The sequence below is a fragment of the Mesorhizobium sp. M1399 genome (assembly GCF_040317735.1).
Taxonomy (GTDB): domain Bacteria; phylum Pseudomonadota; class Alphaproteobacteria; order Rhizobiales; family Rhizobiaceae; genus Mesorhizobium.
On record NZ_JAMYKZ010000007.1, the window covers coordinates 229,940 to 284,970 of the forward strand.

General features: G+C 63.2%; 59 protein-coding genes and 3 pseudogenes (2 of these 62 running past the window's edge). 30 read left to right on the plus strand and 32 right to left on the minus strand.

The genetic code is table 11. The annotated features are described in order from the left end of the window. Positions 1–1,010 carry the 3' portion of an ectoine hydrolase DoeA gene (gene doeA, locus NKH05_RS14365; protein ID WP_352494461.1) on the plus strand. 169 nt of this gene lie to the left of the window's left edge, so 1,010 of the gene's 1,179 nt are visible here — the last part of the coding sequence; the start codon falls outside the window, past its left edge; it ends in the stop codon at positions 1,008–1,010. Positions 1,011–1,015: 5 nt separating this feature from the next. Then, a complete protein-coding gene (gene doeB, locus NKH05_RS14370) occupies positions 1,016–2,017 on the plus strand; it encodes a N(2)-acetyl-L-2,4-diaminobutanoate deacetylase DoeB (RefSeq protein WP_352494460.1) in 1,002 nt (333 codons plus the stop codon). Between the two features lie 2 nt (positions 2,018–2,019). Here doeB and NKH05_RS14375 read toward each other — a convergent pair whose 3' ends face one another. Next, entirely contained in the window at positions 2,020–2,679 is a 660-nt protein-coding gene (locus tag NKH05_RS14375) for a GntR family transcriptional regulator (protein ID WP_352494540.1), read from the minus strand. 322 nt (positions 2,680–3,001) lie between these two features. On the opposite strand from NKH05_RS14375, the gene NKH05_RS14380 reads away from it, so the two are divergent. The 8 genes from NKH05_RS14380 to atzF are packed head-to-tail and all read left to right on the plus strand — an operon-like array spanning position 3,002 to position 11,275. Beyond that, positions 3,002–4,129: a BMP family ABC transporter substrate-binding protein gene (locus tag NKH05_RS14380; protein WP_352484020.1), complete on the plus strand. Its 1,128-nt coding sequence runs from the start codon at positions 3,002–3,004 to the stop codon at positions 4,127–4,129. A 20-nt stretch (positions 4,130–4,149) separates the two neighbouring features. Continuing rightward, the gene (locus tag NKH05_RS14385; protein ID WP_023720645.1) at positions 4,150–5,274 is read left to right on the plus strand and encodes an ABC transporter permease; all 1,125 of its coding nucleotides are present in this window, start codon (positions 4,150–4,152) and stop codon (positions 5,272–5,274) included. Next, positions 5,274–6,200 (plus strand): ABC transporter permease, encoded by a 927-nt coding sequence (locus NKH05_RS14390; RefSeq protein WP_352484019.1) that lies wholly within the window; start codon positions 5,274–5,276, stop codon positions 6,198–6,200. Before NKH05_RS14385 ends, NKH05_RS14390 begins: the two co-directional genes overlap by 1 nt. A gap of 14 nt (positions 6,201–6,214) precedes the next feature. Continuing rightward, positions 6,215–6,916 (plus strand): biuret amidohydrolase, encoded by a 702-nt coding sequence (gene biuH, locus NKH05_RS14395; protein WP_023720643.1) that lies wholly within the window; start codon positions 6,215–6,217, stop codon positions 6,914–6,916. A gap of 10 nt (positions 6,917–6,926) precedes the next feature. Beyond that, positions 6,927–8,459, plus strand: a complete 1,533-nt coding sequence (locus NKH05_RS14400) for an ABC transporter ATP-binding protein (protein ID WP_023720642.1) — start codon at positions 6,927–6,929, stop codon at positions 8,457–8,459. After that, positions 8,459–9,127 carry a cysteine hydrolase family protein gene (locus NKH05_RS14405; RefSeq protein ID WP_023720641.1) on the plus strand — a complete coding sequence of 223 codons (669 nt, stop codon included), beginning with the start codon at positions 8,459–8,461 and terminating at the stop codon, positions 9,125–9,127. Before NKH05_RS14400 ends, NKH05_RS14405 begins: the two co-directional genes overlap by 1 nt. Then, the gene (locus NKH05_RS14410; protein WP_023720640.1) at positions 9,120–9,470 is read left to right on the plus strand and encodes a cupin domain-containing protein; all 351 of its coding nucleotides are present in this window, start codon (positions 9,120–9,122) and stop codon (positions 9,468–9,470) included. The genes NKH05_RS14405 and NKH05_RS14410 overlap by 8 nt, the downstream gene beginning before the upstream one ends. Beyond that, positions 9,467–11,275 (plus strand): allophanate hydrolase, encoded by a 1,809-nt coding sequence (gene atzF / locus NKH05_RS14415; protein ID WP_353025586.1) that lies wholly within the window; start codon positions 9,467–9,469, stop codon positions 11,273–11,275. The genes NKH05_RS14410 and atzF overlap by 4 nt, the downstream gene beginning before the upstream one ends. Positions 11,276–11,280: 5 nt before the next feature. Here the strand turns inward: atzF and NKH05_RS14420 are convergent, their stop codons facing one another. The 3 genes from NKH05_RS14420 to NKH05_RS14430 all read right to left on the minus strand — a co-directional run bounded on the left by NKH05_RS14420 (position 11,281) and on the right by NKH05_RS14430 (position 12,646). After that, complete coding sequence (locus NKH05_RS14420; protein ID WP_023720638.1) at positions 11,281–11,838, minus strand: cytochrome c; 558 nt, start codon at positions 11,836–11,838, stop codon at positions 11,281–11,283. Further along, entirely contained in the window at positions 11,835–12,233 is a 399-nt protein-coding gene (cueR, locus tag NKH05_RS14425; RefSeq protein ID WP_031194477.1) for a Cu(I)-responsive transcriptional regulator, read from the minus strand. The genes NKH05_RS14420 and cueR overlap by 4 nt, the downstream gene beginning before the upstream one ends. Before the next feature lie 146 nt (positions 12,234–12,379). Further along, positions 12,380–12,646 (minus strand): hypothetical protein, encoded by a 267-nt coding sequence (locus NKH05_RS14430; protein WP_353025628.1) that lies wholly within the window; start codon positions 12,644–12,646, stop codon positions 12,380–12,382. On the opposite strand from NKH05_RS14430, the gene NKH05_RS14435 reads away from it, so the two are divergent. The 3 genes from NKH05_RS14435 to NKH05_RS14445 are packed head-to-tail and all read left to right on the plus strand — an operon-like array spanning position 12,584 to position 15,491. Then, a complete protein-coding gene (locus NKH05_RS14435) occupies positions 12,584–13,564 on the plus strand; it encodes a type III polyketide synthase (RefSeq protein WP_353025623.1) in 981 nt (326 codons plus the stop codon). The genes NKH05_RS14430 and NKH05_RS14435 overlap by 63 nt on opposite strands. Further along, positions 13,561–14,274, plus strand: a complete 714-nt coding sequence (locus NKH05_RS14440) for a methyltransferase domain-containing protein (RefSeq protein WP_023720635.1) — start codon at positions 13,561–13,563, stop codon at positions 14,272–14,274. Before NKH05_RS14435 ends, NKH05_RS14440 begins: the two co-directional genes overlap by 4 nt. Continuing rightward, a complete protein-coding gene (locus tag NKH05_RS14445) occupies positions 14,271–15,491 on the plus strand; it encodes an NAD(P)/FAD-dependent oxidoreductase (RefSeq protein WP_352589566.1) in 1,221 nt (406 codons plus the stop codon). Before NKH05_RS14440 ends, NKH05_RS14445 begins: the two co-directional genes overlap by 4 nt. A gap of 123 nt (positions 15,492–15,614) precedes the next feature. On the opposite strand, the gene NKH05_RS14450 is transcribed toward NKH05_RS14445, so the two are convergent. The 8 genes and pseudogenes from NKH05_RS14450 to NKH05_RS14485 all read right to left on the minus strand — a co-directional run bounded on the left by NKH05_RS14450 (position 15,615) and on the right by NKH05_RS14485 (position 21,016). Further along, positions 15,615–15,779, minus strand: coding sequence for a hypothetical protein (locus NKH05_RS14450; protein ID WP_352589569.1), 165 nt, complete (start codon positions 15,777–15,779; stop codon positions 15,615–15,617). Between the two features lie 113 nt (positions 15,780–15,892). After that, positions 15,893–16,459: a hypothetical protein gene (locus tag NKH05_RS14455; protein ID WP_023720632.1), complete on the minus strand. Its 567-nt coding sequence runs from the start codon at positions 16,457–16,459 to the stop codon at positions 15,893–15,895. Next, a complete protein-coding gene (locus NKH05_RS14460; RefSeq protein ID WP_352484015.1) occupies positions 16,456–17,235 on the minus strand; it encodes a DsbA family protein in 780 nt (259 codons plus the stop codon). Before NKH05_RS14460 ends, NKH05_RS14455 begins: the two co-directional genes overlap by 4 nt. 51 nt (positions 17,236–17,286) lie before the next feature. After that, positions 17,287–18,024 carry an SCO family protein gene (locus NKH05_RS14465; RefSeq protein WP_031194475.1) on the minus strand — a complete coding sequence of 246 codons (738 nt, stop codon included), beginning with the start codon at positions 18,022–18,024 and terminating at the stop codon, positions 17,287–17,289. A 13-nt stretch (positions 18,025–18,037) separates the two neighbouring features. Continuing rightward, entirely contained in the window at positions 18,038–18,565 is a 528-nt protein-coding gene (locus NKH05_RS14470; protein WP_352494452.1) for a TlpA disulfide reductase family protein, read from the minus strand. Between the two features lie 7 nt (positions 18,566–18,572). Continuing rightward, positions 18,573–19,013 carry a DUF411 domain-containing protein gene (locus NKH05_RS14475; RefSeq protein WP_023720628.1) on the minus strand — a complete coding sequence of 147 codons (441 nt, stop codon included), beginning with the start codon at positions 19,011–19,013 and terminating at the stop codon, positions 18,573–18,575. A gap of 28 nt (positions 19,014–19,041) precedes the next feature. Beyond that, positions 19,042–20,477, minus strand: a pseudogene (locus NKH05_RS14480) (multicopper oxidase family protein). Positions 20,478–20,608: 131 nt separating this feature from the next. Continuing rightward, on the minus strand, positions 20,609–21,016 hold the full coding sequence (locus NKH05_RS14485; protein ID WP_031194474.1) for a hypothetical protein: 408 nt from the start codon (positions 21,014–21,016) through the stop codon (positions 20,609–20,611). Between the two features lie 113 nt (positions 21,017–21,129). On the opposite strand from NKH05_RS14485, the gene NKH05_RS14490 reads away from it, so the two are divergent. After that, positions 21,130–21,726, plus strand: coding sequence for a cation efflux transmembrane domain-containing protein (locus NKH05_RS14490; RefSeq protein WP_353025588.1), 597 nt, complete (start codon positions 21,130–21,132; stop codon positions 21,724–21,726). Positions 21,727–21,924: 198 nt separating this feature from the next. Here NKH05_RS14490 and NKH05_RS14495 read toward each other — a convergent pair whose 3' ends face one another. Next, complete coding sequence (locus tag NKH05_RS14495) at positions 21,925–22,347, minus strand: hypothetical protein (RefSeq protein WP_352494450.1); 423 nt, start codon at positions 22,345–22,347, stop codon at positions 21,925–21,927. Positions 22,348–22,535: 188 nt separating this feature from the next. On the opposite strand from NKH05_RS14495, the gene NKH05_RS14500 reads away from it, so the two are divergent. From NKH05_RS14500 to NKH05_RS14515, 4 genes are all read left to right on the plus strand, one after another. Then, positions 22,536–23,348 carry a class I SAM-dependent methyltransferase gene (locus NKH05_RS14500; protein WP_353025624.1) on the plus strand — a complete coding sequence of 271 codons (813 nt, stop codon included), beginning with the start codon at positions 22,536–22,538 and terminating at the stop codon, positions 23,346–23,348. A 611-nt stretch (positions 23,349–23,959) separates the two neighbouring features. After that, the gene (locus NKH05_RS14505) at positions 23,960–25,489 is read left to right on the plus strand and encodes a DUF2778 domain-containing protein (RefSeq protein WP_353025589.1); all 1,530 of its coding nucleotides are present in this window, start codon (positions 23,960–23,962) and stop codon (positions 25,487–25,489) included. Between the two features lie 196 nt (positions 25,490–25,685). After that, positions 25,686–26,471 carry a ThuA domain-containing protein gene (locus NKH05_RS14510; RefSeq protein ID WP_352855730.1) on the plus strand — a complete coding sequence of 262 codons (786 nt, stop codon included), beginning with the start codon at positions 25,686–25,688 and terminating at the stop codon, positions 26,469–26,471. Positions 26,472–26,526: 55 nt separating this feature from the next. After that, positions 26,527–27,585, plus strand: coding sequence for a Gfo/Idh/MocA family protein (locus NKH05_RS14515; RefSeq protein WP_352856410.1), 1,059 nt, complete (start codon positions 26,527–26,529; stop codon positions 27,583–27,585). 103 nt (positions 27,586–27,688) lie between these two features. Here the strand turns inward: NKH05_RS14515 and NKH05_RS14520 are convergent, their stop codons facing one another. Next, entirely contained in the window at positions 27,689–28,387 is a 699-nt protein-coding gene (locus NKH05_RS14520; protein WP_353025590.1) for a TetR/AcrR family transcriptional regulator, read from the minus strand. A gap of 183 nt (positions 28,388–28,570) precedes the next feature. Between NKH05_RS14520 and NKH05_RS14525 the strand changes: the two genes are divergently transcribed. After that, on the plus strand, positions 28,571–29,047 hold the full coding sequence (locus NKH05_RS14525) for a RidA family protein (RefSeq protein ID WP_023720616.1): 477 nt from the start codon (positions 28,571–28,573) through the stop codon (positions 29,045–29,047). A 310-nt stretch (positions 29,048–29,357) separates the two neighbouring features. Then, on the plus strand, positions 29,358–29,789 hold the full coding sequence (locus tag NKH05_RS14530) for a DUF6841 family protein (RefSeq protein ID WP_023720614.1): 432 nt from the start codon (positions 29,358–29,360) through the stop codon (positions 29,787–29,789). 24 nt (positions 29,790–29,813) lie between these two features. On the opposite strand, the pseudogene NKH05_RS14535 reads toward NKH05_RS14530, so the two are convergent. Then, a pseudogene (locus NKH05_RS14535) lies at positions 29,814–30,010 on the minus strand (polar amino acid ABC transporter ATP-binding protein); the annotation flags it as partial. Between NKH05_RS14535 and NKH05_RS14540 the strand changes: the two are divergent. Next, positions 29,984–30,199: pseudogene (locus tag NKH05_RS14540) on the plus strand (Gfo/Idh/MocA family protein); the annotation flags it as partial. The pseudogenes NKH05_RS14535 and NKH05_RS14540 sit on opposite strands and share 27 nt — an antisense overlap. Positions 30,200–30,501: 302 nt before the next feature. Continuing rightward, a complete protein-coding gene (locus NKH05_RS14545) occupies positions 30,502–30,924 on the plus strand; it encodes a hypothetical protein (protein ID WP_023720612.1) in 423 nt (140 codons plus the stop codon). A 143-nt stretch (positions 30,925–31,067) separates the two neighbouring features. On the opposite strand, the gene NKH05_RS14550 is transcribed toward NKH05_RS14545, so the two are convergent. From NKH05_RS14550 to NKH05_RS14575, 6 genes are all read right to left on the minus strand, one after another. After that, positions 31,068–31,796, minus strand: coding sequence for an amino acid ABC transporter ATP-binding protein (locus NKH05_RS14550; RefSeq protein WP_031194468.1), 729 nt, complete (start codon positions 31,794–31,796; stop codon positions 31,068–31,070). A gap of 29 nt (positions 31,797–31,825) precedes the next feature. Further along, complete coding sequence (locus NKH05_RS14555; RefSeq protein WP_023720610.1) at positions 31,826–32,500, minus strand: amino acid ABC transporter permease; 675 nt, start codon at positions 32,498–32,500, stop codon at positions 31,826–31,828. Beyond that, the gene (locus NKH05_RS14560; RefSeq protein WP_353025591.1) at positions 32,497–33,168 is read right to left on the minus strand and encodes an amino acid ABC transporter permease; all 672 of its coding nucleotides are present in this window, start codon (positions 33,166–33,168) and stop codon (positions 32,497–32,499) included. The genes NKH05_RS14555 and NKH05_RS14560 overlap by 4 nt, the downstream gene beginning before the upstream one ends. 127 nt (positions 33,169–33,295) lie before the next feature. Beyond that, positions 33,296–34,084, minus strand: coding sequence for an ABC transporter substrate-binding protein (locus tag NKH05_RS14565; protein WP_023720608.1), 789 nt, complete (start codon positions 34,082–34,084; stop codon positions 33,296–33,298). 110 nt (positions 34,085–34,194) lie between these two features. Next, positions 34,195–35,358, minus strand: coding sequence for a saccharopine dehydrogenase family protein (locus NKH05_RS14570; protein ID WP_353025592.1), 1,164 nt, complete (start codon positions 35,356–35,358; stop codon positions 34,195–34,197). Next, on the minus strand, positions 35,355–35,858 hold the full coding sequence (locus tag NKH05_RS14575) for an Lrp/AsnC family transcriptional regulator (RefSeq protein ID WP_023677254.1): 504 nt from the start codon (positions 35,856–35,858) through the stop codon (positions 35,355–35,357). Before NKH05_RS14575 ends, NKH05_RS14570 begins: the two co-directional genes overlap by 4 nt. A gap of 385 nt (positions 35,859–36,243) precedes the next feature. Here NKH05_RS14575 and NKH05_RS14580 point away from each other — a divergent pair, with 385 nt between their 5' ends. Then, the gene (locus tag NKH05_RS14580; protein WP_353025594.1) at positions 36,244–36,741 is read left to right on the plus strand and encodes a hypothetical protein; all 498 of its coding nucleotides are present in this window, start codon (positions 36,244–36,246) and stop codon (positions 36,739–36,741) included. Next, positions 36,738–37,097 (plus strand): hypothetical protein, encoded by a 360-nt coding sequence (locus NKH05_RS14585; RefSeq protein WP_353025595.1) that lies wholly within the window; start codon positions 36,738–36,740, stop codon positions 37,095–37,097. The genes NKH05_RS14580 and NKH05_RS14585 overlap by 4 nt, the downstream gene beginning before the upstream one ends. A gap of 164 nt (positions 37,098–37,261) precedes the next feature. Here NKH05_RS14585 and NKH05_RS14590 read toward each other — a convergent pair whose 3' ends face one another. From NKH05_RS14590 to NKH05_RS14600, 3 genes are all read right to left on the minus strand, one after another. Then, complete coding sequence (locus NKH05_RS14590) at positions 37,262–38,308, minus strand: acyltransferase family protein (RefSeq protein WP_352494439.1); 1,047 nt, start codon at positions 38,306–38,308, stop codon at positions 37,262–37,264. 207 nt (positions 38,309–38,515) lie between these two features. After that, a complete protein-coding gene (locus tag NKH05_RS14595; RefSeq protein WP_023720602.1) occupies positions 38,516–39,241 on the minus strand; it encodes a 3-keto-5-aminohexanoate cleavage protein in 726 nt (241 codons plus the stop codon). Positions 39,242–39,421: 180 nt separating this feature from the next. Next, positions 39,422–41,107, minus strand: a complete 1,686-nt coding sequence (locus NKH05_RS14600; protein ID WP_352549782.1) for a tetratricopeptide repeat protein — start codon at positions 41,105–41,107, stop codon at positions 39,422–39,424. 237 nt (positions 41,108–41,344) lie between these two features. On the opposite strand from NKH05_RS14600, the gene NKH05_RS14605 reads away from it, so the two are divergent. Next, a complete protein-coding gene (locus NKH05_RS14605) occupies positions 41,345–42,088 on the plus strand; it encodes a 2OG-Fe(II) oxygenase (protein ID WP_352855724.1) in 744 nt (247 codons plus the stop codon). A 24-nt stretch (positions 42,089–42,112) separates the two neighbouring features. On the opposite strand, the gene NKH05_RS14610 is transcribed toward NKH05_RS14605, so the two are convergent. Then, complete coding sequence (locus tag NKH05_RS14610; RefSeq protein ID WP_352855722.1) at positions 42,113–43,468, minus strand: sigma-54-dependent transcriptional regulator; 1,356 nt, start codon at positions 43,466–43,468, stop codon at positions 42,113–42,115. 6 nt (positions 43,469–43,474) lie between these two features. Continuing rightward, positions 43,475–45,334 carry a sensor histidine kinase gene (locus NKH05_RS14615; RefSeq protein WP_352788136.1) on the minus strand — a complete coding sequence of 620 codons (1,860 nt, stop codon included), beginning with the start codon at positions 45,332–45,334 and terminating at the stop codon, positions 43,475–43,477. Positions 45,335–45,570: 236 nt separating this feature from the next. Between NKH05_RS14615 and NKH05_RS14620 the strand changes: the two genes are divergently transcribed. The 4 genes from NKH05_RS14620 to NKH05_RS14635 all read left to right on the plus strand — a co-directional run bounded on the left by NKH05_RS14620 (position 45,571) and on the right by NKH05_RS14635 (position 49,204). Beyond that, complete coding sequence (locus NKH05_RS14620; protein WP_292659748.1) at positions 45,571–46,902, plus strand: dicarboxylate/amino acid:cation symporter; 1,332 nt, start codon at positions 45,571–45,573, stop codon at positions 46,900–46,902. Positions 46,903–47,372: 470 nt separating this feature from the next. After that, positions 47,373–48,437, plus strand: a complete 1,065-nt coding sequence (locus tag NKH05_RS14625) for a glycosyltransferase family 2 protein (RefSeq protein ID WP_352494435.1) — start codon at positions 47,373–47,375, stop codon at positions 48,435–48,437. Positions 48,438–48,590: 153 nt separating this feature from the next. Beyond that, positions 48,591–48,869, plus strand: a complete 279-nt coding sequence (locus NKH05_RS14630) for a type II toxin-antitoxin system RelE/ParE family toxin (RefSeq protein WP_352489936.1) — start codon at positions 48,591–48,593, stop codon at positions 48,867–48,869. Positions 48,870–48,895: 26 nt separating this feature from the next. After that, a complete protein-coding gene (locus tag NKH05_RS14635) occupies positions 48,896–49,204 on the plus strand; it encodes a HigA family addiction module antitoxin (protein ID WP_352455430.1) in 309 nt (102 codons plus the stop codon). Positions 49,205–49,245: 41 nt separating this feature from the next. Here NKH05_RS14635 and NKH05_RS14640 read toward each other — a convergent pair whose 3' ends face one another. The 6 genes from NKH05_RS14640 to NKH05_RS14665 form a co-directional block, all read right to left on the minus strand. Next, a complete protein-coding gene (locus NKH05_RS14640) occupies positions 49,246–49,533 on the minus strand; it encodes a DUF982 domain-containing protein (protein ID WP_352481695.1) in 288 nt (95 codons plus the stop codon). A gap of 90 nt (positions 49,534–49,623) precedes the next feature. Then, positions 49,624–50,430: an ABC transporter permease gene (locus NKH05_RS14645; RefSeq protein ID WP_023720592.1), complete on the minus strand. Its 807-nt coding sequence runs from the start codon at positions 50,428–50,430 to the stop codon at positions 49,624–49,626. A gap of 4 nt (positions 50,431–50,434) precedes the next feature. Continuing rightward, the gene (locus NKH05_RS14650) at positions 50,435–51,268 is read right to left on the minus strand and encodes an ABC transporter permease (RefSeq protein ID WP_031194462.1); all 834 of its coding nucleotides are present in this window, start codon (positions 51,266–51,268) and stop codon (positions 50,435–50,437) included. Between the two features lie 17 nt (positions 51,269–51,285). After that, positions 51,286–52,401 (minus strand): ABC transporter substrate-binding protein, encoded by a 1,116-nt coding sequence (locus NKH05_RS14655; RefSeq protein WP_352494434.1) that lies wholly within the window; start codon positions 52,399–52,401, stop codon positions 51,286–51,288. Between the two features lie 67 nt (positions 52,402–52,468). Then, positions 52,469–53,563 carry an ABC transporter ATP-binding protein gene (locus tag NKH05_RS14660; protein WP_352494433.1) on the minus strand — a complete coding sequence of 365 codons (1,095 nt, stop codon included), beginning with the start codon at positions 53,561–53,563 and terminating at the stop codon, positions 52,469–52,471. A gap of 123 nt (positions 53,564–53,686) precedes the next feature. Further along, complete coding sequence (locus NKH05_RS14665) at positions 53,687–54,577, minus strand: LysR substrate-binding domain-containing protein (RefSeq protein WP_352641004.1); 891 nt, start codon at positions 54,575–54,577, stop codon at positions 53,687–53,689. A gap of 75 nt (positions 54,578–54,652) precedes the next feature. Here NKH05_RS14665 and NKH05_RS14670 point away from each other — a divergent pair, with 75 nt between their 5' ends. Continuing rightward, on the plus strand, positions 54,653–55,031 hold the 5' end (the start) of the coding sequence (locus NKH05_RS14670; RefSeq protein WP_352844865.1) for a zinc-binding metallopeptidase family protein. The gene runs 1,214 nt beyond the window's last position; 379 of the gene's 1,593 nt are visible here — the first part of the coding sequence; the start codon lies at positions 54,653–54,655; the stop codon falls past the right edge of the window.

Genomic DNA, 55,031 nt, shown 5'->3' on the forward strand with positions numbered 1-55,031 from the left:
TCGTGCCACCGTCGGGCGAGCCGGTGTGGTACGGGCGCGGCCAGGACGCCAACGGCGCCAAGCGCACCGCCTATCTCGCGCACGACAACATCGTCGGTTATGCCGACAACTATGTGCAGTCGACCGAGCGCCATCCGATGGATTTTCTGTCCAGCGTGCTCGCCGATCGTGGCTGGGGCAAGCTCAGCATCGGTGTCGAGATGGACAATTACTGGTTCTCTGCCGCTGCCTTCGCATCGCTGCAGAAGCACTTGTCCCATGCCCGCTTCGTCGATGCCACGGCACTGGTCAACTGGCAGCGCGCGGTGAAGAGCCCGACCGAAATCGACTACATGCGCAAAGCCGCCCGCATCGTCGAAGCGATGCACCAGCGCATCGTCGACAAGATCGAAGTCGGCATGCGCAAATGCGACCTGGTCGCCGAGATCTATGATGCCGGCACGCGCGGCGTCGACGGCATTGGCGGCGACTATCCGGCGATCGTGCCGCTGCTGCCGTCAGGCGCCGACGCATCGGCACCGCATCTAACTTGGGACGACAGGCCGATGAAATCGGGCGAGGGCACTTTCTTCGAGATCGCCGGCTGCTACAACCGCTACCATTGTCCGCTGTCGCGCACCGTTTTCCTCGGCAAACCGACGCAGGAATTCCTCGATGCCGAAAAGGCGACGCTGGAAGGCATGGAGGCCGGGCTTGCCGCCGCCAAGCCCGGCAACACCTGCGAGGACATCGCCAACGCCTTCTTCGCGGTTCTGAAGAAATACGGCATCGTTAAGGACAACCGCACCGGCTATCCGATCGGGCTTTCCTATCCGCCGGACTGGGGCGAACGCACGATGAGCCTGCGCCCAGGCGACCGCACCGAGCTCAAGCCCGGCATGACCTTCCATTTCATGACCGGCCTGTGGCTGGAGACGATGGGCTTGGAAATCACCGAATCCATCCTGATTACCGAAACCGGGGTCGCGTGCCTGGCCAATGTGCCGCGCAAGCTGGTGGTGAAGAATTGAGCCCGATGTCCAGCCTTCGCCCATCACCGATCACGCCGAGCGTCGATTTCGAGCGCGACGGCGTGCAGCACGGTTTCTTGCGCCTGCCTTACAGCCGTGACGATTCCGCCTGGGGATCGGTGATGATCCCGATCTGCGTCATCCGCAACGGCAACGGGCCGAGTGCATTGCTCACCGGCGGTAATCATGGCGACGAATATGAGGGGCCGCTGGCGCTTTACGATCTCGCCCGCACGCTCGATCCGAGGCAGGTCAGCGGCACGGTCATCATCGTGCCGGCGATGAATTATCCGGCGTTCCGCGCCGGCACGCGCACCTCGCCGATCGACAAGGGCAATCTCAACCGCAGCTTTCCCGGCCGGCCCGACGGTACGGTGACCGAGAAGATCGCCGATTATTTCCAGCGCGAACTTCTGCCGCGCACCGACATCGCGCTCGATTTCCATTCCGGCGGCAAGACGCTCGACTTCGTGCCGTTCTGCGCCGCCCATATCCGGCCCGACAAGGTGCTGGAAGAGAAGGGGTTCGCTGCGGTTGAAGCTTTCTCGGCACCCTGGTCGATGAAGATGCTGGAGATCGACGCGGTCGGCATGTTCGACACTGCCGCCGAAGAGATGGGCAAGCTGTTCATCACCACCGAGCTCGGCGGCGGCGGAACTTCGCGCGCGGAAACGGTGAGGATCGCGCGTCGCGGCGTGCTCAATGTGCTGCGCCATGCCGGCATCGTCGCCGGCGCGGTCGAGATGCAGCCGACCCGCTGGCTCGACATGCCATCGGGAGATTGCTTCTCGTTCGCCGAGGACGACGGGATGATCGAAACCATGATCGATCTCGGCGAGCCGGTGGCAGAAAACCAGGTGCTGGCGCGCATCCATTCGATCGGCCGCACCGGCGGCGCTCCGCAGGAGATCCGGGCCAAGATGTCCGGTCTGTTGGCGGCGCGGCATTTCCCCGGATTGGTCAAGGCCGGCGACTGTGCTGCCGTGGTGGCCGTGCTGGTCGATTGAGGCTAGGAGGCCGATGTCGGAAACGGCTCGGCCTTGCCTTTAGGGCGGTCGCCGATGGCAAAGACGGCGCTCGCCTCGCTGACGATCGAGACATGGTCCTTGGCGGCTGTTCCGGCGGCCGTACTGTCGCCGCGCATGATTGCGGTAACGATGGCGTCATGCTCTTGCCAGGACTGGGCCAGCCGGCCGGGCAGCATGAATTGCGCGCGCCTGAACGGCGCCAGCCGGCCGCGGGTCATGACGGTCAACTCATAAATGTGCTTGCTGTGCGCGCCGCGATAGAGCCGGGTGTGGAATTCGGTGTTGAAAATCTCATACTCTTCTTCGGCACCGAGCTGCACGAAGCGTGCCGAGGCCCGGTGCTCGGCCTCCAGCGTGCGGCGCTCGCCGGCCGTCATGCGCTCGGCCGAGAAGCGCGCGCAGATCGCTTCAAGCTCGGCCATGCTCTCGAACATCGAGGCGAGGTGCTCCTGCGTCATCACGGCGACGGTGGCGCCGCGGTTCGGCCGCCTTTCGACCAGTCCCATGGCGCTGAGCCGGCTGAGCGCTTCCCTGATAGGCGTGCGTGAGACGTCGAAGCGGGCGGCGAGCGAGGCTTCGTCGAGTTTTTCGCCGGGACGCAGGAAACCGGTAACGATCCGGTCGCTGATCGCCCTCACCATCTGATCGACGGTCGTGCCCGACCTGATCAAATTGCGCTTTGCCGACACGTCTCCTCCGTCCAGTCTCTTCGCGCAGCCATAAGCCACGCACCGGCTTCGATTCCTGCGCAGCTCTGTATGCCTATGTTTTAGCCTTCATGTCAAATTGGCCGCTTTAGAGGCAAAAAGTGTATGCAATTGCTCCGGCTTTGTGCAGGCTACATCGGCACACTCGTTGATATTGCTGAATAAATCCCATTTCTGAAACTGGCACGCTGATTGCATACACTTCTTTCATTGAGGTGTTAACCGGCCCCAAAGGCCCCATAGAGGGAGCATTCACATGACCGAGCGATTCATGCTTAGCCGCCGCGACCTGCTCAAGACTTCCGCCGCCGGAGCGGCGCTCGGTCTTGCGTCCGCATCGTTTCCGATCAGCAGGGCCTTCGCCGCGACCGCAACCGTCGGCTTCATCTATGTCGGGCCAAAGGACGATTACGGCTACAACCAGGCGCATGCCGAAGGCGCCGCCACGCTGAAGGGGATCGAAGGCATTTCCGTCGTCGAAGAGGAGAACGTGCCGGAGACGGTCGACGTGCAGAAGACGATGGAATCGATGATCAATCTCGACGGTGCGTCGCTGATCTTCCCGACCTCGTTCGGCTATTTCGATCCGCATATGCTGGCCATGTGCGCGAAATTCCCCGACGTGCAGTTCCGCCATTGCGGCGGCATGTGGAACAAGGACAAGCATCCGATGAATGCCGGTTCCTATTTCGGCTATATCGGCATGGGCCAGTATCTGAACGGCGTCGTCGCCGGCCACACCAGCAAAACCAAGAAGCTCGGCTTCGTCGCGGCAAAGCCGATCCCGCAGGTGCTGCTCAACATCAATTCCTTCCTGCTCGGCGCGCGCTCGGTCGACCCGACCATCACCTGCCAGGTGATCTTCACCGGCGAGTGGTCGCTGGCGGTCAAGGAGGCGGAGGCCACCAATGCGCTGGTCGACCAGGGCGCCGACGTCATCACCTGTCATGTCGACAGCCCCAAGGTGGTGGTCGAGACGGCGGCCGGGCGTGGCGCCTTCATCTGCGGCTATCATGCCAACCAGAGCCCGCTGGCGCCGGAGAAATACCTGACCGGCGCGGAATGGAACTGGGCCAAGGTCTACAAGATGTTCGTCGACGATCTCGTGGCCGGCACGCCGCTTCCCAATTTCACGCGCGGCGGCCTGGCCGACGGTTTCGTCAAGATGAGCCCGCTCGGCCCCGCCGTCGGCGAGGCCGCCCGCAAGCAGTTCGACGGCACGCTGGCCGAAATGATGAAAGGCGGATTTTCGGTCATCAAGGGTCCGTTGAAGAGCAACAAGGGCGTCGTCGTCGCGACCGAAGGCCAGGCCTTCGTCGAGACCGCGCTCGAACTGGAAAGCATGGACTACCTCGTCGAGGGCGTGGTCGGTTCGACCGCCTGAACCGGATCGGAGACGGGGCCATGGCAGACACGGTCAGTACCGCGAGCGCACCAGCGCTGTTTGGCGCCAGGAATTATCCGGCGGCACTCGAATGGGTGGCACGGCGGGCGGAAGCCTTCGTCATACCGCTCGCGGCGCTGATCGTCGGCATGGCGCTGTTCAGCCTGTTCATCGCGCTGGTCGGCAAATCACCGGTGCAACTCTACGTGACGATGTGGCGCGGCGGCTTCGGCTCCTGGTTCTCGATCCAGAACTCGCTGTCGCGGGCCGCACCGCTTTTGCTGGCAGCGCTCTGCGTGGCGCTGCCGGCTCGGCTCGGCCTCGTCGTCATCGGCGGCGAAGGCGCGATCGTGCTGGGCGGCGTTGCCGCCGCCGCCATCGGCGTCGCGGCGAATGGCGCGCCGGCTTTCGTGGTCATCCTGTTGATGGGCGTGGCGGGCGTGGTCGCCGGCGGCATCTGGATAGGTGCCGTCGGCGCACTCCGCCACTACCGCGCCGTCAACGAAACCATATCCAGCCTGCTGATGGCCTATATCGCCATCGCGCTGATGAACCATCTGGTCGAAGGGCCGCTGCGCGATCCGGCCTCGCTCAACAAACCCTCGACCGAGCCGCTGGCGGATGCCTACCGCATCGGCAACATTCCAGGCATGGACGTGCACTGGGGCCTTGTCGTCGGCATCGTCGCCTGCGTCCTGTCCTGGCTGTTGATCGAAAAGACGCGCTGGGGGTTTGCCGCCCGCATTGCCGGCGGCAATGTCAGGGCGGCCCAGGTGCAAGGGCTTGCCGTCGGCCCGCTGATCGTCGGCTTTACCGGGCTCGCCGGCGGCTTTGCCGGACTGGCCGGCATGCTGGAAGTCGGCGCCGTGCAAGGCAGCGCCAACGCCTCTCTCGCCGCCGGCTACGGCTATACCGGCATCCTCGTCGCCTTCCTCGCCCGCCACAATCCGCTCGCCATCATCCCGGTCGCTTTCCTGCTCGGCGGCATCGGCGCTTCCGGCGGGCTGATCCAGCGCCGCATGGACCTGCCCGACGCCACCGTGCTGGTGCTGCAAGGCATGCTCTTCGTGGTCATCCTGTTCAGCGAAACCTTTTACGGCCGCTTCAAGGTTTTCAATCCCGATCTGTGGAAGAGGGGCTCCTGATGGACGCGACCGAGATCGGCCTGTGGGGCGTGCCGCTCGCCATTCTCGGCGGCGCCATCCGCGTCTCGACGCCGTTCATCTTCGTGTCGCTCGGCGAAGCCATCACCGAGCGCTCCGGCCGCATCAATCTCGGCCTCGAAGGCACGCTGGTCTTCGGCGCAATGACCGCCTATGCGGTAGCAGTGGTGACCGGCTCGCCATGCCTCGGCGTGCTGGCTGCCGCCGGTGCCGGTCTTTGCTTCGGGCTGTTCCATGGCTGGATCTGCAAATTCCGCGGGGTTAACGACATCGCCATCGGCATCGCGCTGATGCTGTTCGGCTCGGGTCTCGCCTTCTTCTTCGGCAAGCCGTTCATCCAGCCCTCGGCGCCAGACCTGCCGGCCATCGCCTTCGGTGGCTGGTCGAATATTCCGCAGGTGCAGGCGGCGCTCAACGTCAACGTGCTGTTCCTGATCGGGGCCGCACTTGCGCTGTTCCTGTGGTGGGCCTTCCGTAACACCCGCGCCGGCCTGATCGTACGCGTCGTCGGCGACAGCTCCGATGCGGCGCGCGCCATGGGCCTCAATCCCAACACCGTGCGCCTGCTTGCGACAGGCGTCGGCGGCGCGCTCGCCGGCATCGGCGGCGCCTATCTGTCGCTCTATTACCCCGGCAGCTGGACCGAACGCATCTCGTCGGGGCAGGGGCTGATGGCGGTGGCGCTGGTCATCTTCGCACGCTGGAACCCGCTCGGCTGCTTTGCCGCGGCACTGTTGTTCGGCGGCGCCGGGGCGCTAGGCCCGGCGTTGCAATCGGTCGGGGTAACGCAGGGCTACTATCTCTTCTACGCCGCACCTTACATCCTCACGCTCATCATCATGATCGCCACCTCGTCGCCGAGCCGCTCGCTTGCCGGCGCGCCGGGCGAGTTGTCGATCACCAAATGACTGGAGTTTTCCCGATGAACGCCAGAGCCGAGATCACCCAGCGCTACATCGACGCCGACCCTTATCCATGGCCCTACAATGGCGAGCTGCGGTCGGACAATACGGCTCTGATCATCATCGATATGCAGACCGATTTCTGCGGGCCGGGCGGCTATGTCGATCATATGGGCTACGATCTTTCGCTGGTGCGGGCGCCGATCGAGCCGATCAAGTCGGTGCTTGCAGCCATGCGGGCCCAGGGCTACACCATCATCCACACGCGCGAGGGCCACCGGCCCGATCTCGCCGACCTGCCGGCCAACAAGCGCTGGCGCTCACGCCGCATCAATGCCGGCATTGGCGACCCCGGACCTTGCGGGCGCATCCTGGTGCGCGGCGAACCAGGCTGGGATATCATCCCCGACCTCTATCCGGCGGCGGGCGAACCGATCATCGACAAGCCGGGCAAGGGCTCGTTCTGCGCCACCGATCTGGAGCTGATCCTGCACCAGCGCGGCATCGAAAACATCGTGCTGACCGGCATCACCACCGATGTCTGCGTCCACACGACCATGCGCGAGGCCAATGATCGCGGCTTCGAATGCGTGATGCTTGAGGACTGCTGCGGCGCGACCGACTACGGCAACCATCTCGCCGCGATCAAGATGATCAAGATGCAGGGCGGCGTGTTCGGCGCGGTGTCGAGCTCGGCGTCCTTCGTCGCGCAGCTGCCGTGAGGGGGCGATCTTGAGCGGAACCATCGTCAAGAAAGCCGTCGGCGTCGAGACTATCGGCATGACCATGCGCTTCGGCGCCTTCACCGCGCTGGACGATGTCTCGATCAAGGTGCCAGCGGGATCATTCCATGCGCTGCTTGGCGAAAACGGTGCCGGCAAGTCGACGCTGGTCAAATGCATGATGGGTTTTTACCGCCCGACCGCCGGCGACATGCTGGTCGATGCCCGCGAGGTCGCGATAGCCAGCCCGAAGGATGCCTCGGCGCTCGGGCTAGGCATGGTCTATCAGCATTTTACCCTCGTCCCGTCGCTGACCGGTGCGGAAAACCTGGTCATTTCCCGCGAGAAAGTGCCGGGCGTCATCGACTGGCGCAAGGAGCGCGCCGCACTTGCGCAATTCATGCAGCGGATGCCGTTCAAGCTGCCGCTCGACGTCAAGGTGGCGGAACTTGCGGCCGGCGAGAAGCAGAAGCTCGAAATCGTCAAGCAGCTCTATCTCGGCCGCAGTTTCCTGGTGCTCGACGAGCCGACTTCGGTGCTCACCCCTGGCGAGGCACAGGAAGTGCTTGGCCTGGTGCGCGACATGACCAGGACAGGCGACCTCACCGTGCTGATGATCTCGCACAAATTCCACGAGGTGACGGCCTTTGCCGACGACATCACCGTGTTGCGCAAGGGCAGGCTGACCGGAACCGGAAAGGTCTCCGAACTTTCGCACAAGCAGATGGCGGCGATGATGATCGGCGACCAACCGATTGCAGCACTCGACAGTCGCGCTCCGGTGCCGGCCGGCGCCAGGCAGGTGCTGACGGTAAAGTCGCTGAAGGCGCCTGACCGCACCGGCTTGAAAAGCATCGACATCGGCGAGCTCGACGTGAAGTCCGGCGAGATCGTCGGCATCGCCGGCATCTCCGGCAACGGCCAGAAGGAGTTTCTCGAAGTCCTTGCCGGACAGCGGGCACGCAATGCGGGCGACGTTCTGGTGAAAGGCTCGCCCTATGGTGCCAGCCGCAGCGAGGCGCGCACGCTCAATGTCCGCTTCATTCCGGAGGAGCCATTGCGCAATGCCTGCGCACCGCGGATGACGGTGGCCGAAAACATGGCCTTCCGGACCTTCGACCTCAACGAGGCCGGCAAGCCGGTCAACTGGATCAGGATGAGCGCGATCAGGGACTACGCGGCCCGTCTTGTCGAACAGTTCAAGGTCAAGACGGCCTCGCTCGCTTCGCCGATTTCATCATTGTCGGGCGGCAATGTGCAGCGCGCGGTGCTGGCGCGGGAACTGACCGGCGAGGTCGATTTGCTCATCGTGTCGAACCCCTGCTTCGGCCTCGACTTCTCCGCCGTCGCCGAAATACGCGCCCGCATCATGAAGGCGCGCAATGCCGGTGCTGCAGTGCTTTTGATGTCGGAGGACCTCGACGAGCTGCTTGAGCTCTCGGACCGCATCTTCGTCATGTCGGATGGCGCGCTGGTCTACGAGACGCCGATCGCGCAGGCGAGCGTGCAGACGATCGGCGAGCACATGGCGGGACATCATTGATGGCGGAGATCGAGGCGCTGCCGTTCCCGTTTGCCTTCAAGCCTGAGGCGATGGCGCTGGTCGTCATCGACATGCAGCGCGATTTCGCCGAGCCCGGCGGCTTCGGCGCCAGCCTCGGCAACGACGTCAGCCGGATCACGGCGATCGTGCCGACGGTGAAAAGGCTGCTCGAAGGGTTTCGCGCCGCTGGCCTGCCGGTGATCCACACGATGGAGTGCCACAAGGCAGATTTTTCGGATCTGCCGCCGGCCAAGCGCAATCGCGGCAATCCGTCGATCCGCATCGGCGATATCGGTCCCATGGGTCGCGTGCTGATCGTCGGCGAACCGGGAACGGCGATCCTCGATGAACTTGCACCATTGCCTGGCGAGATCGTCATCGAAAAACCCGGCAAGGGCGCGTTCTATGCCACCAGCTTCGGCGATGACCTCAAGCGGCTCGGCGCACAGCAACTGGTCTTTGCCGGGGTGACGACGGAGGTCTGCGTGCAGACGACGATGCGCGAGGCCAACGACCGCGGCTATGAATGCCTGCTGGCGGAGGATGCGACGGAGAGCTATTTTCCGGAGTTCAAGACGGCAGCCCTTGCCATGATCAGGGCGCAGGGCGCGATCGTCGGCTGGACGGCGACAACGGACCAGGTGCTCGAGGGAATTTCCAATGCCTAACATTGCATACCAGGCCCTCATCCAAGGGGGCTGGCGTGATCTGCCATTCGAGCCTTTTCGCGAAGGCATCACGGTGCATTGGCTGCTCAAGGGGGGATCGACGGAACCGTCGGTCGCGATTCTCAACTACCGGGCGGGCGCCGGCGTGCCGCGTCACCGCCACGCCGGGCTGGAAACGATCATCGTGCTGGAAGGCTCGCAGAGCGACGAGAACGGCGATTATGCAGCGGGCAGTGTGATCCTGAACCCGGTTGGAACCGAGCATTCGGTGTGGACAAAAGACGGCTGCGTCGTACTCATCCAGTGGAACCTGCCGGTCGTCATTCAGGGCGAGGCCGAATGAGCGACATCCGCTTCGACATAGCGAGCCTGCACGCCGCCTATCAGGCCGGCCTCAGTATTGGCGATATAATCGATACGGTCCATGCGCGGCTCGCGGCGGCCGATGACCCGGGCATCTTCATCCATCTGGCGAGCAGGGCGGAGATGCTTGCCGAGGCGGAAAAGCTCGGCCCGTTCGATCCGTTGGCAAAGCCACTGTGGGGCGTTCCGTTCGCGGTCAAGGACAACATCGATGTTGCCGGCATGCCGACCACGGCGGCCTGCGCGGAATATGCCTACTTGCCGGCGAACGACGCCACCGTCGTCGCGCGGCTCAAGGCCGCCGGCGCGCTGGTCGTCGGCAAGACCAATCTCGACCAGTTCGCTACCGGCCTGGTCGGCGTGCGCACGCCCTATCCAATCCCGAGGAATGCGATCGACCCGACACTGGTGCCGGGCGGCTCCTCATGCGGCTCGGCCGTGGCGACGGCGCGTGGCATCGTCTCGTTCGCGCTCGGCACCGACACCGCCGGTTCGGGCCGCATACCCGCCGGCCTCAACAACATCGTCGGGCTGAAGCCGAGCGTCGGCGCGCTGTCGGCCGCCGGCGTCGTGCCGGCCTGCCGCACGCTCGACTGCGTCTCCGTCTTCGCACTCAACGTCGACGACGCCTACAGCGTGTTCGAGGTCGCGGCGGCGAAGGACGACGCCGATCCCTATTCACGTGACCTCGGCATCCAACCGCTTGCCGCGCGCCCACCGGTGCTGACGGTTGGCGTGCCGGCCAAGGCCGATCGGACGTTCTTCGGCGACCAGGCGATGCAGGCGGGCTTCGAGGCCGCTCTTGCCTCGCTGGAGACGCTGGGCTGCAGGCTGGTCGAAATCCCGTTCGGCGATTTCTACGCCACCGCCAATCTGCTTTACGAGGGCGCCTGGGTGGCCGAGCGTTACACCGCGATCAGGGACTTCATGGATGCCAACGAGGCGGCCATGCATCCGGTGACGCGGCAGATCATCGGCGGTGCGCGAAAACTTTCCGCAGCGGACGCCTTCAACGGGCTCTATGCCTTGCAGGCCTACAAGGCCAAGCTTGCGCCGGTTATCGCCTCGGTCGATCTTTTCTGTGTGCCGACCGCGCCGACGCATTACACAGTCGAAGCGGTGTTGGCTGACCCTATCGTCACCAACAGCCGGCTCGGCACCTACACCAACTTCGTCAATCTGCTCGACATGTGCGGCATCGCCGTGCCGACCGGAACCCGCAGCGACGGTTTGCCGATGAGCGTCACCTTGCTTGCCGCGGCGGGCAAGGACCATCTGACGGCGTCGCTTGCGCGCGATGTCCATGCGGCAAGCGGCCTTGCGCTGGGCGCTACCGGCTGGCCGCTGCCGCCGCGTGGCGATATCCGCGTGGACGTGGATGAAGGCACGATCGAGCTGGCCGTGGTCGGCGCGCATCTATCGGGGATGGCGCTGAACGGCCAGTTGCAGCAGCTCGGCGCGATTTTCGCCCGGGCTGCGAGAACGGCGCCGCTCTACCGGCTTTACGCACTCGCCGGCCAGTCGGTGTCGAGACCGGGGCTCGAGCGCACCTGCAATGGCAAGGGCACAGCCATCGAGGTCGAAGTCTGGCGGCTGTCGCCGCAAGCCTTCGGTCGCTTCGTCGCGGCGATCCCGCCGCCGCTCGGCATCGGGACGCTTCTGCTCGACGACGGAACTTCGCCGAAAGGCTTCCTCGTTGAAAGTGCCGGCCTTACCGATGCAGAAGAGATTTCGCATTTCGGCGGCTGGCGCAATTTCATGGGGGATCAGCAGCTGCGGAGCTGACGCCATCACTCGACCTTTTGCCGGAACTTCGAGTGGCAGCTCGAGCAATCCTGCAAGATGAGATGCAGGAGGTGCTCCGCCGGCAATTTGGCGGGATCGGCTTCCGCCGTCCCCGGTCGCTTGCCAAGCAGGCTGCCACCGCCCATCGCCGGGCCGGAACCCATTCTCATGTCGTCGGTAATGCGCGGCGGCACCCGCTCGGCGTCGGAGGCCAGGGCGCTGGCCAGCGTCCCGATGTGGCGAGCCAGCCCTTCGAACTCCGCGCGGGCAGGGTCGATATCCAGCTTGGCGCCTGAAGGCGCACCCAATGTCGCGCTGGGGAATTCGGCAATGAGGGAAGGGCCGGTGCGGGCGCGGATGGCCTCGGCCGCCGCTTGGAAAGCCGCGGCGTCATACGCCCGCTTGCCGTCGAACATCCCGGCGATCGCCTTTGCCGCCGCAGCCATTTCCTTCATCGAGGCCTGGCGAGCCTCGATGACCGCATCACGGCTCGAATGGGCGGCAGCGAGCACGACAGAGACGCAGGCAAGCGACAGCACTGTTAGAGCGGCTGCGAGCCTCACTGGGCCACGCCTTGTCCCGCCAACTCGTCGATGATCGGGCACTCCGGCCGCTCGTCGCCGTGGCAGTGACTGACCAGATGGTGAAGCAAGCCACGCAATCCGACCAGTTCGGCGATCTTCCTGTCGATCTCCACCAACTTGGCTTTCGCGATCGCCTTCACGTCAGCGCTGTCACGTTCCCTGTCTTGGTACAGCGAGAGCAACTGGCGGCATTCGTCGACCGAAAACCCCAGGCTTCGCGAGCGCTGCAGGAAGCGCAGCCGGTGAATATCGGCCGTCGAGTAATCGCGATAGCCATTGTCTGTCCGGGCCGGGTGCAAGAGCCCGATGTCCTCGTAGTAGCGGATCGTCTTGGCCGGTAGGCCGGATTTTTCGGATGCGACGCCGATGTTCATATCGGAAATCTCCTTTATCGGAGGAAATAGACCTTCCAGTAGATGGAAGGTCAACATGATGTGGCGATTTTGGATGCCCGACGCAACCGCCCGCCGGCTCCAACCGTTTGCCTGCCAACAGCGCATACTGAACCTTCGGGGAGAAATCAGTTTTCGGAAACGTTTATCGAACAGCGCTCAAACTCGGCGCCCGGCACCAGGTACCGATCAGCAAGGACCCTCCGGCGGCACGTTACGCCGTGCAGACGCCGAGGAGATAGAACATGCCCGTCAAGGCCTATATCAACCGGATCGCGACAGCGGTGCCGGAGCACGAGGTTCATCAATTCTACCTGCGTTTCGCGGCCTCGATGCTCGCGGCCGATCGCCGGAGGATCTTCGAACGCATGGCCGATCTTGCCGGCATCGAGCACCGCTATTCCTGCTTTGCGCCGGCGTCCGATCCCGAAGGACCATCCGCCGACCTGGCCGGGACCTTCATTCGGGGCGCGTTTCCCGGAACGGCCATGAGAATGGCGATGTTCGACGATGCCGCACCTGTTCTGGCGCAAAAGGGCATCGACGGATTGCAACTTGGCGGCGACGCTTCCCGCATCACCCATCTTATCGTCACTACCTGCACCGGTTTTTCGGCGCCGGGCATCGATCTCGAGCTGGTTGCGCGTTGCGGGCTGCCGAACGGGGTCGAACGCACGATGATCGGTTTCATGGGTTGCTACGCGGCGATCAACGGCCTCAAGCTGGCGCGTCACATCGTCCGCTCCGACCCGCAGGCCAAGGTCCTGCTGGTCAATATCGAGCTCTGCACGATGCACCTGCGTCAAACCACCGAACTGGAAAAACTGCTGTCGTTCTGCCTCTGGGGAGACGGCTGTGCGGCTGCGCTCATCACTTCCGAGCCGCTCGGCATCGAGCTCGATAGCTTTCACTGTCTGGTGGCGAGGGAGCGGCGGGATCTGATGCGCTGGAATATTCGCGACCACGGATTCGAAATGGTTCTTTCCGGCCAAGTGCCGGCAGCGATTCATGAAGCGTTGCGGAGCAACCAGGCCGCCATCCTCGGTGGCCGGCCGACCGAGGCGATCGACCTTTGGGCCGTGCACCCGGGTGGGCGTTCGGTGCTCGATGCCGTCGAAAGGGCTCTGGAACTGGAGCCCACCGCGCTGGAACCATCGCGCGCGGTGTTGCGCCAATACGGGAACATGTCGTCGGCGACCGTCATGTTCGTGATGAAAGAGATGCTGAAGGCGCCTGCCGGCCTGCTCGGCTGCGGCATGTCGTTCGGACCCGGGCTGACGGCCGAAACCATGCTCTTTCGAACGGTGTCATGAGCGGCCTGGAGCATCGGCAGCTTGCGCCGGAAATCCTTGACGGCCTTGCGGCCGACGATCCGCGAGCGCTGACCGCGCGCCGCGACCTTCGGCGCATCAATATGCTGATGTTTCAGGTGCCGATCATGACGTCGTTGCTCAGGAGGTTTGTGCCAAAGCCGCCACGCCGCATTCTGGAGATCGGCGCCGGCGATGGCTCCTTCATGCTGGCGGTGGCGCGGCGCATGGCCAGGCATTGGCCTGGGGTCGAACTGATGATGCTCGACCGCGTCAGCCTCGTCACCGCGCAATTGCGCGGCGATTTTGACAGGCTGGGATGGAAGGCTGAAGGGATCACCGCCGATGTCTTCGACTGGGCAGGAAAGATCGAGGGCGCACGGTTCGACGCCGTCACGGTCAATCTGTTCCTGCATCATCTCGACGATGCGCAGCTCGTGCGTCTGTTTTCGCTGATCAGGCCGAAAGCCCCGTTGCTGCTGGCGACTGAGCCGTTGCGGGCGAAACTGGCGCTGGCCGCGACCCGTCTTCTCCCGGCAATCGGCGCCAATGACGTCACACGAAACGATGCGGCGCAAAGCGTGCGTGCCGGCTTTCGCGGCAGCGAGCTTTCCGGTCTCTGGCTTGCGGCCAACGGCAAACCGGTCGAGGAGCGGCGCGCCGGCCTCTTCTCCCACATCTTCGTCGGCGCCAGTGCCGGCAGCGACTCATGACGCGATTGTCGACTCATGACGCGATCGTCATCGGTGCCGGCCCGGCGGGGACGTCCGTCGCGCTCACGCTGGCCCGGCGCGGATGGGCCGTGGCAATTGTGGAAAAGACCGCATTTCCGCGCCGCAAGGTCTGCGGCGAATACATCTCGGCAAGCAATCTTGCGCTTCTCGACCAGCTGGAGATCGGCGATGCCTGGCGTACCGATGCCGGCCCCGAAATCCGCCGCGTCGGTTTGTTTTCCGGCGAAACCTGCGTCGAGGCGGCAATGCCACGTGCAGGAGCTGGGCCTCCTGCAAAAGACGGCTTCGGCCGGGCACTCGGCCGGGACATTCTCGACTCTCTGCTTTTGCAGACGGCGCGATCGGCGGGTGTCGAAATCTTCCAGCCCTGCCGCGCCGTCGCCATCGACCGGGACGGCGAGATGCAAAGGGTACGAATTCAAGCCGGGGACGAAACGGCGATGTTGCGCGCCCCGGTGATTGTCGCCGCACACGGCTCCTGGGAACCGGGGCCGCTGCCCAGCCAGCTCGCAAAGGCCAATCGCCCGTCGGACCTGCTCGGCTTCAAGGCGCATTTCACCGGGTCGTCGCTGGCGCCGGATTTGATGCCTCTGCTGGCCTTCCCCGGCGGCTATGGCGGCATGGTCTCGGCCGATCATGGCCGCTTGTCGATCTCGTGCTGCATTCGCCGCGATATGCTGGCGCGGTTGCGTAAACAACATGGCCCCAAACACCGGAGCCATGTGCCGGCCGCCGATGCGGTCTCCCGCCATCTCGTCGACTCATGCCGGGGCGTGCGGGACGCTCTGGAACCGGCGCTTCTCGACGGTCCGTGGCTTGCCGCAGGTCCGATCCGGCCGGGAATTCGCTCGTTCTACGAAGAGGACATCTTCCGCGTCGGCAACGCAGCCGGAGAGTCTCATCCTGTTATCGCCGAGGGTATCTCGATGGCGCTGCAGTCCGGCTGGCTGCTGGCTTGCGAACTCGCATGCGCGCCAGGTGGCCGAGCAGGGCGCGAGGCTGCCGCCAGGCGCTATGAGGGGGCCTGGAAAAGACTGTTTTCGACACGGGTCTACGCTGCCGCGGCCCTTGCCGGAATTGCCCTTCGCCCCGGCAGCGCCACCTTGATGGCGGCGATCGTCCGGAATTTCCCGCAGACACTGACACTGGGCGCGCAACTGAGCGGCAAGACCAAGCGGGTTCCCGGCTTTGCCTGACGAGTGACGCGGCGTCGTGCTGCCCTGGTCGCCTTACATGCCACCGCCACAGTTGGCAGCAGCTGGCTCCTTCTCCCCGGAATTTGTCATCGCATAGTCGTATACCTGACTGCGTCCGCGGCTTCAGGTTCGCAGGTATTTGACCAAGGCTGCAATCGCGAGCAAGAGGGCGACGAACACCAGGACCCAGACGAGTGCCATGCCGCCCATCATCCACGTATCCATTGGACCATTCATCATTGCAATCACCTTTACGGTCAGTGAAGGCCCGCCTTCGTCGGTAAGCATCGGCGACTGCGAAGGCAATTAGCTCGCCGGGGACTTCGGTCAAGACGACCAGGAAACCGATCGGCCGCCTGTCGCCTTGTCCCGCCAACCGGAAGTGTCCTGTCCTGTCCGTCTCACATACCTCCGCCGCAGCCGTCCGAGAGATCCCAGACGTCGACGACCTGCTTGCCGGTGAAACCTTGCTCGCGGATCAGGAACTTCGCCAATCCGCCATACACTTTCCAGCGCCAGCATTGGCAGCAGCAAGGGCCTTTCTCGTTGGAATTGGCCATCGCATAGTCATAGGCCTGCTGCTCGTCGCCGGAGAGTTTCACATCGTAGTAGGGCATCATCTTCTGTGCGATGCCGGCCGGAATATCGTACGGATCGTTCGGGATCATCGCGATCTCGCGGTACCTGGCCAAACCGTTCACCTGCTCGGCATAGCGCTTTGTCTCCATTGGGCTGCAGCACGAGCCCGTGATCCGCGACATCGCCGGCATGGTCGCAATCGACTCCGTGAACTTGGCCGAACACGTGCTGTTGCCGTTCTGGCTGAGATATTTGAAGCGGCGCACCAGATCGGAATCCTCCGCGGCGATCGTCAAATCCGGCCCCTTGAGCAAGCCGACGACCGCAGCGACGCCAAAGGCGCTGCCCAGAACAACCGTCCGTCGGGTTGGATGGCATATCCGGCTCATTTGCTGTTCCTCGCTTGCTCGATCAGTTTCTTCATCGTTGCGAGGTCGGTCGCGCCGGGGAAAATCTGCTCGCCAACGACGAAGCTTGGCGTTCCACTGATCTTCAGCGCCTGTGCCAGTTGCGTATTCCGGTCGATCGACGCCTGGATATCGGGCCGCTGCATGTCGGTCTTCAGCTTAGCCACATCGAGACCGACGTCGGCAGCAACCTTCAGCACGACCGCTTCGGTCACCCGCGTCTTCACCGCATACAAGGCCTTGTGGAATGCCATGTACTTGCCCTGGCGCATTGCGGCGAGAGCCGCCTTGGAAGCAAATACGGAATCCGTGCTGAGGATCGGGAATTCCTTGTAGACGATTTTGAGCTGCGGATCGTCGGCCACGGCTTGCGCCAGGATCGGCGCAACCTGGCGGCAATAGGGGCAGTTGTAGTCAAAGAACTCGACCATGATGACGTCGCCTTCGGCGTTGCCGCCGACCGGGCTCGCCGGGTCCCGGAAGATATCGTCGGCCTTGGCCGCCAGGGCAGCCTTCGCCTCTTTTGCCGCGGCCTCGCGCTGGCGGGCATCGAGGCTCTGCAGCGCCTCCATGACGACCTCGGGATGCGCGAGGATATAATCGTGGATGCGCTGGTCGAACTGGTCCTGGGACATCTCGCCCGCGGCGATCGCCTGACCGTGGATACCGAGCGCGAGCCAGGCCGTCGCACCGGCCAGGACGAAGGCACGGGCCATTTTGCCGATGGCTCCGCGCCATGAATTGGATTTGTGGATCACAGGGTTCTCCTTCCCTCTGTTTCGCCGGACCGCCGGCATGTGAATGGTGCCTCAGAACATGCCCTTGATCGTCGCCCACCATCCCGTTTCCGGCTCATGGTGCGGGCGCTCGACATTGTTGGTGAGCGCATTGACGAAGGTGACGAGATTGACCGCAGCGAAATTCAGGCCATGGAAATTCGCCCGCCAGCGGCCCTCCTTGTCGATCACATGGGTGACGGTGCCGTGCATCTGATAACCATCGTCCGTCAGTGTGAACTTGTGGCCGAAGGCCTCCGCCAGTCTGCGGGTCGCATCCTCCGGCTGATCCGCCGTCGTGGTCAGGAACAGCCAATTGACGGGATCGAGCCCGTGCGTCTGCCCGTAGCTGCGCAGCACGTCCGGCGTGTCCCTGGCGGGGTCGGTGGTGATGGTCACAAAGCTGACCTGGCCTCTCATCGGCGTGCCGTTCACCATTTTCTGGACCTCGGCGATCTTCTCGGCATGCAGGGGGCATACATCCGGGCACGATGTGTAGATGAAGTGGAGGACGACCACCTTGCCGCGCAGATCTGCCGTTCGCACGACACGCCCATCGGCGGTGCGCAGCGTGAATTCAGGCGCCGGCTTGTCGATCGTTTGGAAATATTTCTCGTCGCCCTCAAGCATGGTGTCGATTTCGTCGAGCGAGTGGGCTTGCGCCCGATACGAAAACCCCACGGTCAGCGCCGCAATGGCAATGGCGCCCAGCAGCAAACATCTCCACTCGTTCAAAGCCGATGCAAGGCAGTGAGCCTTCAACCCGGACATATCTGTTCCTTTCTCACTCGGCAGCGATGCGGCTGCCGATGAAGTCGACCATGTCGGGCGCGTCCCATTCGGCCGGCCCAATCAGCCGGCCGATCTCCTTGCCGTCGCGATTGATCAGCAGGGTTGCCGGAAGGCCGACGGAGCCGATGGCGAACATGGCCTTGCCCGAGGCATCGATGTTGAGGGCGAGGTGCTTGATGCCGATCTCGGCAAAGAACTTCTTCACAACCTCCGGACCGGCACGGTCCATGGACAGCGCGACGACCTCGAAATCCGGACCGCCCAGTTTGGCCTGCAGACGATCGAGCGTCGGCATCTCCTTGCGGCAAGGCGCGCACCATGTCGCCCAGAGATTGAGCAGCACGACCTTGCCGCGGAAATCCGCAAGCGTTTTCGGCTTGCCATTGCCATCCTCGAAGCTGATTTCCGGTACGGGGACGGGCGCCTCGTGAACGACAAAGTTCTGCGGCGGCTCGGCGGCTGATACCGGCAGCGAAAATGCCAGCAGCATGCCAATCAGGACCATGGCCAGTTTGCTCACAATAGCCTCACTCTGTCGCGTAGACGGTGGGCGCCTTGCCGTCCTTGGTGAAGGCGTAGACGACGAAGGGGCCTTGCTTCTCACCACCCATGCCTGGAGCGCCCGTCGGCATGCCGGCCAGCGTTATGCCGGTGATGGCAGGGCGTTCGGTCAAAAGCTTCTTGACGATTTCGACCGGCACCAGGCCATCGACGACATAGCCGTCGACCATCAGCGTGTGGCAGCCTTCGAGGTCGGCCGGCACGCCGGCATCGCTGCTGATCTGAGAGAGATTGTTGACCGGCTTGATGTCGACCTTGAAGCCGTTGTGCTCGAGATAGTTGGCGTAGGATTCGCAGCAGCTGCATTGCGGGTTCTTGTACATGACGGCGTTGATCGTGGCGGCAAAGGCAGGCAGCGGCGTTGCGATCAGCAGGGACAGTGCGGCTAGGCGGTAGGTCAGTTTCATTGCAGTTCTCCTTGGTTGGACAAAACTTTCAGGTCACGCGGAACACTGTCATCAGGCCGGCCATCTGGTGATCGGCGACATGGCAGTGCAGCATCCAGTCACCGGGATTGTCGGCAACGAAGGCGCATTCGATCGTGTCCTTGGGGGCGAGCAGCACCGTGTCCTGCCATTGCCGGTGCGGTACTGGCGAGCCGTTGCGCGAAAGCACCGACAGGCTGAAGCCGTGGACGTGCATGGGATGCCACCACGCGGTTTCGTTGCGCATGGTGAGACGGCAGGTGGCGCCGCGTTCCAGCGTGAACTGTGGCGCCATGCCCGCGTGGCCGTCGCCGGTCATCGACATGCCGTTGATTGCCCAGGCGGCGGCGCCGCTCATGCCGGGCATCGCCATGCCCATCATGCCGCCGACGCCGGCCAGCTTGCCGCCGCCCATCATGCCGCCCTGCAGGACGATTTCATGCCGTTCGGCCTTGGCCAGGTCGGGGGCCGGCAGCGGATTGGCCGGCAGACGAAGCGGCGCATCGAGAGGATGGTCGCGCAGCGGCGCGCCGGCGTCGTAGGCGAGCGTGGTCAGGGAGTAGGCAAGGCCGTCGTAGAACTCATCGATCACCGCGTAGCGCTTGCCCGGGTCGCCCTGCATGTCGAGCACGACATCGATGCGCTGGCAGGCGCCAGCACCAGGCGTCCGCCCTCCGGCTCATGCGGGTCGCAGGGCTGGCCGTCGATGGCGACGATGACCGGACGGTGGACTTCGAAACGCAAAGCCATGATGCGAGCGAGTGACGCATTGGCCAGCCGCAACCTGACGCGCTCGCCGGCCTTCACGGTCAGGTCGGCCGGCGGTGCACCGTTGACGATGACGACATTGCCGACGCGGCCCGACATCGCTGCATCCATCATGTTGCCGAAGCCGGCAGCGATTTGCCCATCCTTGGTGAGCCGCCAGTCCTGCAGCAGCCATAGAAGCTCGCGGTCGACCGCGACCGGTTCGGCTTCCTCGACGATCAGTGCGCCTGCAAGGCCACGGCCAAGCTGAACCAGGCTGTCGGCATGCGGATGGTACCAGAAGGTGCCGGCATCGGGCGGGGTGAACTCGTACACGAAATTTTCGCCCGGCCTGATCGGCGGTTGGGTCAATCCCGGCACGCCGTCCATCGCGTTCGGCAGCCGGATGCCGTGCCAGTGAACCGTGGTGTCCTCGCCCAGTCCGTTCTCAACGATGATGCGAGCGGGCCGCCCCTGGCGTAAGCGCAGTGTCGGGCCGGGGACCGTGCCATCATAGGCCCATACCGGAGTGCGCGGACCATCGGGGCCGGTGAGCCGTGCCTGGCCTGGCGCCACCCTGATCCGGTGTTCGCCGGTAGCCAGCGCCAGTGCAGGGCGGATCGGCACGGAGGCGGCAATGCTCGCTGCCGCAAACAGGAATTTGCGGCGCGTTATGAACGGACTTGAAACGGAATTCACCCTTGTGACCCCTGCGGTAACCGACGGCGAACGTCGCGACGTCGATTGGATTGCTGCCGCGCCCGCTGCGCATTGTGCGCAGCCGGACGATCAAACGCCGCCAATCAGCCGCGGAAACGGCAGAAACGGCGTCAGACGAGAGCGCTGGGTCTTGGAGGGAATGGCTCGGGCAACAGACTTCGCCCGTGCAGGAACGCGGCGGGAAGCGCCGGCGGCAGCTCTGCCCGCAGCAGTCCCGTCACGGGGAGAGCTTCCGGCAGCACCGCCAGAACCGGTGCGACGCAGGTCGGCGCACATTGCATCGGTTTGTCGTTGTCGGCCGAGCTCTTGAGGCAAGCGCTGCAGTCGCCGCCCTTGGCATCGGCCATCTTGGCCATGTCGGCGTCGGTGGTGCCGGCATCTGCGGCCATGGTCATGCGGCTGTCGATCGCCATCCTGGCCGACATGACGGCAGCCTGAGCGGCGGACAGGCTGAACCCGGCGATCACGAGGACCGCGAGCAGCATAGTCAGGAGGTGTTTTGGTGACAGACGTGCCATGTTCGGCCTAGGCTGGCCTCAAATAGCGGTTTTTGCAAGCCCCTGCGAGATCGAGACCATCGAGAGCCGGGGCGGCCAGCAATAACATCAACACCATCACATCGGGACAGACCATGCAGCAAGCCATTACGTCGGACGGCCTTCGCCGGGTGGTGCTTGTCGTCGCGCTGCTGAACCTCGGTTATTTCGGCATTGAATTCGCCGTGGCGCTGGCGATCGGCTCGGTGTCGCTGTTCGCCGACAGCGTCGATTTCCTGGAAGATGCCTCGGTCAACCTCCTGATACTGCTCGCCATGGGATGGTCGCTGCGTGCCCGCTCGCGGGTCGGCATGGCGCTGGCACTTATCCTTTTGGTGCCGGGCCTGGCGACGCTGTGGACCGCGTGGGAAAAGTTCAACATGCCGGTGCCGCCGCAGCCAACGGCCCTGACGCTGGCGGGGTTGGGCGCCTTGGCGGTCAACCTGTCATGCGCCTACATGCTGGCGCGCTACCGCCACCACAGCAGCAGTCTTACCAGGGCGGCATTCCTCTCGGCCCGCAACGACGCCGTCGCCAACATCGCGATCATACTGGCCGGACTGGTGACGGCCTTCCTATGGCGCTCGGCATGGCCGGATCTGATCGTCGGGCTGGGAATCGCGGCACTGAATGCAGACGCGGCGCGCGAGGTCTGGGAGGCTGCCCGGGAAGAGCACCGAGCCGTTTCGTGAAGCCAAACGCTCAGCGCGCTGCCGGATTGCTAATCCGCCAATGCAGGCCGCATACCGGCCGGCAGTCATCCAGAAACTTGCGTGATCTCTAATATAAACGCACACTTGCAATGCGGACCGAGAGAGAAACCGCCACGAACATCATCAAAAAGGCCCGCGTCCCGGACGAGGACGCGGGCCGGTTTTGGTTGGCATGCGCTAGGCAGGTATCAAGACGGCGATGCGGTGGATGCCGACCACCTTGCTGGTGTTGGCTGCCGCCTCGGTCTTGCCCTTGGAGCAGGTATACATGTCACCTTCCTTGAGCTTGAATTGCTTGTCGGCTTTCTTGACCGTGAATTCACCGGCGGCAATGGTGCATACCATGTCGTTGTCCATTACCATTGCGGGAGCGGCTGCTCCCGGCTGAAAGACCACATCGACAATTGAGATGCTCTTGTAGGCGGGGATATCGGAATTGCCGGTGCCGACCTCAACTACCCTGACGCCGGGGGCTATTTCCTTGCCTTCCTTCGGGCCGTATTTCTTGACCTTTGCAGCTGCCGCCAGCGTGAACAAAGGCGTTACCGCGGCCGCCGTCACGCCGAGCGCAATTGCAGACCTGCGATTTATGGTTTTCATCGCGTCCTCCCATTATGTTGGCCGCGCACCAATGTGCATGGCCACTCTATATTAGCACATTTGCAGATAACTGCAGAACGCCGTTTCGGAGGGTCCATGAGCGAACCGCCGCTCGGTCGAATGCGACCGAAAAACAGACAATTCCATGCTATGCTGACGAGCCATCAAACGGACGGCGGGGGATAGCAATGTTGGAAACGGACAAGGTGTTCGCTGGCTCGATTCCGGAAAACTACGACCGCTATATGGTGCCGTTGATTTTCGAGCCGTTCGCCGCAGATCTTGCACGACGGGCCGCGTCCTTGTCGCCCAAGGTCGTTCTGGAAACCGCCGCGGGCACCGGGGTTGTCACCCGCGCATTGGCGCCAAAACTGTCCTCCGGTGCAAGCTATGTCGTAACCGACCTCAACCAGCCGATGCTCGACTACGCCGCTTCGCGGCAAGCTCCCGACGATCGCATCGAATGGCGCCAGGCCGATGCTCTGGCGCTGCCGTTTGAAAATGCGGCCTTCGATCTCGTTTGTTGTCAGTTCGGTGCGATGTTCTTTCCCAACCGCTCATCTGCCTACCGCGAAGCCCGGCGAGTTCTGAAGCCTGGCGGACATTTCCTATTCAGCGTATGGGATCGCATCGAGGAGAATGTATTTGCCGACGATGTGACGAATGCTCTGGCGCGGATTTTTCCGAACGATCCGCCGCGCTTTCTGGCCCGCACGCCGCATGGCTACCACGATACGGCACTGATCCGCCGCGAACTGGAGGACGCAGGTTTTTCCGGTGTGGTGATCGAGACGAGGGCCGAACAAAGCCGTGCCTCCTCGCCGCGCCTTCCGGCCGTTGCTTATTGCCAGGGCACTCTCCTTCGCAACGAAATCGAGGCCAGGGAGGCGGGAAAACTGGATGCTGCAACCGACTACGCCGCAGCCGCGATTGCAGACAGGCATGGCAGCGGCGGGGTTGCTGCCAAAATCCAGGCTCACATAATCATGGCTGTGGTCTGAACGGTTCATCGTTTTCCGGGCGGAAAACCGTTTCACACTTTTCCTGGAATTTGCTTGAGGTGCTGGATATTCCGTTCCAGCGCTGAGCAGCAAACGTCTTGCCGCTATCCTGAATTCCCGGACGTTAATCGTTCATTCGCCCGAGTGGCAGGTCGACAAGTGGCAGGTCGATAATCGCCAGTTCGACCGATCGCCGGGGCTTGATGGCGGCGGCTGCCGGCGGCGCGATTCTGGTCGGCCTGGCTTCACTTTGGCAGCCGTCGCCGACTCCGCCCAGCAAGGTCTAGTCATTTCGCTTTCTTGACTCGGCCGACAAAAACGGGCAGCAAAGTCATCATTGGAGGGCAGTTTTGCCAACTATGCAGGTTTTGGAGGGCGTTTTTCGGTGTGACCGTCGCCCAATCGGCGGTCGGTAGAGGGATTGGTTAACCAACTTTGTCCATCTTTTGAATCAATCGGCAACAGACGCGAAGTGTGCTGGGGGCACCAGGCGAACTGTGAATGTCACGGCTGCGAAATCCGCTAGCCGGCAACGGCCGATTGAGAGTGGTTGAATGGCGTTTGTAAGTGCGAAAACCCGGGGTGACAGTCCTGCAACTGGATTGACTTCGATGAGGCCCGGCCTGCGCTGGGTCGCGGTTCCGGCCGTCGGCGCAGCCATTGCTTTATGGTCGGTGGCGACCTTGGCCGGCCTTTATTCGATGGGAACCTCGCTCACCGCCGCTTCCAACGGTCTCCCGCAAAGCCTGCTCGCGCCGCGCACCATCGCGCTCGCCGATCCTCGGCGCAGCCTTGCAAAGGCGCAGGCCCCGACATGGGCCGCGGCAAACGCAGCGCTGTCGGCCCAGTTGCTGCAGCACGGATGCGATGCCAACTGCCTGCGGTCGGCGTCGAACTTCGTTCACCAGGGAAAATCGGCGCGTCTCAAGCGCAATACCGTGCCGCTTGTCGCCGATGCATCGCGGCAATCCAGCTTCGACGACGTGGTGGCCAAAGCCGCGCTGTCGCCGCAAAAGCTTGCCGCTGCCTTTGCCCGTGCCTCCTCCGGCTCACCCGTCATGCTCGCCAGCCTGCCGGCCGATGCCCGGTTCGCCGAGCCGGTACGCATACCCGACCCGAACGGCCCGCCATCGGTGCGCTTCGGGCCGGCGGTGGCGGAGATCGAACGCTCGTCGCGCCTGGCGCTGGCGCTGGCGAATACGTTGCCGGAGCAGATGATCGACGTGCTCCCGGCAGCCGTCATGGCAAGCGAGCCCGCGGCTTCACAAGAGCCGCAAGAACCTGAGGTCCAGTTGGCCTCGCTGCCGCCGCAGGACGACATGCCCGACAGCATTCCGCTGCCGACGCTGCGTCCGCGGGCGGTCATCGATCAGCCGGCGCCCCAGACTCAAGCCTCGAAAGACCGGGCGCCGAAAGACCGGACGCCAAAGGATCAGGCAGCAAAAACGGAGCCGCCCCAGGCATCCAAGGCCCAGGCATCGAAGACCCAGGCATCCAGGGCGAGCAAGGTCCAGACGGCCGATGCTCCGCCGGTCGAGACGCAACCCGGCAGCCTGTCGCCTCGCAATTCGTCACAAGCGGCAGTGCCGGCCGTGTCGGGCAAGCCGGGCAAACGGTCGAAGACGCAGGGCGGCGACATGCTGGCCTATGCCAAGCCCGACATGCCTTCCGGCGGACTCGGCGGGGCCTTCAGGAACCTGTTCACCACGCCTGGCATGGGCAGCGGCGTGGCCGTCTACGACATCTCGGCCAAGACCGTCTATATGCCCGACGGCTCGCGGCTGGAGGCACATTCGGGATACGGTTCGATGGTCGACCAGCCGCGCTACGTTCACAAGAAGAATGTCGGTCCGACGCCGCCCGACATCTACAATCTGACGCTGCGGGAATCGCGCTTCCACGGCGTCGAGGCACTGCGTCTCACCCCTGCCAGCGGCAGCAACAAATATGGCCGCGACGGCCTGCTCGCCCACACCTACATGCTGCGCGGCGGCCGCGCCGAATCCAATGGCTGCGTCGTCTTCAAGGACTATGCCCGCTTCCTCGCCGCCTACAAGAAAGGCAAGATCAAGCGCCTTGTCGTGGTGCCGCGGCTGTCGAAGCCGCTGACACGCGTCGCCCAAGAGGGCCGCGGCGCTTAGGTTATTCGCAGGCAGCGCAAACATGTGAGATGTCGGCGGGAACAGCGCCGGCATCGCTGGTTTTGCCGCGTGGACTTTCCCGCCCGATTTCCAACAGATTGTCAGCAGCCGGCCGCGAAACGGTTTTCATTCCCGGCCGGGGATATTATGACTGACCGGTCGGGCGGCTCCAGCTTCAAACAATCAAGAGGACATCATGACAATACGCGCTGTCGTTTGGGGCGAGAATATCCATGAGCGGACCAATGAGGTGGTCGCCGGCATCTATCCCGCGGGCATGCACGCGACGATTGCCAATGCGCTGAAGCTCGACCCGGAGATTTCGGTGTCGTGGGCAACCCTGGAGCAGCCGGAGCATGGGCTGCCGGCCGACCGTCTGGCCGAGACCGATGTCTTGCTGTGGTGGGGGCACAAGGACCATGGCGCCGTCGCCGACGAAGTGGTCGAGCGTGTGGCGCGCCGCGTCTGGGAGGGCATGGGGCTGATCGTTCTCCATTCCGGCCATTTCTCGAAGATTTTCAAGAAGCTGATGGGCACGCCCTGCACGCTGAAATGGCGCGAGGCGGGCGAGCGCGAGCGGCTTTGGGTGACCACCCCCAACCACCCGATCGCAGCCGGGATCGGCGAGTATTTCGAGCTCGAGAACGAGGAGATGTATGGCGAGCAGTTCGCCGTGCCGGAGCCGCTCGAGACCGTGTTCATCTCGTGGTTCCAGGGCGGCGAAGTGTTCCGGTCGGGGCTGACCTATCGCCGCGGCGCCGGCAACATCTTCTATTTCAGGCCCGGCCACGAGACCTATCCGACCTATCACGACGCCACCGTCCACAAGGTGCTGCGCAATGCGGTGAGATGGGCGCACAACCCGCTCGGCTCCAATCCGGCCATCCTCGATGCGCCGAACGTGCCGGCGGAAAAGGCGCTCGAGCCGATCGTCGAGCGCGGCGGAAAACTTCATTCCGCCGGCGAAGCCGGCTTTCGCTAGACCACAAATCCATGGTCGAACAAGAAGATAAAGCCCTGTCCTAAGGATAAGAATCATGCGCCTCTTGATACTCGGCACCGGTTGGATGGCGGAGGAGCACGCCAGGCAGTTCGGCAAGATCGAGGGCGTCGAACTGATCGGCGCCGTCGATCTCGACCGTACGCGTGTCGACAAGTTTTCGGACATCTACGGTATCCCCAACCGGTTCGCGTCGCTGGACGAGGCGCTGGCATGGGGCAAGTTCGACGCGGTGGCGAACGTGACGCCGGATCGCATCCACCATCCGACCACCATGATGCTGATCGCGGCAGGCAAGCCGGTGCTGTGCGAGAAACCGCTGGCCGAAAACTTCGAGAAGGCCAGTGAGATGGCCGATGCCGCCGAGCGGGCCGGCATCATCAACATGGTCAACCTGACCTATCGCAACGTCGCGCCGCTGCAGAGAGCGCGCGCCATGGTGCTGGCCGGGGAGATCGGCACGGTCAGGCATGTCGAGGCGTCCTATCTGCAGAGCTGGCTGGTGTCCAAGTTCTGGGGCGACTGGCGCACCGATCCGAAATGGTTGTGGCGGCTGTCGCGCGGCCACGGCTCCAATGGCGTGCTGGGCGACGTCGGCATCCACATCCTCGATTTCGCCAGCTATGGCGCGGCGCTCGATATCGACCATGTGTTCTGCCGGCTGAGATCCTTCGACAAGGCGCCCGGCAACCGGATCGGCGAGTACGGGCTCGACGCCAATGACAGTTTCACGATGTCGCTGGATTTCAGCAATGGCGCCTTCGGCGTCGTCCATGCCAGCCGCTGGGCGACCGGCCATTTGAACGAACTCCGTCTGCGCATCTACGGCGACAAGGGCGGCATCGAAGTCGTGCACAATCTGACCGGCTCAGAGCTGAAAGCCTGCATCGGCGAAGACGTCGAGAACGCCAAATGGCAAGTTCTGGACGCCGGAACGGTGCAGACCAACTACCAGCGCTTCGTCGATGCAGTGCGCAACGGCGTCCAGGCCGAACCGTCGTTCCGGCATGCTGCCGAATTGCAGAAGGTCCTCGACCTCGCCGTCGTCTCGGATGAGAAGCGGGCTGAATTGAGCACGCACGCGGATGCGCAATAGGCCTGGGTTCCTCGCGGCGGGGCGGGGGCGGTCAGGGTCAAAACAAAACCGAGTTTGCATCTCGGCCATTCACGGCAGGAAGTCACGGCTCTGAAAGCAGAGTTCATTGTCTTGGAGAGAGGCCATCGAGCAGGAAGCCGAGGCCTTTCCGGAAAGCACCATCCCAATCGTTATCCAACAGCAGACGAGAGCGTTCGATCGTCGGATAGCGTTGGCTGAGCCCTGTAAGGCGCTGCTGCGTGTCGGCTCTGCCGTCGTCCGAGAGGTCGAAGTTCGCCCGGCTGATGGTGGCGCCCATCACATAGTTCCACAGCGACCATATCGCGACGTTCAGATCTGCGTCCGCCACACCGGCCCTGGACAAGGTCTTGCTCAGCAGTTCAAGGCGACTGAGGATGTTCGGGCCGAGCGCCCGGCGCGGCAACAGCGATGCCGACCAAGGATGGCGCAACATGCTGGCGCGCCAGTCTTCGAGCATATGGACGACTTCTCCGCGCCAGTCTCGAGGCTCAACCAGTTGCGGCGGTCCGCCATATTCGAGCACCGAATCGAGCGCCAGATCAAAGACATCCTCTTTGTTGTCGACGTGCCAATATAGGCTCATCACGCCCGAGCCGAGGCGATCGGCCAGCCGACGCATCGTCAATCCGTCGACCCCTTGAGCGTCCAGCAGTTCTACCGCGGTCGCCACGATACGTTCCCGCGAGAGAGGCGGTTCACTGCGCGGCTCCTGCACGGGCTGGAGCGACCCGCTTGTCCGCTGAGATCGCGTGCTCCGGGCGCCGCTACGTTTGGCTGCCATCCGTCTTCCTCGCTGTTCGGGCCGTCGATTTTGACCGGCAACGCGACGAATGTCGATCCTGAACGATTGACTCGTACGACGTACCATGCGACTGGCTCGTGCGGCGTACGAGTCGATCGCCGATATCAATCATGCCGGCCGCGAGGGTGTCTTGCTCGCAGTCGGCAGAGCCAAGAGAAAATCATGCCACGCGCCAAGCGCCTGCTTATCGGAGGGTTAATCGTGATGACCATGGGCGTTTCCACTGCCACAGCGAATGATCTCAAGCTGACCATCGTCAATCCACAAAACCTCTATGACCCATCGCCGAATGGCTACAGCACGGCGGTGATCACGCCCCGCGGAGCCCGGCTGGCCTACATCTCCGGACAGGGCGGCCAGGACAGCACGGGAGCCTTGTCGCCCGACTTCGCTGTCCAGGTTGCGCAGGCCTACGCAAATTTGCGCACCGCCCTCGATGCGCTCGGTGCCAGGCCGGATCAGGTCGCCAAGCTCACGGTCTTTGTGGTCGATCACGATATGTCCAAGCTTGGGGTCTTGACCAAGAACGTCAAGGAGATGTTCGGCGAGGCGCTGCCGGCGCAGACTCTAATTCCCGTTCCCAAGCTTGCAATCGACCCGATGCTCTTCGAGGTGGAGGCCGTGGTCGTGCTTGACTAGGGGCGCGGCTATAGCTCCGATCGCCCAAATTGAAATGGGTCGAGCGCGCCTCCGACAGCCGCGCGCTCGCCATCACGAGGGCCGAGCAACAGGGCTTCGCTTGTTGCGTCTGCGGCGACAAGGGTGGCATCGAAGTCGTGCACAATCGGGTCGCACCACGCATTCGTCATCCCAGGGTCTGCGCCGCGTCGCTTCGCTCCTTGCTCCACCCCCGGGACGAAGTCATCATGGCTGAGGCCATTGCGGATGTCGGAGATCGGCGGAGCGTTTCCTGCTCCCACCCAACATAGCCTCACCTGGAGATGAAATGATGGAAACCAGCGTAAGGAAGCTATTCGAGAGATATGAGCGCTTTTTCAACCAGTCCCTCGGCGGCGACATGGACATGGATGAAGTCGCATCGCTGTATGCTTCGGACTTCATAGCGGCTTCGCCCGCCGGGGTCATGACTGGAAAGAACGATGGGCAACTCAAGCAGGTCATGGCGCAAGGCTATGCGCACTATCGCGCGATAGGTACGAAGGAAATGCGGATACGCAACCTCAGGCTCTCGCCGATAGACGAACATCATTGCGTGGCCCATGTCGCCTGGACGGCAACCTATGCCCGCAGGGATCAATCGAAGGTGGCGATAGATTTTGACGTCCACTACCTCGTGCAGAAATTGGACGCGGAGCCGAAGGTTTTCGGCTGGATATCAGACGACGAGCAGGCGCTGTTGAGAAAGCACGGCATCGTCTGAGGTCCGCTTTGTCCTAATGCCCTCCTAATGCCGCAGGATCTTGCTCAGGAAAGCGCGGCTGCGGTCGGTCTTCGGGTTGGAGAAGAACTCGTCCGGGGTGCCGCTCTCGACGATGGCGCCGGCGTCCATGAACACGACGCGCTGGGCGACCTTGCGGGCAAGCCCATCCCGTGCGTCACCACCATCATGGTCATGCCTTCCTCGGCGAAGACGTCGAGAACGCTAAATGGCAAGTTCTGGACGCCGGAACGGTGCCCACCAACTACCAGCGCTTCATCGATGCAGTCCGCAACGGCGTCCAGGCCGAACCGTCGTTCCGGCATGCTGCCGAATTGCAGAAGGTCCTCGACCTCGCCGTCGTCTCGGATGAGAAGAGGGCCGAATTGAGCACCCACGCCGATATGCAATAGGTTTGGCTTCCTCGCCCCCGCCAAGCGGGGGGAGATGTGGCCGCAAAGCGGCCGGAGAGGGGTCTTTGGCAGCGAGGGCCTTCGCAAGAACGAAATGTCTTTGATGTCGGGACAAGGTCGCACGCAATGACATGGTCAGCGCAATTTCCCCTCTCCGTCTCGGCGACCCGAGTGGTTTGTGAAACTCGCTAGCCGCGAGCGAGACTGAACTAACTCGGAAGGTCAGTTGACTCTTCGCCGCAACGGCCCATCGTTGATTGTTGGCCTGCCTTTCCGACCAACTTTTGAACAGGGAGGAAACAATGGAAGCCGTCAATCGTAGATCCACACTTGCACTCGGTCTTACACTGGCCGCAACGCCTCTGATCGCTTGGGGGACACCAGCAGCCGCCCAGACTTACGGCCCCGATGAGGGCAAAGAGGTCTCACCCGGCGTCAGAGTTGTAGCGCTTGGCGAGCGCAAGTCGGTCATACCAGCCTATGCAACGGTGAAGCTGCGCGATGTTGTCATTCAGCCCGGAGCGAAGACGGCTGACAACATGATGAAGAACGACATGCTCTGCCACATGACTGAGGGAGAACTTTCGGTCGTTCACAACAAACAAAAGTTCACAGTCAAGAAGGGCGATGTTTGGGCCTGCGCTAATGGCGCTACGACAGAAGGCACCCAGAACACGAGCAGTGCGGTCGCGATCATGCGGGTCATCGATTTGATGCCCGCATAAGGGAAGCGGCTGGTGGAAGTGCGGCAATGGCCGCCCTAAGAGGAAGCCCGGCGCGCATCTGTCGTATTAGGGAACGTCCAGCGAAGGGCCGCTTTCCATCCATCTCGGCCATCGACGACAGCCAACTGAGTTGAGTTTGAACCCTAATGCCGCAGGATCTTGCTCAGGAAGGCGCGGCTGCGGTCGGTCTTTGGGTTGGAGAAGAACTCGTCCGGGGTGCCGCTCTCGACAATGGCGCCGGCGTCCATGAACACGACGCGCTGGGCGACCTTGCGGGCAAAGCCCATCTCGTGCGTCACCACCATCATCGTCATGCCTTCCTCGGCGACCGCAACCATGACGTCGAGCACTTCTGAGATCATCTCGGGATCGAGCGCCGAGGTCGGCTCGTCGAACAGCATGATCTTGGGGCGCATGCCGAGGCAGCGCGCGATCGCCACGCGCTGCTGCTGGCCGCCTGAGAGCTGCGCCGGATAGGCATCGACCTTGTCGGCGAGGCCGACCTTGGCGAGCAGCTCGCGCCCGGCCTTCTCGGCCTCAGTCCGCGGGATCTTGCGGACATGGATCGGCGCCAGGGTGACGTTCTCGAGCGCCGTCTTGTGCGGATAGAGGTTGAACGACTGGAAGACGAAGCCGATCTCGGTACGCAGTCGCGTCATGTTGGTGGCGGGGTCGCCGAGGCGCTGGCCGTCGACCGTCAGGTCGCCGTCGCGGATCGTCTCCAGCCCGTTGATGCAGCGGATCAAGGTGCTCTTGCCCGAGCCGCTCGGGCCGCAGACGACGACCACTTCGCGCGGCTCGACGCTCAGCGTAATATCCTTCAGCACGTTGAGCTGGCCGAACCATTTGTTGACGCCGCGAAATTCGATCATGCCGGCACCATTCTTGCTGCTGAGGTTCGTCATAGCTGCACCTCGCCATGGGCTGCGCCCATGCGCTGTTCCAGCCGTCGGGCCAGCATGATCAGGGGGTAGCAGACGATGAAATAACCGACGCCGACGAGGAAGAAGACGAGCAGGCCGTTCGGCACACGCTGCACCACCAGCCACCCGACGCGGGTGAGATCGGTGAGCCCGATGGCCGAAACGACCGAGGAATCCTTGATCAGCAGCACATATTGCCCGACCAGCGGCGGCAGCACGATGCGCATCGCTTGCGGCAGCACCACCTGGCGCATGCGCTGCCAGCGCGACAGGCCGGACGCCAGCGCCGCCTCGACCTGGCCGGTCGGCACCGAGCGGATGCCGGCGACGACGATCTCGCAGATGAAGCAGGCGGCCAGATTGGTCAGCGCGATGATGCCGGCGGTGAAGGCGTCGAGCTCGATGCCGAGTTCCGGCAGGATGAAGAAGATCAGGAAAATCTGCACCAGGAACGGAGTGCCGCGGATCAGGTCGACCCAGCCGCCGATCGCGCTGCTGATCAGCCGGTTGCCGCCTGTGCGCAGGATGCCGAGGCCGAAGCCGAGCAAGGTGCCCAGCACCAGGCTGATCAACGACAGCACCACGGTCATGCCGAGGCCGCGCAAGGCGAGGGGATAGCTGCCGGCGATGCTTTGCAGTTGCTGCCAGATCATGTCCGTGCCCCCGCCAGGCCGAGCCAGCGCCCGGAGAGTGCCGCCAGTCCCTTCAGCCCGTAATAGAGCAGCAGGTAGAAGGCGGCGATGGTGAGAAAACCTTCGGCCGGCATGAAGCGGTCGGAAGCGAGCAATTGTCCGGCGCGCGTCAGTTCGGCGACCGAGATCAGCGACAACAGCGCGGAATCCTTGACCAGCACGATCGCCTGGCCGAGCAGCGGCGGGATCGTCACCTTAAACGCCTGCGGCAGGATGACGAGGCGCATGCGCTGGACATAGGTCATGCCCGAAGCGACGCCGGCCTCCACCTGGCCGCGCGGGATCGACAGGATGCCGGCGCGGATGATCTCGGCGATATAGGCGCCGCTGTTCAGCGACAGGGCCAGGATGCCGACGACGAGCTCGGGCAGGACGAAGCCGAGCCGCGGCAGGCCGAAATAGAGGAAATAAAGCTGCGCCAGCAGCGGCGTGGCGCGCACTGCATCGATATAGGCCTTGGCCGGGACGCGGAACAGCCGGCCGCGCTGCAGGTTCATCGCGGCGAGTACGATGCCGACGGCGAGCGCGCCGGCAAAGGAGAGGACAGACAGCCACACGGTCGTGACGAGGCCCTGCCCGAACAGGGGCAGATATTCGACGATGGTGCGGAAGCTGAAGTTTTCGAGCATGGTGAGGCGGTGACTGGTGACTGGTGAATGGCGAGTAGCGAGTAGCGAGTAGCGAGTAGCGAGTAGCGAGTAGCGAGTAGCGTTCCCTACTCCCTACTCCCTACTCCCTACTCCCTATTCCCTCTACTCAGTGATCCTTCTTCCAGGCGTCGGAATTGACCCAGTAATCGAGGTTCTTCTGCAGGCGGCCGTCGAGGCTGACCTGGTCGAGGAACAGGTTCATCCAGGTCAGCAGGTCCTGCTCGTCATAGCGCGTGGCGAAGGCCAGTGGCTCCTTCGACAGCATGTCCGGCATGATGATGAAGCTGCCGGCCGGATAAGCGGTTGACTGGCCCTTGACCGCCGAGACGTCGTTGACGCCGCAATCGGCCTGGCCGTTGTTGACGGCGTCGAGCAGCAGCGGGCCGCCGCCCTTGTAGCTCTTGATGTCGGCATCGGGGAAGGCGGCCTTGGCTTCCTTCTCGCCGGTGGCGCCGAGCAGCACCGCGATCTTGGTGCCCTTGGCCTTGCAGTCCTCGGTGGACTTGAAGGCGGTCCCAGCCTTGGTGAAGACGGTGCTGCCCGTGTACATGTAAGGCTTGGTGAAGGCGACCTTCATGCCACGCGCCAGTGTCGGCGTCATGTCGGCAACCAGAAGATCGGCCTTGCCCGACAGCAGCGCCGGGATCAGGCCGTCCCAGTCGAAGTCGAGGAAGGTGATCTTGACGCCCATTTCCTTGGCCATCAGTTCGGCGAGTTCGACCGAACTGCCGGTGCGTTCGCCGGCGGCGCCGACCAGCGAGAAGGGCGGTCCCTGCGTCTGCACGGCGACGCGCAACTCACCGCGCTTGGTAATCTCGTCGAGCGTTCCGGCACTGGCGGCAGCGGTGAGGCCGGCGAGCGCAAGTCCGGCGATGAAAAGCTTGGCAATCTTCATTTGGGCATTCCTCCTTGTTGTCGTTTGTTGTTCCACTTGTTGTTTCACCCCATCGGGGCGCCTTTTGAGCGGCGGCGCCGTTGCCGGCGGCAACCACCGTTCGAAAATCTTCAATCCCAGCTCACCGTTTCGGCGACCTTGATGCCGCGCCTGGCCAGCTCGTCGAGGAAGCGGCCATCGGGCACATGCAGCAGCGGGTTGAGCAGGCCGGGCGTGGCGATCTCGCGCCGTGCCAGCATCTGCGCCACGATACTGGCGGGATAGCCGACGCCAAGGCTCATGCCGAACAGGCCGGAGGCGAGGTCGCGTTCGATGACCAGCTCCGAGGTCACCGTCTTGCGGCGGCCGCCTTCGCTGCCGACAAAGACGTTGCGCATCACGCAAAGGTCCTTTTCGTCGGCGCCGTATTGCAGTTGCGGACCGAGCAGCCGGCCGAGGAATTCGCGTGGGCTGACGCCGGTGCCGGGTACCTTGTCCTCGGACAGGAGGCCAAGCTGCTTCAGCGGCGCCCAGAACGCCGACCAGCCGGGCCAGCGCAGCGAATAGCGGCCGGAGCGCTGCAGCCCCTTGGCGGCGGCGAGCATGCCGGCATAATGCGGCGCGTCACCATTGGGGAAGGCCTCGAGCCTGCCCAGCCCGGCGATCTCGATATCGTGGATGAAACGATTGTCGTGCTGGCGGGCGGCCGGCACATCGACCCGGTTGCCGTCCTCGACCAGCACGCTGTCGCGGTTCTGGCTGACCAGAACCATGTCGAAATTCCAGCTCACCTTGTAGCGGAGCGGCTCGACCACCGCCTTCGGTTCGGGAATGCCGCCGCAATAGGAATCGATCGCGGTGATGGTGTCGAACTGGCTTGCGGCGCGCGCGTAGAGCACAAGGTCGATGCCGGGGTCGAGCCCGCATTCGGTGACGATCGAGACGCCGGCCTTTTCGGCCTCGGGAGCGAGATCGGCGATGGCCTTGCCGTAATTGGTGGTGACCAGCGGCGTGCGCGTCGCGATCGCCGCCTGCACCGCCTCGCGCATCAGCGGCTGCGGCAACAGGTCGATGACCGCGTCGACGTCCTTCATCACATCGGCCAGCACCGGACCGATCGCGCCCTCCGGCACGACAAAACGCACCCGGGCAAGGTCGGTCAGGCCGCCAAGCCGCGCCGCGCCGTCGGTTGCGGTGTCGAGGCAGACCACTTGCTCGACGCCGTGGCTGGCAACGAGATCGGCGATCGCCGCCCGGCCTTGCAGGCCGAGGCCGCCGAGAACCGCGATCTTCATGCCATTTCCTTTCGCGTCTCGTCCGACCAGCAGCCTTCAGGCAGGCTGACCCATTTGTTGCAGGACGCCATGACGACGAAGGTCTCGCTGCGCACGACTTCGCCCGGCTCACCGGCGCCGGGGATCAGCTCGCTGGTGACGCGGTAGAGATCGGCGACATCGCCGGCCACCGTTACGTCGACGATGATGTCGAAGCGTCCGGTGACGACGGCGGCCGAGTTCACGAAAGGCAGTTCGGAGATGCGCTGCGCCAGTTCACGCGCCCGGCCGCGCCCTTGCGCGTTGATGCCGACGATGGCCGAGATCAGCTCGGGGCGTTCGGTCAGGTTAAGCAGTCCGACGATCTTGAGCAGGTTGCGGTCGAGCAGGTTGCGCAGCCGCATGCGCACCGTCGGCACCGAGATCGCCATCTTCTCCGCGAGGCGGTTGACGCCAAGCTGCGCATCCTGCGACAGCAGCTTGACCAGTCGCCGGTCGGTCTGATCGAGATGTTCCCGCAAACGCTCAGGCTTTCATAAAAGGAAATAAACGGTCGGATTTTCTTTCTGATATGAAAATACCTTATGAGAGATTTTTAACAACGGCAAGAGCCACGTCATCCGCGGTGCCCCTGTGCCTGTCGGCAGTTTCGTCGCAGATGCCACATTTTGTTCTTGCTTTGTGCCGGCAGCTATGCTACTAATTTGGGTATGGTGCTAATCGCGCCGCCGACCCGCCCTCCCGAGGCGGGTTTTTTGTTTTCCGGATACCCTTTGAAGGTTCAGCGCCGCCGGCTTGAGTTGGCGGTACAGCGCCGTTCGGGACGCGCTGTGTTCGAGGGTGAAAGAAGCAAGTGGCGCAAGAGGTGCCTGGAATCCATAGCTTAGAAAGGAACGGTAGATCGACATGAAGAAGATTTCTCATCTGTTGGTGCTGACGGCAATCTGCACCATTACCGCCGCCATGGCGCCAGCTGGCGCCGCATATGCCCAGAATGCGCCCTACTGGCGAGCGGACTGGGAGGAGGGGCCTTGCACCGGAGCCTCGTGCTATACCGACTGGTCTTTCGTCCAGGCGGAGAATCCGGCGGAAGCCGATCCCAGCCTGAACGCAATTATCAGCGGCCTGGTCTCGACCGGCGCAGGGAATGTATCCTCGCACGGCGGCAACAGCTTCGGAAAGTTCGAAACGACGCTGGCTGCCATCAATGCCGGGAAGCCCCACTCCAAAGTCTACAGGAGTGGCTCTTTGCAGGCGGCCTGGCCAAGAACGACGCTTTCGGACGTCCGCTCCAGGCGGTGTCGCCGTCAGGGATCGATGGAACTTATGTCGCGTGGTTTTTCATTTCCTCCGATTACCAATACGCGGGAAACGGCTGGACGAATATCTTCCAGTTCAAGGTGACCGAGCAATCGCCTTTCAAGCAGGACCCAACATGGTGGGTCAACCTGACCGACAATCCGACTGACGATGTGGTGATGCTGCATGTGGAGAATGCGGCGGCCGGAGTCCACAATCCGGCTAACGATGTTCCCGCCCCGAAGGGGCGCTGGTTTCAGCTGCGCGCGGATCTCTATGAAGGGGTAGGCATCGATTGGTATCTGGACGGGGTGTTTTGGCAATCGTCGTCGAACGCAACCTGGCCGGTCGGGCGGGATTCCGACGGATCAGGTACACCTCAGTCATTCGTGTTTGGCGTGGGCCACTATGGTGGAGTTGGCAAACTCTACACTGACGATGCCTACATGATTGCAAAGTAGCCACTGACACATTGTCGAAGTGCATAACAAGCTGCTTCGGGTCCAACCGGGCGGCTATTTTTGTACCTAGAGCGCGTCGCATTGAACGGATCCTGCGACGCGCTTTAAGTTTCTTGTTTTATGCCTGTCGTTGTCGCAAAATCGTTGCGAGGCGCAACCGCAACTTATTGTGCCTTCACCTGATAGGCGGAGAGGCTCATCCGAGATATCGCCAAAAGCGGCTTCTCAATAAAACTATAGCTGGCCAGGGAGACGGCAATGCAGGCGGTGACAATAACCATGCCTGCGAGCCATGGTGATACATTGGCGCTTGCAACGACAGGAGCGGTCGCAAGCAGCACGATAGGATGTGTCAGATAGAGAGAGTAGGAAGCATCACCCAACCTTGCCAGCACGCGAGGAGCAAGAAGCCGGAAGTAGCTTTCCAGGCTTATGCAAGCCGCGACAAGGATCAACGCCGGGATTCCCTGAGCAAGGGTTCGCGGCAAGTTGAAGCCAAGGCCCATCACCAGCATGGACACGATGGCGAACACGAGTGCCGAGACACCCAGGACGGCAGGCGAACGCGCCAGCCTGCCGACCAGGTGGCCGAGAGCCATGCCGGCAAGGAACTCAAACAGGATTGGCGTGGTATAGAAAAACAGCACAGTATCGGCGGCGGGTTTGAAGATGATGCGCGCCGCTACGGCGATTGCAAAGACAACGCCGACCATGGCCATTTGCGTCAAGGTGCCAAGACCCATAGTTGCCGCGAACAGAATGTAAAACAGGATTTCCAGATTGAGCGTCCAACCCACGCCAAGCACTGGTTGGACATAACCTGTAACAGTGTCGAGATAGGGAATGAAAAGCAGGCTATTGGTGAGCTGCTCAAGAGACACTGCACGACCGGCAAACAACCAAAGTGCGGCGACCATGACGAAGGTCATAACCCAATAGAACGGAACGACGCGCGTGAAGCGCTGCATCAAAAAAGCACGATGGTCGCGACGTCTGTTCTCCGTCGAGAGAACCATGACAAAACCGCTGATGACGAAAAACAGATCGACACCACTGTTTAGGATGGGAATACCCAGATCGAGCATGCCCAGTGCGGCCGGAAGATGATAGATAACAACCATGAGGGCTGCTAGCCCCCGCAGGATCTGTACCGATGTATACTGTTGAACCCGGCGCGGCGCAGCGTGATCATTCTCTGGAATGATGTTCATCGAAAAATGGTCCCCTGTGCGGGGAGCATTAACACACGGGGTCGTTGATGTGCTGATTAATTGCTGGTTTAATTAATGCGTAAAGTTTTAGATAAGTTTTACTGACACCAGCACGCGGCTATACTTTAGACCCGCCCGACTTTGGCCTGCCTCTCTGTCAAAACCTGGCATCTCCCCAGTGAAGAGGAGATTGGCTGTTTCCCCGCGCTAACGGCTGGTCTCGAAGATAGCGACGGCTGCCGCTGTCAGCGCGGCGTTACCGGGTGCTACTGTTCCATCAGGAAGCTCCTTGCCGTCTTCCAGCCCGACGCGCGTCGACCAACGGCGTTCCGCCGCCCGGTGCACGAAAGGCCAGACCGTGGCGTCGGCACCGTGCAGCAGGATCGCCCGGCGCATCCCGGCGCCGTCGAGCACGGCGGCGATATCGTCACTGACCTCCAGCGCCGCGTCCAAGGGCTGCTCGGAGATTTCGAGCAGGATGCGCAGCACCCGTTTGCCATGGTCGAGGCTCACCAGGCGTTCGGCGTCGGCGACGGAGGCAAGCCCCGCCTCGATGCCGATGCCGCGCTGGCGCAGACTCTCCATGACGGCGGGCGCGGCGTCTTCGCTCAGATTGACCGAGGCATAGTCGGGCAGCTCGCTCCAAGCGGCGATCGCGGCCAGCGTCCGCTCGTCGTCATTCTCGATCCAGGCGCCGGTCGACACGCCGATCAGCGTTCCAGGGCAGGCGCGACGAAGCGCTAGCACAGTCTGGTCCATCGCCGCCGGAGCCAGGCTTTCGCGGCCGTCCAGCCCGCGCGCATGGACATGCAGCTCAGCCGCGCCGGTGGCGACGCAGGCGGCGCCGTCGCGCGCCATGGCCTCCGCGTCGAGCGGCAGGTTGGGGTGGAAATCGGCGCTGCGCGCGCCATTGATGCAGGTCTGGACAATCATGCTATGGGCAGTCCGGTTGCGGTTGCTGCCAGTCTAGCGCGGGCCAGTGAAAACCGGAATCGCGCTGGCGAAGGCTCCTGACATATGGACGTGGCACAGCCTGAATCAGTCTGGCAGAATGCACCTATATCGTGTTGTTCGGCTTAGTCTTCTTAGCAAACGAACATCCGTCGGGCAGAGTTACGGCGAAACACCCAACTCGCGTAATGCAGCGTTGGCGGCACGGTATTCGATAAAACTCTTTGGACAATGGCTGACGGTATGCCTGTAAAGCCATAGGGCGTGATCGCGTTGCCCTTTGAGCCGGCTGAGTTCTGCGTTGTAGAAACCGATCTCGCAAAACTTGCCGTGTTTCTTGGTTGGATCCGAGTCATCGGCGTCGTTCAATGTCGCGGTGGGCGTCTTTTCGCCAAGCAGCATTCGAACCACAGGCGCCGGCCACTTCGTCATGTCGAGCTTGGAAGCTGCCTTCCGCAAATGGCCCGCCGCACCGTTGCGTCGTTCAACAATATCCAGCCAGATGGCAAAATAGGCGTAGTCGGGCCTGAGCGCGGCCGCCTTTTCAAAGTCAGCCTGCGCCTTGGCCAGCGAGCCAGAATAGAAATAGAGAACACCCCTGTTTGAGTAGCTGTACGGATAATTCGGATCGAGCAGGATCGCTTGGTCGAAGTCAGCAATGGCTCGACCGTCGCCGGCCTTTCCCATCCAGGCAATGCCGCGGTTGTGGTAAATTCTTGCATTTTTCGGATCGAGACCAATCGCCCGGTCGTATTCGTCGATGGCCCGATCGTACTCACCTCGCTTGTTCCAGAGAAAGCCTCGGTTGCTGTAGGCGATGGCAAGTGTTGGGTCGATATCGATTGCGTGGCTGTAGTCCGCGAAGGCGCGAACATCGTTCTCCTTTGCCACCCAGGCCAAGCCCCGATTATTATACGCGAGGGCTTGTTTCGGGTCGAGCTTGATCACCTGGTCGTAGTCGGCGATGGCGCGATCATTGTCTCCCTTGCTAGCCCAGGCGATACCTCGATTGAAGTACGCTTTGGGGTCTTTCGGATCGAGGCTGATCGCCTTGTCGTAGTCGGCGATGGCGCGGTCATTGTCGCTCTTGCCTGACCAGGCCACCCCTCTGTTGTACCAGATGCTCTCATCGTTCGGATCGAGGCTGATCACTTGGTTGTAGTCGGCGATAGCACCGTCAAAATCGCCGCCCGTCAGCCGGGCGTTGCCGCGCCGGTAGTAGGCATGTGCGTTTTTCGGATCGAGGCTGATCACCTTGTCATAGTCGGCCAGCGCGCGCTCCTCTTCGCCCCTGCCGGTCAACGCATCGGCTCGGCCATTCAGGGAACCGACGTCGTTCGGGTTGAGCCTGATGGCCCGGTCGAAGTCGGCTATCGCGCGGTCGTCGTCGCCTTTGCGTGACCAGATCAGCCCACGATTGTGGTAATTTCTGCCGTCTTCGGGATCGAGGCTGATTGCCCTGTCATAGTCGGCCAAAGCCCGGTCGTCCTCGCCCTTGAAGGTCCAGGCGACGCCGCGGTTGTAGTAGGCATCGCCATATTTCGGGTCCAGGCTGATCGCCTTGTCCAGATCGGCGATGCCCTTGTCGTAGTCGCCCTTGAAGACCCAGCTGATGCCCCGGTTGTAGTAGCCGCTGGCGACGGTCGGTGCGATGCCGATGAACGCGCTGTAGTCGGCGATCGCGCGGTCATAGTCGCCTCGTTCCGTCAGGGCATTGCCGCGCTTGAAATAGGCAATACCGCGGTTTTCGAGGGGCTCTGTCGCATCCTCGATCATGCGCGTGCAGGCGGCGATCCGCGTGCTGGCCTCGACCTTGTCGTCGCTGACGCAGTCGCTGCTGGCGGACAAGGCCGGGAGCGCCGAGACCAGCATCGCGACGAGGCAAACGAGGAATTGCCGGACTGCCCCGTCCCTTTGTCGAACCCGTCCGCTCAATTCGCCCCCCCCATCGCGGCAAGCCCCGCTGCATTGTATTCAACGAAATCCCCGAGACAATCGCTAACGAGTTCACCCGGCAAGAAACGGGTGGTCCGCGCGCGCCGTTTCACCCATCTCAATGACAGAGAAGCCACAGGAGGCGAAGCCATGACCATCCATTCGATAGGCGCGAAAGCGGCGGTGAAATCGGCGGAGGTGCGCGTTGCCGGATATGACTGGCGGAAGCTGGCCGATGAGCTGAGCGGCTATGGCTGCGCGGTGATGGAAGAGCTGCTGACGCCGCAGGAGTGCCGGCAGATTGCCGGACTTTATCCGGACGAGAGCCATTTCCGCAGCCATGTCCACATGGCGCGGCATGGTTTCGGCAAGGGCGAGTACCGCTATTTCCGCTATCCCTTGCCCGATCTGATCGGCGGCTTGCGCACCGCGCTCTATCCGCGCCTGGCTGCGGTCGCCAACGACTGGAACGAGCGCATGGGTATCGCGCAGCGCTATCCCGACGAACACGCCGCGTTCCTCGAGCAATGCCACGAGCAGGGCCAGACGCGGCCGACGCCGCTCCTGCTGCAATATGTCCCCGGCGACTTCAACTGCCTGCACCAGGATCTCTACGGCGATCTTGCCTTCCCGCTGCAGGTGGCGATCCTGTTGTCCGAGCCCGGCAAGGATTTCACCGGCGGCGAATTCGTGCTGACCGAGCAGCGTCCGCGCATGCAGAGCCGCGCCGAGGTGGTGCCGCTGCGCCAGGGCGATGCAGTCGCCTTCGCGGTCCACAATCGTCCGGTCCAGGGCAGCAAGGGCAATTACCGCGTCAACCTCAGGCACGGCGTCAGCCGGCTACGCTCCGGCATGCGCCACACTGTCGGTATCATCTTCCACGACGCCAAGTAACCGAGCCTCTCGGCCCGGCGGCGATTACCTGGAAAAATCGCTGCGCACGATGCCGTGGCGCTGGAGCTTGTCGTAGAAGGTCTTGCGCGGAATCCCCAGCGCTTCGATCGTGCGCCTGACATCGCCCTCGTTGCGGCCAAGCGCCTCGCGGATGATGTCGGCCTCGCAGCGCTCCAGCCGCTCCGGCAGCTTCATGGCGGCGTTCGATTCAGTTGGGGCAGGGGGTTGTGCTTCGGCGCCTTCCTCCAATCCAAGCACGAACCGCTCGGCGAAATGCGCCAGTTCGCGCACATTGCCCGGCCAGTCATGGTCGCTCAGATGGCGATGTACCGTCGCCGGCACTGCCGGCACCGGACGATGGAAGCGGGCGGCGGCGCGCTCGGCGAAATAGAAGAACAGCAGGGCGACGTCGTCGCGGCGCTCGCGCAGCGGCGGAATGGAGATCGTCACCACGTTGAGCCGATAGTAGAGATCCTCGCGGAAGGCGCCGCGCTGGCGCGGATCGCCGAGATCGACCTTGGCGGCGGCGACGACGCGCAGATCCACCGGCCGCACCTCGTTGGTGCCGAGCGGAGTGACCTCGCGCATCTCCAAGACGCGCAGCATCTGCACCTGTGTCGAGACCGGCATGCTTTCGATCTCGTCGAGGAACAGCGTGCCGCCGCTGGCATGCTCGATGCGGCCGATCCGTTTCTTCTGCGCGCCGGTGAAGGCGCCGGCCTCATGGCCGAACAACTCGCTCTCGATGACGGTCTCCGGCAGCGTACCGCAATTCAGCGCGACGAAATTGCCCTTGGCGCGGCGGCTCCAGCGATGCAGAAGGCTTGCCACCACCTCCTTGCCGGAGCCGGTCTCGCCGGTCACCAGCACGTCGACATCGGTGTCGGCGATCTGGCGCAGTGTGCGGCGCAGCCTGTCCATCGCCGGTGTCTGGCCGATCAGCGGCAGGCCGTCCTGCGCCTCTCCGGCCGCCTCGCGCAAGGCGCGGTTCTCCATCACCAGGCGGCGCTTTTCCGCTGCGCGACGCACGCTCTGCACCAGCCGGTCGGCGGCGAAAGGCTTGGTGATGAAGTCGTACGCGCCGTCCTTGATCGCCTTGACGGCCATGGCGATGTCGCCATGCCCGGTGACGAGGATGACGGGAATGTCGGCATCCAGCCGCAGGATGCGGTTGAAAAGCTGCAAGCCGTCGATCTGCGGCATGCGGATATCGGACACCACGACGCCGGCAAAATCGGCGTCGAGCCTGGCCAGCGCCTCGGCCGCCACCGCAGAGGCCGAGATCGAGAAGCCGGCAAGCTCCAGCGTCTGCGCGGTGGCCTTGAGGAGATCGCGATCGTCGTCGATCAAGATGACCGGCGCGGCATTGTCGTTCGTCATGATGGCTTACGCTGCTTTCATGAGATGGATGGAGAAGCGGGTGCCGCCGTCGTTGCTTGAAACCTCGATGCGGCCGCCATAATCGGCGACGATGTCCTTCGAGATGACGAGGCCAAGGCCGAGGCCTTTTTCCTTGGAGGTGTTGAACGGCGTGAACAGCGACTTGAGAATCCCGGGCGGAATGCCAGGTCCGTTATCGGACACGCCGACCGTCACGCCGTCCGCGGTCTCCTCGACCGATACCTGCACATAAGCGTCGTCGCGGCCGTCGAGTGCTTCGAGCGCGTTCTGGAAGAGGTTGATCAGCACCTGTTCGAGCCGGACCCGATTGCCCATGACTTTGAGGCTCGGCGGCGGCAGGTCGATGGCCAATGCGTCGAGCCGACCGGCAAAGCGGCTTCTCAACAGCATGACCGCGCCCTCGACAACACCACGTAATTCAACAGGCTCGGCGGCGGTGCGGCCCTTGCGGGCAAATGCCTTCAACTCCTCGGTGATTGAGCCGATGCGTTCGGTAAGTGCTGCAATGGCGCCGAGGTTTTCCTCGGCCGGCCCGGTCTGCTTGCGGTCGAGGAAGGTGCGGGCATTGTCGGCATAGGCGCGGATGGTGGCGACCGGCTGGTTGATCTCATGGGCGACACCGGCGGCGACCTGGCCGAGGATGGCGAGGCGGTTGGCCTGGACCAGATCCTGCTGCACGATTTGGAGCTTGGCTTCGGTGCTGCGGTGGCCTGCTATCTCGGCCTGCAGCCGGTCGCGGGCTTGGCTCAGATCCTCGGTGCGTTCGACGACGCGGCGTTCGAGTTCGGTGCGCGCCGCCTGTTCGGCGGCAATCCGCATCTGCGCCGACTGCCGCCGCCACAACAGATACGCGGCCAGGCCGAGCAGCGGGACGACGGCACCCAGTGCCAGAAGCCGCATTTCGCGGACGGCAGCGGCGATCGGCGCTTCGGCCGGGATCAGATAGTCGAGCTGCCATGGGGTCGAAGGGACCGGCGTGGAAAGGCTGAGATACTCCGCCTCACTGCCGCCGGGCGTCACCGCGTGGACGATCGACACATCCGGGCTGAGCGCCTGCCGGTGCATGATCGGCAGCGGAACCAGCGGCGCGTCGCCGAACTGTTGGCTGTCGCGGATCGCGGCTTGCTCAGGTCCGGCCAGCGGCGCGGTTGTCATGAAGCGCCAGGACGGCACGCTGGTGATCAGCACGACGCCGTTCTCGTCGCTGACATAGGCCGGGCGGTTGGCCTCGCGCCAGTCGGCTTCGAGCTGGTCGAACTCCATCTTGACGACGACGACGCCGAGCGGTGCGGCGGCATCGCCGACGCGTCGCGAAATGTAGAGGCCGGGACGCTTGCTGACATTGCCGAGCGCAAAGTACTCGGCGGTTCCGGCCTGCATTGCGCCGGAGAAATAATCGCGAAAACGGTAGTCATTGCCGACGAAGCTGATCGGCTCGCGCCAGTTGCTGGAGGCGATCGCCAGTCCGTCGGTGCCGACGACATAGAGCACCGACGCCTTGGTGCCGGAGACCAGCCCCTCGAGCTTGCGGTTCAGAACATCGATTGCCGCGGCATTTTTCTGCGACAGCGCGTCACGCACTTGCTGGTCCGCGGACAGAAGCAGCGGCAGGGCGCGCGGGCTTTCGAGCACGGCGCGCAGCAGCGCGACCTTCAGATTGGCGTCGGTACGCCCCTGCGCCGCCAGGGTCCCGACCTCGGCGGTGCGGCCGTAGAGGCCGGCACCGTAGAGCGCTGCCGTGACGATCAGCAGGGCGACGGCCGCAAACAGCAGCCAGGCTCGGCGCGCCCGCCTGGCGAGTTGCTCGGGCGTCGAAGACAAGGCACCGGCGGGGCGTTGCAGCATCGCCCATTTGTGCATGAACTCGCACAAAACACAATTCGACCCATGCGGAGATTCGCACTTGTCTGTGTGTCCAGCAGTGCGGACATTTGTGAATGCTCAACAAAATCAATGATGAAAGGCCCTTCTGCGTATCTGGCACGGCTGTTGCAAACACGAATTCAGCAGTCGCGAGGCTGCTGGTCAAAACAACTGCCCCGGGGAGTCGAGCTTTCGATCGGGGCGCCATGGAGGACGTCATGCAGACAGCAATCGCTGCCGCCGAGCCGCGCGGCAAACTTCCCTTATACCGGCATCTTTATGTGCAGGTGCTGGCGGCGATCGCCGCCGGTGTGCTGCTCGGCCACTTCTATCCGGAAACCGGCGAGGCGATGAAGCCGTTCGGCGATGCCTTCATCAAGCTGGTGAAGATGGTGATCGCGCCGGTGATCTTCCTGACGGTGGCGACCGGCATCGCCGGTGTTTCCGACCTGCAGAAGGTCGGCCGCGTCGCCGGCAAGGCGATGATCTATTTCCTGGTGTTCTCGACGCTGGCGCTTGTCGTCGGCCTGGTCGTCTCCAATGTCGTCCAGCCCGGCGCCGGCATGCACATCAATCCGGCCACGCTCGATACCACCAAGGTGACGGCCTATGCCGAGAAGGCGCACGACACAACCATCGTCGGCTTCCTGATGAACATCATCCCCGACACCATCACCGGCGCCTTCGCGCAGGGCGACATCCTGCAGGTGTTGTTCTTCTCGGTGCTGTTCGGTGTCGCCCTGGCACTGGTCGGCGATCGCGGCCGTCCGGTCGTCGATTTCCTGCAGGCACTGACCACGCCGATCTTCCGCCTCGTCGCCATCCTGATGAAGGCCGCACCGATCGGCGCCTTCGGCGCCATGGCCTTCACAATCGGCAAATACGGCATCGGCTCGATCGCCAACCTCGCCATGCTGATCGGCACATTCTACCTGACCGCGCTGCTGTTCGTGCTGGTGGTGCTCGGCGCGGTTGCCCGCTACAATGGCTTCTCGATCCTGGCGCTGATCCGCTACATCAAGGAAGAGCTGCTGCTGGTGCTCGGCACCTCGTCCTCGGAAGCGGCATTGCCGGGCCTCATGGCCAAGATGGAGCGCGCCGGCTGCAACCGCTCGGTGGTCGGCCTGGTCATCCCGACCGGCTATTCCTTCAATCTGGACGGCACCAACATCTACATGACGCTGGCGGCGCTGTTCATCGCGCAGGCGACCGACACGCCACTCACCTACGGCGACCAGATCCTGCTGCTCGCCGTCGCCATGCTGAGCTCCAAGGGTGCCGCCGGCATCACCGGCGCCGGCTTCATCACGCTGGCGGCAACGCTTTCGGTCGTCCCCACCGTGCCGGTCGCCGGCATGGCGCTGATCCTCGGCGTCGACCGCTTTATGTCGGAGTGCCGGGCGCTGACCAACTTCATCGGCAATGCGGTGGCGACAGTGGTGGTGGCACGCTGGGAGGGAGAACTCGACCAGACGAAGTTTGCCGCGGCCATGGCCGGCGACTTGCCCGAGGAAGTCGACCTGTCGCTGCCAGGGTTGCAGGCCGCCTGACTGTCTAGGCCACATGACTATAAGCCCCGGAGGCGGTTCGCCGGCTCCGGGGCAAAGCACCGGCGGTCGCGGCATGCCGCCTGAACGCAACCTGAAGTGGCCCTGTTTTCGACGCGGGGCTTGTTCCAGCCGCATTTGAAGGCCAGTATCCGCCATGCCTTCAGGGCACCCGTCCGCTTCGCTCCCGACCTGATCGCGAGGCGAGACATTTCCGTCGGGCTCGGTTGCGACATCACCTTGGCCGAACCGTCTGGGCTTTTGCTGCCGCCGACCCCTGACCATGGCAGCAGCCCTCGAAGGCAATGGCGGCCTCAGTACGAAGTCGCAAAGCGAAACGTGACCCGTCTCCTGATAGAAAGCGCAGGCTTTCTCCCAGGGAACTCGTTGCGCGCCAAGAGGGCGCTTGAAGAGGGGGGCAGGCCCATGAGCGGGCCTTTGCCGAACCAAAGCAAGATGCGAGGTCAAACGCGATGCAGACTGTCCCGAGAATTCCGGTATCCATCATCATCCCGAACTACAACTACGCGCGGTTCCTCAAACGCAGCATCGACAGCGCCCTCGAGCAGGACTACGCGGATGTCGAAGTCATCGTCGTCGACGATGCATCGCAGGACAATTCCACGACAATCATGGAATCGTATCGCGACGAGATCCTCGCATGTCCGCGAGCGCAAAATGGCGGACACGCCGCGGCATTCAACACTGGCTTTGCAGCGAGCTCGGGCAAGATCGTCCTGTTCCTCGACGCCGACGATTATCTTTATCCGACCGCCGTCTCCACCATCGTCGACACCTGGGACGAGGCAACCGCCCAGGTCCAGTCCAGACTGCATATCGTCGACGAAGGGCAACGCATCAAGGATGTCTTTCCGCCGCCCGAACTGCCTTTCGACAGCGGCGATGTCATGCCGAAACTCCTGCACAAGGGCCGCTACCAGACCACCGTGACCAGCGGGCTGGCCTTTGACCGCGCAACGCTGGAGTCGATCATGCCCATACCGGAGCCGGAGTTCCGCCAGGGCGCTGACGGCTATCTTGCCACGCTGGCGCCGATGTACGGGCACGTCCAATCCATCGACGAATGCCTCGGCGCCTACCGGATCCACGGCGCCAACCATTCGGTCTTCGGCGAAAAGCTCGCCGAGCGGGCACGCTGGCGGGTAACCCACGATTTCCGCCGCATGCAGGCACTGTCGGACCAGGCCTCCGGGATCGGCCTGACCATCGTGCCGTCGGATGCCGTCCGCCACGATCCGGTCCACCTGGAAGAGCGGCTGGCGTCGCTCTGCGCCGACAGAGACCGACACCCCGTGGCCGACGATTCCCGGCTGGCGCTCGGGGCGGCCGGCGCCGTCGCCAGCCTCGAAATGACCGCATCCCTGCGGCGGCGCGCAATCCTTGCCGCCTGGTTCCTGTCGGTCGGGGTGTTGCCGCGGAAAATGGCAACGGCGGTGCTGTCGTGGAAGCTTGATGCGTCGTCGAGGCCGGCATTTTTGAGCCGCCTGTCGAAGAGAATCCGCCACGCCATGGGATAGCGGATGATGCCGTGACATGGGTCCGCCAGGTATTCGGTTGGCCCGGCCCAGCGTCCAGCGGGCGTAGTTATTGCCTCCGATGGGCTCGGACCATTCTGTAAATCATTTGCTTACACCTGCTTGACCCGAGTAAGCAATATGCGTACATGTTGCATGATCAAGTCGTTCAAGCACAAGGCGCTGGCGGACCTCTTTCAAACCGGAAAGACCGGAAAGATCGACGCCAAGATGCATAAGCGCATCCTTGTCCGGCTTGACCGCTTGGAAGTCTCGGAAAGGCCTGATGACATGGACCTGCCCGGCTTCGACTTCCACGCTTTGAAGGGCTTTAACCCGACCCGCTACACAGTGCATGTCAACGGGCCGTGGTGCATCACATTCGAATTCGACGCCAATGATGCTGCCCGCGTCGATTTCGAACAGTACCATTGAGACGGCTTAGATTGGAGAAATCGATTATGAGCGTGTATGAGCCGATGCGTCCGATGGAGCGCTGCCCATCCCACCCTGGGGCGCTGCTCGACGACATTATCCCGGCAACCGGAAAGACCAAGGTGGAAATCGCCAATCTGCTCGGAATCTCGCGCCAGCAGCTTTACGACATCATCCGCGAAAAGAAGCCGGTGTCGCCGGCTGTCGCGGCGCGTCTTGGAAAGATGTTCGGCGACGGCGCCGCGATCTGGCTCAGGATGCAGGCCGCTTACGATGCGTGGCACGCGGAGCGCGAGGTTGACGTCAGTGCCATTCCAAGGCTGCATGCTGCCTGAGATGCAATAGATCGGCCGAACCACCGAGGCTCACAAATCGATCACGGTCCCGCCTGCCTGGACCGGTCCTGCGGTTCAACGGCTCGCTCGACCAGGACATGCGCTTCCCGCGCGGCCTCGATGAACGCGTCCCTGGCGGCTTCGGTCCAGCGGTCGTCGCTCATAGCGCGGCGGCATGTGCGCCGTGCCAAGCCGTGTTTGGCGCTGCCAGCGTCGCGCCAGTGGGCTTCCAGCAATTCGACAGCCTGCCGTGCGTTGGAAATGTTGCGGATATCTCCCACGATGCCGACCGCAACCGCAACCGGCTTGGAAAACCATCCTTGATTCATGGCGAAGCCTTCGACGTGTTGAACTACCTATAACGAAAATCGTGGCGCAAGGTTTCATTCGCGCCAGTCACCGCGGCAGTGAGGCGGCCCTCACTGCGCCGCTCGCAGCCTGACCACGACGCTGCGCGCCACAAGCACCAGCACCGTGATGACGATCAGGATCACCGAGAGTGCGGCGATCGCCGGGTCGATGTTGTCGCGCAGGCCCATCCACATCAAGCGCGGCAGCGTGATGGCGTTGACCGAGGTGATGAACAGGGTGACGCCGATCTCTTCCCAGGACAGCACGAAGGACAACAACGCCGCGGTGACGATGCCGAACTTGATGTTGGGCATGATGATGCGGGTGGCGCGCTCCCACACGGTGGCGCCGAGGCCGCGCGCGGCAAGATCGATGCGGCGGTCGAGCTGGCTGAGCGACACCAGGATCAGCACCGTGGCGAAGGGCACCGTCATCACCGCATGCGCCATGGCGACACCCAGCCAGGTGTCATAGCCGAAGAACGACGAGAAACCCGAGATCGAGGTCAGCAGGAAATAGAGCGTGATTGCCGAGACCACCGGCGGTACCACCATCGGCAGCAGCACGAAGCCGACCAATGCTGCGGTGAAGCGCGGCTGGAACATCCAGACGCCGAGGCCGAAGCACAGCGCGAGCACGGTGGAAAAGGCGCTGCTGACGACGCCGATCCTGATCGAGAGCAGGATCGAGTTGATCCAGCGCGGATCCTCGATCAACGCCCGGTAATGGCGCAGCGACAATTCGCCCGACGGCATCGCCAGCATGCGGCTCGGCGTCAGCGACACCGGAATGACGGCGAGCAGCGGCAACAGCAGAAACAGCGCGACCAGGGCGGCGAGGACCAGCGAGACGGGACCGGGGCGATAGGTCGGCATCGCGCTACACCAACTGCTTTGGTCTGATATAGCGGAACAGCAGCGCCATCAGCGCGCCGACGAACAGCACCAGCACCACGCTGATCGCAGCGCCCAGGCCCCAGTCCGGGCTCTGGAAGATACGGAGGTAGATCAACTCGGCGATCATCACGCTGCGGCCGCCGCCGAGGATCGCCGGCGTCACGAAGAAGCCGAGCGAAAAGACGAAGACGATCAGCGCCGAGCCGATGATGCCGGAGCGGGTCATCGGCACGAACACCGACCAGAAGGTGCGCATGCGGCTGGAGCCGAGGCCGCGCGCCGCCAGCAGCACGCGGTCGTCGAGACTGCGCATCGAAGAGGCCAGCGGAAACACGGCGAAGGGGATGAGGAAATGCGTCATGCCGACGATGACGCCGAACTCGTTGCGCACCAGCGCCAGCGGCTCCGAGATGAAGCCGACCGCCTGCAGCCAGGTGTTAATCAGGCCGCGATTGGACAAAAGCGCCACCCAGCCGAAGGCGCGGGTCAGCACCGAGATCCAGAACGGCACCAGGATGCAGAATTCGGCCACGACGCGCTGCACCGGCGTGCCGCGCACCCAGACAACGGTGATGGCGTAGGCGGCGGCAACCGAAACGATCGTCACGATCGCCGCGATGCGCAGCGTGCGGATAAAGACCGACTGCACCAACTGATCCGTGAGCAGCGCATTGTACTGCCCCAGCCCCGGCGTGGGCAGGGTAAAACTCCATTTGACCACGCCGAGGAATGGCCAGGCATAGGCCAGCACAAGAAAGAGGAGCAGCGGCGCCATCAACAGCGCCGCGCCCATCCTGTCGGAGAGGTATGCTCTCATCCGGTTATCCCGGCTTGTCAGGCGGAGATGATCTTCGTGTATTCGTCGAGTGCTGCCCCATAGTTCTTGGCGTACCAATCCATGTCGAGCGGGATCTGCTTTTTCATGTTCTCGGGATCGACCGGGTTGATGCGCTTCTTGTCGGCGGGGATCAGCGCATCGGTGGCCGGATTGGCCGGACCCTGGCCGAGCTTGTCGAACATGATGAGTTCCTTCTCCGGGTCCTGGGTGCTGGCGATGAACTTCATCGCCGCGTCCTTGCCGCCGGGATTGCCCTTGAGCACGGCGAGCGCGCCGGGCGAGATCAGGCCCTGGTCCCAGATGAACTTGATCTTGCCGCCGGAATCCTGCTCGATGAGCGAAGCCCGGGTCGACCAGACGATCGCCATCGAGGCCTCGCCATTGAGCAGCACGCTCTGGCTTTCGGCGCCGCCACCCCAATAGGCGACGACGTTTTCCTTGAAGGCAGCGATCTTGTCATGCGCGCGCTTGAGGTCGAGCGGATAGAGCGAGGCCGGCGCGATGCCGTCGGCAAGCAGGACCGCTTCCCAGCTCGACACGCCCCATTTGTAGAGCGAGCGCTTGCCGGGGAATTTTGCCACGTCGAAGAAGTCGGCCATGCCGGTCGGTGCCTGGCTGCCGTATTTCTCGGCATCGTAGGCGATGACGTAGGAGAAGAAATAGGTCGAGGCGGCGTGTTCCCAACCGAACCCCTCGCGCATCTTCTTCTTGTCGACGATCGTATAGTCGATCGGCTCGAGCATGCCCTGCGCGCCGAGCGTGATGGCCGAGAACGGATCGACGTCGACCAGGTCCCAGGTCGGGGCGCCGCTCTTGAACTGCGCCGCGATTGCGCCTTCGGTCGGGCCGGAGCCATCCATCTTAACGACGATGCCGGTCTCCTTGGTGAAGGCCTGGCCGTAAGCCGCGTCATAGGCGGTGATGGCGTCGCCGCCCCAGTTGACCAGCACCAGTTCCTTCGCCGCGGCAAAGGCGCCGGTCGAGCGCAGCAGCATCGGCGTGCCGGCCAGCACCAGCGCGGCCAGCTGCGTGAACTGCCGGCGCGAGATCTCTCCGCGCACGGCCCTGGCGGACAGCGCCTCGATGGAATGTTTCTTGGTTTGGTTTGTCATGTCAGTTCCCCTTTTTTGTCGTTGGTATTTCCTGAAAGTCAGCTTGGCGAATTCGCCACGCCGATCGTCATTGTCCTCCATCCGGAAGGAGGAAACCTTTCTCCGCCGGCCAGGTCAGCCAGACGGAATTGCCTTGGCTGAGCGCGGAAGCGGCAACCTCGTTCGGCACCGAGACCGTCATCTTGGCGCCTTGGCGCGTCGTCAGATCGAGCCGCGTTGCAGCGCCGAGATAGGTCGAGGCGACGGCAGTCGCGGCAATGCCGTTCTCGCCTGCGGCGGCTTCGCGGGCGATCGACATGTATTCGGGCCGGATCGCCAGGATGGCGTCGCCCCGGACCTTCTCGGCCTTGCAGCGCATGCTGATCGCGCGGTCTTCGCAGAGGCCCGTCGAGCCATTGTCGGCCGGGCGCACGCCCTTCAGCGGCAGCATGTTGATCTCGCCCAGGAACTCGGCGACGAAGCGGTTGTCCGGCCGATCATAGACCTCGTCCGGCGCGCCGACCTGCAGCAGTTTGCCATGGTTGAAGATGGCGACGCGAGACGACAACGCCAGCGCCTCGCTCTGATCATGGGTGACGAAGACGAAGGTGGTGCCGGTCTCCTGGTGCAACCGCTTCATCTCGGCCTGCATCTGGCCGCGCAGGCCCTTGTCGAGTGCCGAAAACGGCTCATCGAGCAAAAGTACGCCCGGCTCGAACACCAGCGCCCGCGCCAACGCCACGCGCTGCTGCTGGCCGCCGGACAATTGCGACGGCAGTTTCTTCTCGTGGCCCTTGAGCCCGACGCGCTCGATCATTTCGCCGACGCGGCGTTTGATCTCGGCCGCCGGTTTCTTGCGCACCTTGAGCGGGAAGGCGATGTTGGCCTCGACGCTCATATGCGGGAACAATGCGTAGCCCTGGAAAACCATGCCGGCGGCACGCTGCTCGGCCGGCCGCTCGGTGATGTCGACGCCGTCGCTGTAAAGGCGGCCGTCGGTCGGCTGAATGAAGCCGGCAAGGATCATCAGGAAGGTGGTCTTGCCGGAACCGGAGGGGCCGAGCAGGGTGAGGAACTCGCCACGGCCGATATCGAGCGTCAGATCATCCAGCGCACGGAACGAGCCGAAGCTCTTGCCGATCCCGATTGCCTTGATCTCTGCGGCCCGGCCGGGTTGCTGCATCCTGCCCTTTCCTTAGCGTAGGCGAAATCGTAGGCAGGGCGGCGGCTCACCGCAACCGAATAGTTTTCGCCTGATCGGCAAATTTGATTCATCTATGCGCCAATCTCCTCCTCAAGGGGGAGATTAGCGCTCCTTGTTCTCCGACAGCTTCGACCTCAGCCATCGCCCAAACGCCTCCAGCACCGGATGCGCTGCCTTGGCGTGCTCGGAAACCAGAAAATACGAGCGCGGCGAATTGATCGCGATGTCGAAGGGACGCACCAGCCGGCCTTCGCTCAGCGCCCGGCGACTGGTCAGCTCGTCGCCCATGGCGATGCCCTGGCCGGCAATCGCCGCCGAAAAGACCAGGTTCATGTCGGAAAAGAAGATGCCGCCTTCCGGGTCGGGGTTCTCGACCTTGGACAGGGCCAGCCAGCGCGCCCAGTCCTCGGTGTCACCGAGATGCAGGAGATTGGCGCGCAGCACGTCTGCCGGCTTGGAGAAGCCGCCGATCTTGTTGAGCAGCGTGGGGCTGCACAGCGGCGTGAAGGAGATTTCGCACAATGGTTCGACCACGCGGTTCGGCCAGTTGCCGACGCCGAAGGCGATGAAGGCGTCGGCCTCGGCATTGCTGACGTCGTCGAGGCGCCGCGGCGTCAGGATGCGCAGTGCGACATCGGGGTACATCTGCCGGAACTCGCCGATATGGGTGCACAGGAACAGCGAGGCGAAACCCGGCGTACAACTGACACTGAACGAGCCGCCGATGCCGGTGCCGGCATGGCGTGTCACCGCGTCGCCTAGCACCGTCAGCGCCTTGCGCACGTCGCTGGCATAGCGTTGGCCGCGTGGCGTCAGCGCCACGCCCTTGCCGATGCGCGCGAGCAGGTCGAAGCCGAGATCGCGTTCGAGCAGGCGCAATTGATGACTGACCGCACTGCGGGTCAGATGCAGTTCGTCAGCGGCGCGCCAGACGCTGCCGTGGCGGGCAAAACTGTCGAGCGCGCGCAGCGCCTGCGTCGAGGGAATTCTCAAGAGGTGAACCGAATTTGCATGAGCCGGGAAAACATATCACTTTTTGGCGAGGCGCTTCACTGCTTTCTTTCCGCCATGGAGAAACCGGTGACCTCGGCGCAAGCGACCGCGCTTGCCTGTCTGGACGACATCCAGCCGTCGCTGTCGGCGTGGACGCGGACCATCTTCGACTTCGGCGAGACCGCCTGGCGCGAATACCAGTCGGCCGCCTGGTATGTCGAGCGCCTGAAGCACGAAGGCTTTACCGTTGAAGAGGGCTCTGGCGGCATGCCGACCGCCTTCTGCGCCCACTGGACCAACGGGACCGGCCCGACAATCGGCATGTATGCCGAGTACGACGCGGTGCCTGGCAATTGCCAGGATGCGGCGACGGTGAAGCGACCGCGTCCGGGCCTCGGCGAACAGGCCGGCGGCCACACCGATCCGCATTCCGGGCTCGGCATTGCCAGCCTCG

Coding starts and splice junctions, on each gene's coding strand:
- NKH05_RS14530 (WP_023720614.1), top strand. CDS start 29,358: ATGGAAACCAGCGTAAGGAAGCTATTCGAGAGATATGAGCGCTTTTTC.
- NKH05_RS14520 (WP_353025590.1), bottom strand. CDS start 28,387: ATGGCAGCCAAACGTAGCGGCGCCCGGAGCACGCGATCTCAGCGGACA.
- NKH05_RS14505 (WP_353025589.1), top strand. CDS start 23,960: ATGAGGCCCGGCCTGCGCTGGGTCGCGGTTCCGGCCGTCGGCGCAGCC.
- NKH05_RS14490 (WP_353025588.1), top strand. CDS start 21,130: ATGCAGCAAGCCATTACGTCGGACGGCCTTCGCCGGGTGGTGCTTGTC.
- NKH05_RS14650 (WP_031194462.1), bottom strand. CDS start 51,268: ATGAGAGCATACCTCTCCGACAGGATGGGCGCGGCGCTGTTGATGGCG.
- NKH05_RS14655 (WP_352494434.1), bottom strand. CDS start 52,401: ATGACAAACCAAACCAAGAAACATTCCATCGAGGCGCTGTCCGCCAGG.
- NKH05_RS14445 (WP_352589566.1), top strand. CDS start 14,271: ATGACGCGATTGTCGACTCATGACGCGATCGTCATCGGTGCCGGCCCG.
- NKH05_RS14645 (WP_023720592.1), bottom strand. CDS start 50,430: ATGCCGACCTATCGCCCCGGTCCCGTCTCGCTGGTCCTCGCCGCCCTG.
- NKH05_RS14405 (WP_023720641.1), top strand. CDS start 8,459: ATGGCGGAGATCGAGGCGCTGCCGTTCCCGTTTGCCTTCAAGCCTGAG.
- NKH05_RS14630 (WP_352489936.1), top strand. CDS start 48,591: ATGATCAAGTCGTTCAAGCACAAGGCGCTGGCGGACCTCTTTCAAACC.
- NKH05_RS14620 (WP_292659748.1), top strand. CDS start 45,571: ATGCAGACAGCAATCGCTGCCGCCGAGCCGCGCGGCAAACTTCCCTTA.
- NKH05_RS14500 (WP_353025624.1), top strand. CDS start 22,536: ATGTTGGAAACGGACAAGGTGTTCGCTGGCTCGATTCCGGAAAACTAC.
- NKH05_RS14515 (WP_352856410.1), top strand. CDS start 26,527: ATGCGCCTCTTGATACTCGGCACCGGTTGGATGGCGGAGGAGCACGCC.
- atzF (WP_353025586.1), top strand. CDS start 9,467: ATGAGCGACATCCGCTTCGACATAGCGAGCCTGCACGCCGCCTATCAG.
- NKH05_RS14380 (WP_352484020.1), top strand. CDS start 3,002: ATGACCGAGCGATTCATGCTTAGCCGCCGCGACCTGCTCAAGACTTCC.
- NKH05_RS14545 (WP_023720612.1), top strand. CDS start 30,502: ATGGAAGCCGTCAATCGTAGATCCACACTTGCACTCGGTCTTACACTG.
- NKH05_RS14565 (WP_023720608.1), bottom strand. CDS start 34,084: ATGAAGATTGCCAAGCTTTTCATCGCCGGACTTGCGCTCGCCGGCCTC.
- NKH05_RS14485 (WP_031194474.1), bottom strand. CDS start 21,016: ATGGCACGTCTGTCACCAAAACACCTCCTGACTATGCTGCTCGCGGTC.
- NKH05_RS14660 (WP_352494433.1), bottom strand. CDS start 53,563: ATGCAGCAACCCGGCCGGGCCGCAGAGATCAAGGCAATCGGGATCGGC.
- NKH05_RS14590 (WP_352494439.1), bottom strand. CDS start 38,308: ATGAACATCATTCCAGAGAATGATCACGCTGCGCCGCGCCGGGTTCAA.
- NKH05_RS14375 (WP_352494540.1), bottom strand. CDS start 2,679: ATGGTGAGGGCGATCAGCGACCGGATCGTTACCGGTTTCCTGCGTCCC.
- NKH05_RS14440 (WP_023720635.1), top strand. CDS start 13,561: ATGAGCGGCCTGGAGCATCGGCAGCTTGCGCCGGAAATCCTTGACGGC.
- NKH05_RS14465 (WP_031194475.1), bottom strand. CDS start 18,024: ATGTCCGGGTTGAAGGCTCACTGCCTTGCATCGGCTTTGAACGAGTGG.
- NKH05_RS14525 (WP_023720616.1), top strand. CDS start 28,571: ATGCCACGCGCCAAGCGCCTGCTTATCGGAGGGTTAATCGTGATGACC.
- cueR (WP_031194477.1), bottom strand. CDS start 12,233: ATGAACATCGGCGTCGCATCCGAAAAATCCGGCCTACCGGCCAAGACG.
- NKH05_RS14510 (WP_352855730.1), top strand. CDS start 25,686: ATGACAATACGCGCTGTCGTTTGGGGCGAGAATATCCATGAGCGGACC.
- NKH05_RS14555 (WP_023720610.1), bottom strand. CDS start 32,500: ATGATCTGGCAGCAACTGCAAAGCATCGCCGGCAGCTATCCCCTCGCC.
- NKH05_RS14605 (WP_352855724.1), top strand. CDS start 41,345: ATGACCATCCATTCGATAGGCGCGAAAGCGGCGGTGAAATCGGCGGAG.
- NKH05_RS14435 (WP_353025623.1), top strand. CDS start 12,584: ATGCTCGCGGCCGATCGCCGGAGGATCTTCGAACGCATGGCCGATCTT.
- NKH05_RS14385 (WP_023720645.1), top strand. CDS start 4,150: ATGGCAGACACGGTCAGTACCGCGAGCGCACCAGCGCTGTTTGGCGCC.
- NKH05_RS14410 (WP_023720640.1), top strand. CDS start 9,120: ATGCCTAACATTGCATACCAGGCCCTCATCCAAGGGGGCTGGCGTGAT.
- NKH05_RS14625 (WP_352494435.1), top strand. CDS start 47,373: ATGCAGACTGTCCCGAGAATTCCGGTATCCATCATCATCCCGAACTAC.
- NKH05_RS14580 (WP_353025594.1), top strand. CDS start 36,244: ATGAAGAAGATTTCTCATCTGTTGGTGCTGACGGCAATCTGCACCATT.
- biuH (WP_023720643.1), top strand. CDS start 6,215: ATGAACGCCAGAGCCGAGATCACCCAGCGCTACATCGACGCCGACCCT.
- NKH05_RS14455 (WP_023720632.1), bottom strand. CDS start 16,459: ATGAGCCGGATATGCCATCCAACCCGACGGACGGTTGTTCTGGGCAGC.
- NKH05_RS14550 (WP_031194468.1), bottom strand. CDS start 31,796: ATGATCGAATTTCGCGGCGTCAACAAATGGTTCGGCCAGCTCAACGTG.
- NKH05_RS14390 (WP_352484019.1), top strand. CDS start 5,274: ATGGACGCGACCGAGATCGGCCTGTGGGGCGTGCCGCTCGCCATTCTC.
- NKH05_RS14495 (WP_352494450.1), bottom strand. CDS start 22,347: ATGAAAACCATAAATCGCAGGTCTGCAATTGCGCTCGGCGTGACGGCG.
- NKH05_RS14570 (WP_353025592.1), bottom strand. CDS start 35,358: ATGAAGATCGCGGTTCTCGGCGGCCTCGGCCTGCAAGGCCGGGCGGCG.
- doeB (WP_352494460.1), top strand. CDS start 1,016: ATGTCCAGCCTTCGCCCATCACCGATCACGCCGAGCGTCGATTTCGAG.
- NKH05_RS14450 (WP_352589569.1), bottom strand. CDS start 15,779: ATGCTTACCGACGAAGGCGGGCCTTCACTGACCGTAAAGGTGATTGCA.
- NKH05_RS14610 (WP_352855722.1), bottom strand. CDS start 43,468: ATGACGAACGACAATGCCGCGCCGGTCATCTTGATCGACGACGATCGC.
- NKH05_RS14635 (WP_352455430.1), top strand. CDS start 48,896: ATGAGCGTGTATGAGCCGATGCGTCCGATGGAGCGCTGCCCATCCCAC.
- NKH05_RS14640 (WP_352481695.1), bottom strand. CDS start 49,533: ATGAATCAAGGATGGTTTTCCAAGCCGGTTGCGGTTGCGGTCGGCATC.
- NKH05_RS14615 (WP_352788136.1), bottom strand. CDS start 45,334: ATGCTGCAACGCCCCGCCGGTGCCTTGTCTTCGACGCCCGAGCAACTC.
- NKH05_RS14475 (WP_023720628.1), bottom strand. CDS start 19,013: ATGAAACTGACCTACCGCCTAGCCGCACTGTCCCTGCTGATCGCAACG.
- NKH05_RS14560 (WP_353025591.1), bottom strand. CDS start 33,168: ATGCTCGAAAACTTCAGCTTCCGCACCATCGTCGAATATCTGCCCCTG.
- NKH05_RS14595 (WP_023720602.1), bottom strand. CDS start 39,241: ATGATTGTCCAGACCTGCATCAATGGCGCGCGCAGCGCCGATTTCCAC.